General features: G+C 66.4%; 50 protein-coding genes, 1 other RNA gene and 2 pseudogenes (2 of these 53 only partly in view). 24 read left to right on the forward strand and 29 right to left on the reverse strand.

The window, feature by feature from the left end:
- The 5 genes in view from NF616_RS10205 to NF616_RS10225 are tightly spaced (each overlapping or abutting the next) and all read left to right on the forward strand, a layout consistent with a single transcriptional unit that may run on beyond the window.
- A protein-coding gene (locus NF616_RS10205) for a heme lyase CcmF/NrfE family subunit (protein WP_252273393.1) crosses the window boundary here: on the forward strand, positions 1–1,431 show its 3' portion. 543 nt of this gene lie to the left of the window's left edge; 1,431 of the gene's 1,974 nt are visible here — the last part of the coding sequence; its start codon lies beyond the left edge, outside the window; its stop codon occupies positions 1,429–1,431.
- Positions 1,428–1,961, forward strand: coding sequence for a DsbE family thiol:disulfide interchange protein (locus NF616_RS10210; protein WP_252273140.1), 534 nt, complete (start codon positions 1,428–1,430; stop codon positions 1,959–1,961). The genes NF616_RS10205 and NF616_RS10210 overlap by 4 nt, the downstream gene beginning before the upstream one ends.
- The gene (locus NF616_RS10215) at positions 1,958–2,440 is read left to right on the forward strand and encodes a cytochrome c-type biogenesis protein (protein WP_252273141.1); all 483 of its coding nucleotides are present in this window, start codon (positions 1,958–1,960) and stop codon (positions 2,438–2,440) included. Before NF616_RS10210 ends, NF616_RS10215 begins: the two co-directional genes overlap by 4 nt.
- Positions 2,440–3,636, forward strand: a complete 1,197-nt coding sequence (gene ccmI, locus NF616_RS10220; protein WP_252273143.1) for a c-type cytochrome biogenesis protein CcmI — start codon at positions 2,440–2,442, stop codon at positions 3,634–3,636. The genes NF616_RS10215 and ccmI overlap by 1 nt, the downstream gene beginning before the upstream one ends.
- Positions 3,633–3,956, forward strand: a complete 324-nt coding sequence (locus NF616_RS10225; RefSeq protein ID WP_252273144.1) for a hypothetical protein — start codon at positions 3,633–3,635, stop codon at positions 3,954–3,956. Before ccmI ends, NF616_RS10225 begins: the two co-directional genes overlap by 4 nt.
- Before the next feature lie 194 nt (positions 3,957–4,150).
- Here the strand turns inward: NF616_RS10225 and NF616_RS10230 are convergent, their stop codons facing one another.
- Positions 4,151–4,783 carry an HD domain-containing protein gene (locus NF616_RS10230; RefSeq protein ID WP_252273146.1) on the reverse strand — a complete coding sequence of 211 codons (633 nt, stop codon included), beginning with the start codon at positions 4,781–4,783 and terminating at the stop codon, positions 4,151–4,153.
- A 172-nt stretch (positions 4,784–4,955) separates the two neighbouring features.
- Here NF616_RS10230 and smc point away from each other — a divergent pair, with 172 nt between their 5' ends.
- From smc to ligA, 3 genes are all read left to right on the forward strand, one after another.
- Positions 4,956–8,444 (forward strand): chromosome segregation protein SMC, encoded by a 3,489-nt coding sequence (gene smc, locus NF616_RS10235; protein WP_252273147.1) that lies wholly within the window; start codon positions 4,956–4,958, stop codon positions 8,442–8,444.
- A 187-nt stretch (positions 8,445–8,631) separates the two neighbouring features.
- Positions 8,632–9,444 (forward strand): cell division protein ZipA, encoded by an 813-nt coding sequence (gene zipA / locus NF616_RS10240; protein WP_252273148.1) that lies wholly within the window; start codon positions 8,632–8,634, stop codon positions 9,442–9,444.
- A gap of 68 nt (positions 9,445–9,512) precedes the next feature.
- Positions 9,513–11,882 carry an NAD-dependent DNA ligase LigA gene (ligA, locus tag NF616_RS10245; RefSeq protein ID WP_252273149.1) on the forward strand — a complete coding sequence of 790 codons (2,370 nt, stop codon included), beginning with the start codon at positions 9,513–9,515 and terminating at the stop codon, positions 11,880–11,882.
- Between the two features lie 36 nt (positions 11,883–11,918).
- Here ligA and NF616_RS10250 read toward each other — a convergent pair whose 3' ends face one another.
- A complete protein-coding gene (locus NF616_RS10250; RefSeq protein ID WP_252273150.1) occupies positions 11,919–12,227 on the reverse strand; it encodes a TRL-like family protein in 309 nt (102 codons plus the stop codon).
- A 125-nt stretch (positions 12,228–12,352) separates the two neighbouring features.
- Positions 12,353–12,643 carry an HU family DNA-binding protein gene (locus NF616_RS10255; RefSeq protein WP_286675005.1) on the reverse strand — a complete coding sequence of 97 codons (291 nt, stop codon included), beginning with the start codon at positions 12,641–12,643 and terminating at the stop codon, positions 12,353–12,355.
- A 111-nt stretch (positions 12,644–12,754) separates the two neighbouring features.
- Between NF616_RS10255 and NF616_RS21405 the strand changes: the two are divergent.
- From NF616_RS21405 to ffs, 3 genes and pseudogenes are all read left to right on the forward strand, one after another.
- Positions 12,755–13,531: pseudogene (locus NF616_RS21405) on the forward strand (HAMP domain-containing protein); the annotation flags it as partial.
- Between the two features lie 78 nt (positions 13,532–13,609).
- A complete protein-coding gene (locus NF616_RS21410) occupies positions 13,610–14,389 on the forward strand; it encodes a methyl-accepting chemotaxis protein (RefSeq protein WP_434091881.1) in 780 nt (259 codons plus the stop codon).
- 173 nt (positions 14,390–14,562) lie between these two features.
- Positions 14,563–14,659: signal recognition particle sRNA small type (gene ffs / locus NF616_RS10265), an RNA gene on the forward strand.
- Positions 14,660–14,722: 63 nt separating this feature from the next.
- On the opposite strand, the pseudogene NF616_RS10270 reads toward ffs, so the two are convergent.
- The 3 genes and pseudogenes from NF616_RS10270 to imuA all read right to left on the reverse strand — a co-directional run bounded on the left by NF616_RS10270 (position 14,723) and on the right by imuA (position 19,812).
- Positions 14,723–17,796: pseudogene (locus NF616_RS10270) on the reverse strand (error-prone DNA polymerase).
- A complete protein-coding gene (locus tag NF616_RS10275) occupies positions 17,793–19,199 on the reverse strand; it encodes a Y-family DNA polymerase (protein ID WP_252273153.1) in 1,407 nt (468 codons plus the stop codon). The pseudogene NF616_RS10270 and the gene NF616_RS10275 overlap by 4 nt, the downstream one beginning before the upstream one ends.
- 7 nt (positions 19,200–19,206) lie before the next feature.
- Positions 19,207–19,812: a translesion DNA synthesis-associated protein ImuA gene (gene imuA, locus NF616_RS10280; RefSeq protein ID WP_252273154.1), complete on the reverse strand. Its 606-nt coding sequence runs from the start codon at positions 19,810–19,812 to the stop codon at positions 19,207–19,209.
- Between the two features lie 194 nt (positions 19,813–20,006).
- Here imuA and dnaX point away from each other — a divergent pair, with 194 nt between their 5' ends.
- The 3 genes from dnaX (at position 20,007) to recR (ending at position 23,377) form a co-directional block, all read left to right on the forward strand.
- Complete coding sequence (gene dnaX / locus NF616_RS10285) at positions 20,007–22,160, forward strand: DNA polymerase III subunit gamma/tau (protein ID WP_252273155.1); 2,154 nt, start codon at positions 20,007–20,009, stop codon at positions 22,158–22,160.
- A 24-nt stretch (positions 22,161–22,184) separates the two neighbouring features.
- Positions 22,185–22,511, forward strand: a complete 327-nt coding sequence (locus NF616_RS10290) for a YbaB/EbfC family nucleoid-associated protein (RefSeq protein ID WP_252273156.1) — start codon at positions 22,185–22,187, stop codon at positions 22,509–22,511.
- A 266-nt stretch (positions 22,512–22,777) separates the two neighbouring features.
- Positions 22,778–23,377: a recombination mediator RecR gene (gene recR, locus NF616_RS10295; protein WP_252273157.1), complete on the forward strand. Its 600-nt coding sequence runs from the start codon at positions 22,778–22,780 to the stop codon at positions 23,375–23,377.
- 99 nt (positions 23,378–23,476) lie between these two features.
- Here the strand turns inward: recR and NF616_RS10300 are convergent, their stop codons facing one another.
- The gene (locus tag NF616_RS10300; RefSeq protein ID WP_252273158.1) at positions 23,477–23,881 is read right to left on the reverse strand and encodes a hypothetical protein; all 405 of its coding nucleotides are present in this window, start codon (positions 23,879–23,881) and stop codon (positions 23,477–23,479) included.
- A gap of 209 nt (positions 23,882–24,090) precedes the next feature.
- Here NF616_RS10300 and NF616_RS10305 point away from each other — a divergent pair, with 209 nt between their 5' ends.
- The 5 genes from NF616_RS10305 (at position 24,091) to NF616_RS10325 (ending at position 27,353) form a co-directional block, all read left to right on the forward strand.
- The gene (locus NF616_RS10305) at positions 24,091–24,585 is read left to right on the forward strand and encodes an eCIS core domain-containing protein (protein ID WP_252273159.1); all 495 of its coding nucleotides are present in this window, start codon (positions 24,091–24,093) and stop codon (positions 24,583–24,585) included.
- A 60-nt stretch (positions 24,586–24,645) separates the two neighbouring features.
- Positions 24,646–25,794: an acyl-CoA dehydrogenase family protein gene (locus NF616_RS10310; protein WP_252273160.1), complete on the forward strand. Its 1,149-nt coding sequence runs from the start codon at positions 24,646–24,648 to the stop codon at positions 25,792–25,794.
- Positions 25,795–25,902: 108 nt separating this feature from the next.
- Entirely contained in the window at positions 25,903–26,352 is a 450-nt protein-coding gene (locus NF616_RS10315) for a hypothetical protein (protein ID WP_252273161.1), read from the forward strand.
- Between the two features lie 66 nt (positions 26,353–26,418).
- Positions 26,419–26,724, forward strand: a complete 306-nt coding sequence (locus NF616_RS10320) for a hypothetical protein (RefSeq protein ID WP_252273162.1) — start codon at positions 26,419–26,421, stop codon at positions 26,722–26,724.
- Between the two features lie 401 nt (positions 26,725–27,125).
- Positions 27,126–27,353, forward strand: a complete 228-nt coding sequence (locus NF616_RS10325; RefSeq protein ID WP_252273163.1) for a hypothetical protein — start codon at positions 27,126–27,128, stop codon at positions 27,351–27,353.
- 7 nt (positions 27,354–27,360) lie between these two features.
- On the opposite strand, the gene NF616_RS10330 is transcribed toward NF616_RS10325, so the two are convergent.
- The 8 genes from NF616_RS10330 to fnr all read right to left on the reverse strand — a co-directional run bounded on the left by NF616_RS10330 (position 27,361) and on the right by fnr (position 34,877).
- A complete protein-coding gene (locus NF616_RS10330; protein WP_252273164.1) occupies positions 27,361–28,335 on the reverse strand; it encodes a Csu type fimbrial protein in 975 nt (324 codons plus the stop codon).
- On the reverse strand, positions 28,332–30,539 hold the full coding sequence (locus tag NF616_RS10335) for a fimbria/pilus outer membrane usher protein (protein WP_252273394.1): 2,208 nt from the start codon (positions 30,537–30,539) through the stop codon (positions 28,332–28,334). The genes NF616_RS10330 and NF616_RS10335 overlap by 4 nt, the downstream gene beginning before the upstream one ends.
- A gap of 115 nt (positions 30,540–30,654) precedes the next feature.
- Positions 30,655–31,404, reverse strand: coding sequence for a fimbrial biogenesis chaperone (locus NF616_RS10340; protein ID WP_252273165.1), 750 nt, complete (start codon positions 31,402–31,404; stop codon positions 30,655–30,657).
- 6 nt (positions 31,405–31,410) lie between these two features.
- On the reverse strand, positions 31,411–31,968 hold the full coding sequence (locus tag NF616_RS10345) for a Csu type fimbrial protein (RefSeq protein ID WP_252273166.1): 558 nt from the start codon (positions 31,966–31,968) through the stop codon (positions 31,411–31,413).
- Positions 31,968–32,480: a Csu type fimbrial protein gene (locus tag NF616_RS10350; protein WP_252273167.1), complete on the reverse strand. Its 513-nt coding sequence runs from the start codon at positions 32,478–32,480 to the stop codon at positions 31,968–31,970. The genes NF616_RS10345 and NF616_RS10350 overlap by 1 nt, the downstream gene beginning before the upstream one ends.
- Positions 32,481–32,523: 43 nt before the next feature.
- A complete protein-coding gene (locus NF616_RS10355) occupies positions 32,524–33,057 on the reverse strand; it encodes a Csu type fimbrial protein (RefSeq protein ID WP_252273168.1) in 534 nt (177 codons plus the stop codon).
- A 405-nt stretch (positions 33,058–33,462) separates the two neighbouring features.
- Positions 33,463–34,011, reverse strand: a complete 549-nt coding sequence (locus tag NF616_RS10360) for an adenine phosphoribosyltransferase (protein ID WP_252273170.1) — start codon at positions 34,009–34,011, stop codon at positions 33,463–33,465.
- 131 nt (positions 34,012–34,142) lie between these two features.
- Positions 34,143–34,877, reverse strand: a complete 735-nt coding sequence (fnr, locus tag NF616_RS10365) for a fumarate/nitrate reduction transcriptional regulator Fnr (protein ID WP_252273171.1) — start codon at positions 34,875–34,877, stop codon at positions 34,143–34,145.
- Positions 34,878–35,035: 158 nt separating this feature from the next.
- Between fnr and NF616_RS10370 the strand changes: the two genes are divergently transcribed.
- Entirely contained in the window at positions 35,036–35,479 is a 444-nt protein-coding gene (locus NF616_RS10370; protein ID WP_252273172.1) for a hypothetical protein, read from the forward strand.
- A 44-nt stretch (positions 35,480–35,523) separates the two neighbouring features.
- On the opposite strand, the gene hemN is transcribed toward NF616_RS10370, so the two are convergent.
- From hemN to ccoN (NF616_RS10435), 13 genes are all read right to left on the reverse strand, one after another.
- Entirely contained in the window at positions 35,524–36,906 is a 1,383-nt protein-coding gene (hemN, locus tag NF616_RS10375) for an oxygen-independent coproporphyrinogen III oxidase (RefSeq protein ID WP_252273174.1), read from the reverse strand.
- A gap of 113 nt (positions 36,907–37,019) precedes the next feature.
- Positions 37,020–37,703, reverse strand: a complete 684-nt coding sequence (locus NF616_RS10380; protein ID WP_252273175.1) for a sulfite exporter TauE/SafE family protein — start codon at positions 37,701–37,703, stop codon at positions 37,020–37,022.
- The gene (gene ccoS, locus NF616_RS10385) at positions 37,696–37,905 is read right to left on the reverse strand and encodes a cbb3-type cytochrome oxidase assembly protein CcoS (protein ID WP_252273177.1); all 210 of its coding nucleotides are present in this window, start codon (positions 37,903–37,905) and stop codon (positions 37,696–37,698) included. The genes NF616_RS10380 and ccoS overlap by 8 nt, the downstream gene beginning before the upstream one ends.
- An 82-nt stretch (positions 37,906–37,987) precedes the next feature.
- Positions 37,988–40,387: a heavy metal translocating P-type ATPase gene (locus NF616_RS10390; protein ID WP_252273178.1), complete on the reverse strand. Its 2,400-nt coding sequence runs from the start codon at positions 40,385–40,387 to the stop codon at positions 37,988–37,990.
- A gap of 10 nt (positions 40,388–40,397) precedes the next feature.
- Entirely contained in the window at positions 40,398–40,901 is a 504-nt protein-coding gene (locus NF616_RS10395) for a FixH family protein (RefSeq protein ID WP_252273180.1), read from the reverse strand.
- A 14-nt stretch (positions 40,902–40,915) separates the two neighbouring features.
- Positions 40,916–42,331: a cytochrome c oxidase accessory protein CcoG gene (gene ccoG, locus NF616_RS10400; RefSeq protein ID WP_252273182.1), complete on the reverse strand. Its 1,416-nt coding sequence runs from the start codon at positions 42,329–42,331 to the stop codon at positions 40,916–40,918.
- 132 nt (positions 42,332–42,463) lie between these two features.
- Positions 42,464–43,441 carry a cytochrome-c oxidase, cbb3-type subunit III gene (gene ccoP / locus NF616_RS10405; RefSeq protein WP_252273184.1) on the reverse strand — a complete coding sequence of 326 codons (978 nt, stop codon included), beginning with the start codon at positions 43,439–43,441 and terminating at the stop codon, positions 42,464–42,466.
- A complete protein-coding gene (locus NF616_RS10410) occupies positions 43,438–43,623 on the reverse strand; it encodes a cbb3-type cytochrome oxidase subunit 3 (protein WP_252273185.1) in 186 nt (61 codons plus the stop codon). The genes ccoP (NF616_RS10405) and NF616_RS10410 overlap by 4 nt, the downstream gene beginning before the upstream one ends.
- Before the next feature lie 6 nt (positions 43,624–43,629).
- Complete coding sequence (gene ccoO / locus NF616_RS10415; protein ID WP_252273186.1) at positions 43,630–44,247, reverse strand: cytochrome-c oxidase, cbb3-type subunit II; 618 nt, start codon at positions 44,245–44,247, stop codon at positions 43,630–43,632.
- Complete coding sequence (gene ccoN, locus NF616_RS10420) at positions 44,247–45,689, reverse strand: cytochrome-c oxidase, cbb3-type subunit I (protein ID WP_252273187.1); 1,443 nt, start codon at positions 45,687–45,689, stop codon at positions 44,247–44,249. Before ccoN (NF616_RS10420) ends, ccoO (NF616_RS10415) begins: the two co-directional genes overlap by 1 nt.
- 328 nt (positions 45,690–46,017) lie before the next feature.
- Positions 46,018–46,965, reverse strand: a complete 948-nt coding sequence (ccoP, locus tag NF616_RS10425; RefSeq protein ID WP_252273188.1) for a cytochrome-c oxidase, cbb3-type subunit III — start codon at positions 46,963–46,965, stop codon at positions 46,018–46,020.
- A gap of 6 nt (positions 46,966–46,971) precedes the next feature.
- The gene (gene ccoO / locus NF616_RS10430; protein WP_252273189.1) at positions 46,972–47,586 is read right to left on the reverse strand and encodes a cytochrome-c oxidase, cbb3-type subunit II; all 615 of its coding nucleotides are present in this window, start codon (positions 47,584–47,586) and stop codon (positions 46,972–46,974) included.
- Positions 47,586–49,025 (reverse strand): cytochrome-c oxidase, cbb3-type subunit I, encoded by a 1,440-nt coding sequence (gene ccoN, locus NF616_RS10435; protein ID WP_252273190.1) that lies wholly within the window; start codon positions 49,023–49,025, stop codon positions 47,586–47,588. Before ccoN (NF616_RS10435) ends, ccoO (NF616_RS10430) begins: the two co-directional genes overlap by 1 nt.
- Before the next feature lie 41 nt (positions 49,026–49,066).
- On the opposite strand from ccoN (NF616_RS10435), the gene NF616_RS10440 reads away from it, so the two are divergent.
- A complete protein-coding gene (locus NF616_RS10440) occupies positions 49,067–49,735 on the forward strand; it encodes an alpha/beta family hydrolase (RefSeq protein ID WP_350493488.1) in 669 nt (222 codons plus the stop codon).
- Positions 49,736–49,894: 159 nt separating this feature from the next.
- Here the strand turns inward: NF616_RS10440 and NF616_RS10445 are convergent, their stop codons facing one another.
- Positions 49,895–51,460, reverse strand: a complete 1,566-nt coding sequence (locus NF616_RS10445) for a methyl-accepting chemotaxis protein (protein WP_252273192.1) — start codon at positions 51,458–51,460, stop codon at positions 49,895–49,897.
- A gap of 683 nt (positions 51,461–52,143) precedes the next feature.
- Between NF616_RS10445 and NF616_RS10450 the strand changes: the two genes are divergently transcribed.
- The 3 genes from NF616_RS10450 to NF616_RS10460 form a co-directional block, all read left to right on the forward strand.
- Positions 52,144–53,454, forward strand: a complete 1,311-nt coding sequence (locus NF616_RS10450) for a nucleotide sugar dehydrogenase (RefSeq protein WP_252273193.1) — start codon at positions 52,144–52,146, stop codon at positions 53,452–53,454.
- 91 nt (positions 53,455–53,545) lie between these two features.
- Positions 53,546–55,027: a glycosyltransferase family 2 protein gene (locus NF616_RS10455; protein WP_252273194.1), complete on the forward strand. Its 1,482-nt coding sequence runs from the start codon at positions 53,546–53,548 to the stop codon at positions 55,025–55,027.
- A 44-nt stretch (positions 55,028–55,071) separates the two neighbouring features.
- Positions 55,072–56,257, forward strand: the 5' portion of a protein-coding gene (locus NF616_RS10460; RefSeq protein WP_286675006.1) for a PilZ domain-containing protein. Its footprint extends 29 nt past the window's final position; only the first 1,186 of its 1,215 coding nucleotides appear in the window; the start codon lies at positions 55,072–55,074; the stop codon falls past the right edge of the window.

Below are 56,257 nucleotides of genomic sequence, written 5' to 3' on the forward strand. Positions count from 1 at the left end.
GTCGGCTTCTCGGTGGCCTTCGCCTTCGCCATCGCCGCTCTGCTCGGCGGCAAGCTGGATGCCGCCTGGGCGCGCTGGTCGCGGCCGTGGACCATCATCGCCTGGGCCTTCCTCGGCGTCGGCATCGCCCTGGGCTCCTGGTGGGCCTACTACGAACTGGGCTGGGGCGGCTGGTGGTTCTGGGACCCGGTGGAGAACGCCTCCTTCATGCCCTGGCTGGTCGGCACGGCGCTGATCCACTCGCTGGCCGTCACCGAGAAGCGCGGCGTGTTCAAGAGCTGGACCGTGCTGCTGGCCATCGCCGCGTTCTCCCTCAGCCTGCTCGGTACTTTCCTGGTCCGCTCCGGCGTGCTGACCTCGGTGCATGCCTTCGCCAACGACCCGGAGCGCGGCGTGTTCATCCTGGTGTTCCTGCTGGTCGTGGTCGGCAGCTCGCTGGCGCTGTTCGCCCTGCGTGCGCCGGTGGTCAAGAGCCAGGTGGGCTTCGCCCTGTGGTCGCGCGAGACCTTCCTGCTGGCCAACAACCTGGTGCTGGTGGTGGCCGCCTCGATGATCCTGCTCGGCACCCTCTACCCGCTGGTGCTGGACGCGCTGACCGGCGCCAAGCTGTCGGTCGGCCCGCCTTACTTCAATGCCCTGTTTGTGCCGCTGATGGCGCTGCTGATGCTGGTCCTGGCGGTCGGCGTACTGGTGCGCTGGAAGGACACTCCGGTGAAGTGGCTGACCGGCATGCTCACCCCGGTGCTGATCGGCGCCGCGGTGCTCGGCTTCCTCGCCAGCTGGGCCTTCGGCGACTTCCACTGGAGCGTGCTGGCGGTGTTCCTGCTGGCCTTCTGGGTGTTGCTGGCGGGCGTGCGCGACCTGCTCGACAAGTGCCGCCACAAGGGCCTACTCAAGGGCGTTCGCAGCCTCTCCAGCAGCTACTGGGGCATGCAGCTGGCGCACCTGGGCATTGCCGCCTGCGCCGTTGGTGTGGTGCTGGTCAGCCATGGCAGCGCCGAGCGCGACCTGCGGCTGGCGCCGGGCGAGTCGCTGGAACTCGGTGGCTACCGTTTCGTCTTCGAGGGCGCGGAGCACTTCGAAGGGCCGAACTTCACCTCGGACAAGGGCACCGTGCGCGTGCTGGACGAGGGCGAGGAGATCGCCGTGCTGCACCCGGAGAAGCGCCTGTACACCGTGCAGCAGATGCCGATGACCGAGGCGGGCATCGATGCCGGCTTCACCCGCGATCTCTACGTTGCCCTCGGTGAGCCGCTGGAGGATGGCGCCTGGGCCGTGCGCGTGCACATCAAGCCCTACGTACGCTGGATCTGGCTGGGCGGCCTGATGATGGGCCTCGGCGGCCTGCTGGCGGCGCTCGACCCGCGCTACCGGGTCAAGGTGCGCACCCGTGTGCGTGATGTGCTGGGCATGAAGGAGGCCACCGCATGAAGCGCCTGATCCTGTTGCTGCCGCTGGCGCTGTTCCTCGGCGTGGCGGTGTTTCTGTACCGCGGCCTGTTCCTCAACCCGCAGGAGCTGCCCTCGGCACTGATCGACAAGCCGCTGCCGGCCTTCAGCCTATCGGACCTGAAGAACGAGCAGCGCCTGGTCACCGAGAAGGACCTCGAGGGCCCGGCCCTGGTCAATGTCTGGGCCACCTGGTGCCCGACCTGCAAGGCCGAGCACCAGATGCTCAATCGCCTGGCCCAGGCCGGCGTGATCATCCACGGGGTCAACTACAAGGACGACGGCGAGGCCGCGCGCAAGTGGCTCAAGGACTACCTCGATCCCTATCAGGTCAACATCGCCGATCCCAAGGGATCGCTGGGCATCAACCTGGGCGTCTACGGCGCGCCCGAGACCTTCCTGATCGACGCCCAGGGCATCATCCGCCACAAGTACGTCGGCGCCATCGACGAGCGTGTCTGGCGCGAGGAACTGGCGCCGCGCTACCAGGCACTGCTGGAGGACGGTCAGTGAGGCGCCTGCTGATCGCCTGCCTGCTGGGCCTGAGCCTGGTCGGCGCCGCCCGCGCCGCCATCGACACCTATCAGTTCAAGGACGAGGTCGAGCGCGAGCGCTTCCGCAGCCTCACCGAAGAGCTGCGTTGCCCCAAGTGCCAGAACCAGAACATCGCCGACTCCAACGCGCCGATCGCCACCGACCTGCGCCGCGAGATCTACCGCATGCTGGAGGAGGGCCGGAGCGACAGGGAAATCGTCGATTTTCTGGTCATGCGCTACGGCGACTTCGTGATGTACAAACCGCCGCTGGACAGCCGCACCTGGCTGCTCTGGTATGGGCCGTTCGGCCTGCTGGGCCTGGGCGCCATCGCCCTTTGCGTGCTGGTGCTGCGCCGCCGCAAGGTCGAAAAGGCGCCCGAGCGGGTGGCCCTGAGCGCCGCCGAACATGAGCGCCTCAACGCGCTGCTGAAAGAAACCCGGGATACCCAAGACTGATGATCGAATTCTGGCTCGCCGTCGGCCTGTTGCTGCTGGTCGGCACGGCTTTTCTGCTGATCCCGCTGCTGCGCGGCCGTCGCGCCCAGGCCGAGGAAGACCGCACCGCGCTCAACGTCGCGCTGTACCAAGAGCGCCTCGCCGAGCTCACCGCCCAGCGTGACGCCGGCACCCTCACCGCCGCGCAGTTCGAAGCCGGTCAGGCCGAGGCCGCGCGCGAGCTGCTGGCCGACACCGAGGGCGCAGGCACTGGCCGCGGCCATCGCCTGGGCCGCGCCTTGCCGCTGCTGATCGCCCTGGCCGTGCCGGGCCTGGCCTTCGGCCTGTATTGGCACTGGGGCGCCAGTCAGGAGCTGACGGCCCTGCAGGAGCAGCCGAGCATGGACCAGATGACCGCGCGCCTGGAGCAGGCAGTCAAGGACAACCCCGAGTCTGCCGAGGCCTGGTACTTCCTGGCGCGCCTGTACATGGGCGAGGGCCGCGCCGCCGAGGCGGCCAAAGCCTACGAGCAGGCCGTGCGCGTGGCCGGGCGTCAGCCCGAGCTGCTCGGCCAGTGGGCCCAGGCGCTGTATTTCGTCAAGGGCAAGCAGTGGGATCAGGAACTGCAGGCGCTGACCGACGAGGCGCTGAAGCTGGATGCCGGCGAGGTGACCAGCCTCGGCCTGCTCGGCATCGCCGCCTTCGAGGACGAGCGCTTCGCCGACGCCGCCAGCTACTGGCAGCGCCTGCTGGAGCAGATGCCGGCGGACGATCCGTCGCGCGCCTCGATCCAGGTCGGCATCGACAAGGCCCGCGAGCAGCTGCAGGCCAGCGGCCAGCCGGCCCCTGAAGAGCTGGTCAACAAGTCCATGGCGGTGATCAGCGTCAGCGTCGACCTGGCCCCGGAACTCAAGGCCAAGGTGCAGCCGGGCGACGCGGTGTTCATCTTCGCCCGCGCTGCCTCAGGCCCGCCCATGCCGCTGGCGGTCAAGCGCCTGACCGTGGCCGACCTGCCGGCGAAGGTCGAGCTGAGCGATAAGGATGCGATGATGGAGCAGCTCAAGCTCTCCAGCTTCGCCGAGGTGCAGCTGGTTGCGCGCATCTCGCGCAGCGGCGTGGCCACCCAGGGTGAGTGGGTCGGCCGCGGCCAGCCGATTCCCAGCAGCACCCGCGAACCCCAGCAACTGTTGATCGACAGCCCGGAGCAGGCGCAATGAACAAGGCATGTCTTTCCCTGACCCTGCTGCTCGCCCTGAGCGGCTGCGCCCTGCAACCGGGCGTCACGTCCAAGGACGACGCCCCCGCGCAGAAGCAGCAGAGCCACCCGCGCTACGCGCCGCCGCCCGGCGGCAATGCCTACTGGGACCCGGCGCTGGGCGTATACGTGATCCAGGGCGCCGACAAGCTGTACTACCGCGAGCGCGTGTATTACCGCTGGAGCCGCGGCTGGACCTGGGCCAGCAGCCCCAACGGCCCGTGGCAGCCCACCGACAGCAGCGGCGTGCCGGCTGGGCTCGGTCGGACCATCGCCGACTAAGAACCATCCCGTATCTCTTGATCGTCGGCCATGCGGCGTTGAAATGGGGCGGGACGCGTAGTCTCGGACTGCTCATTTACACCTCGTAAAGTCGCCCGCGACTCCGAACGGTCCTCGCCCCACTGATTCGCTGGCGCTCACCCTTTGGGCCAGCCTAGCTGTTACTCCCGCTGGTCGTTGCGCCTTGCCTGGCTCTAGCTCAAGAGATTCGGAATAGGTTCTAGAGCGGTCAGCGCAGCCTCCAGATTGCGCCGGGCCGGCTCCTCCCACAGGGCCGCCAGCGGCGCGTGCTGATAGAGCGCCGGTGTATCCAGCAGCTGGCGCAGCAGCCTGGCGCGGCCGGCGCGGAACAGCGGCTCCGGCACCCAGGCGTACTCGGTGCGCACCGCCGCCTCGTAGCCGGCATACGTCCGCTCATCCGTGGCCAGGATGGACAGGTCGATGTCCACCACCAGGGCAGCGTCGGCCTCCGCCGGCGCCTCCTGATGGCGGGTGGCGAGGATCATCTCGCGCAGCGCCGGTGCCCGTTCACCGAGCCCGGCGTCCTCCAGCCACTGGCAGGCGCGTTCGGCGCTGGCCGCCTCGTTGTCCTGGCGGCGAGTGTCGTAGATCAGATCGTGGGTCCACAGCGCCAGCTCCAACAGCGCGGCGTCCCCGGCCAAGTGGCGCCAGCGGTCCAGATGGCCCAGGCAGGCCTCGATATGGGCGCTCCCGTGGTAGTGGCGATCCGCTGCGGCATACGCGGCGCTCAGCTCGGCGAAGCAGCCCCTCGGCAGGGGGCCGCCGAGTGTCTGCCACAGGTCGTTCCAGCGTGTTTCCGAGAGCATCCATGGCCTCTCCAGAATGGGGCGGACAGCATAGCGCGGCTGCGAAAAACCCTGTGATACACTCGCGCGACTTCCCGTTTCGCCCCTCAATCACAAGGATTTCCATGCACTCGATGGCAGCGGACAGCTATGTCCCGCGTGGCGCCGACCCGGTCTTCGCGCAGGCTCCGGCATGCGCCTGAAGTGCATCAAGCTGGCGGGCTTCAAGTCCTTCGTCGACCCCACCACCGTGAGCTTCCCGAACAACATGGCGGCGGTGGTCGGGCCCAACGGCTGCGGCAAGTCCAACATCATCGACGCCGTGCGCTGGGTGATGGGCGAGAGTTCGGCGAAGAACCTGCGCGGCGAGTCGATGACCGACGTCATCTTCAACGGCTCCAACACCCGTAAGCCGGTGACCCAGGCCTCCATCGAGCTGATCTTCGACAATTCCGACGGCAGCCTGGTGGGCGAATACGCGGCCTTCGCCGAAATCTCCATCCGCCGCCGGGTGACCCGCGACTCGCAGAACACCTATTTCCTCAACGGCACCAAGTGCCGCCGGCGCGACATCACCGACATCTTCCTCGGCACCGGCCTGGGCCCGCGCAGCTACTCGATCATCGAGCAGGGCATGATCTCCAAGCTGATCGAGGCCAAGCCCGAGGATCTGCGGAATTTCATCGAGGAAGCCGCCGGCATCTCCAAGTACAAGGAGCGCCGCCGCGAGACAGAGAGCCGCATCCGCCGCACCCAGGAAAACCTGGCGCGTCTGACCGACCTGCGCGAGGAGCTTGAGCGCCAGCTCGAACGCCTGCATCGCCAGGCCCAGGCGGCGGAGAAGTACCAGGAATACAAGGCCGAGGAGCGCCAGCTCAAGGCGCAGCTCGCCGCCCTCAAATGGCAGGCGCTGAATGAGCAGGTCGGCGCCCGCGAGAAGGTCATCGGCGACCAGGAAGTGGCCTTCGAGGCCCTGGTGGCCGAGCAGCGCAGCGCCGACGCCAGCATCGAGCGCCTGCGCGACGGTCACCACGAGCTGTCCGAACGCTTCAATCAGGTGCAGGGCCGTTTCTATTCGGTGGGCGGCGACATCGCCCGGGTCGAGCAGAGCATCCAGCACGGCCAGCAACGCCTGCGCCAGCTGCAGGACGACCTCAACGAGGCCGAGCGCGCGCGTCTGGAGACCGAGTCCCACCTGGGCCACGACCGCACCCTGCTGGCGACCCTGGGCGAGGAGCTGGACATGCTCGCGCCCGAGCAGGAGCTGACCGCCGCCGCCGCCGAGGAGTCCGCTGCCTCGCTGGAAGAAGCCGAGAGCGCGATGCACGGCTGGCAGGAGCAGTGGGAGGGCTTCAACCAGCGCAGCGCGGAGCCACGCCGCCAGGCCGAGGTGCAGCAGTCGCGCATCGCCCAGCTGGAGCAGAGCCTGGAGCGCCTGGTCGAACGCCAGCGCCGTCTCGCCGACGAACTCGCGCAACTGGCCGCCGATCCCGAAGACGCGGCGATTCTCGAACTCTCCGAACAGCTGGCCGCCAGCGAGCTGCAGCTCGAAGAGCTACACGCTGCCGAAGAAGGCCAGGCCGAGCGCCTCGAACAGTTGCGCGGTGAGCTGCAGCGGGCCATCCAGGCCCAGCAGCAGGCCCAGGGCGAGTTGCAGCGCCTGAACGGCCGCATTGCCTCGCTGGAGGCGCTGCAGCAGGCCGCGATGAATCCCGGCAAGGGCGCCGCCGAGTGGCTGCGCGAGCAGCAGCTGAGCCATCGTCCGCGCCTGGCCGAGGGCCTGCGCGTGGAGAACGGCTGGGAGCTGGCGGTGGAGACGGTGCTGGGCGCCGATCTGCAGGCCGTGCTGCTGGACGATTTCGACAACCTGAACCTGAGCGGCTTCGACCAGGGCGATCTGCGCCTGATCGATCCGCAGCGCGGGGGCGAGCGCATCGCCGGCAGCCTGCTGGACAAGGTCGAGGCCAATATCGACCTGGCACCCTGGCTGGGCAAGGTGCGCCCGGTGGAGAGCCTGGATCAGGCCCTGGCCCAGCGCCTTCAATTGGGCGACGGCGAGTCGCTGATCAGCCGCGAAGGCTACTGGGTCGGTCGGCATTTCCTGCGGGTGCGCCGCGCCAGCGAGGCAGAAAGCGGCGTGCTGGCCCGTGGTCAGGAACTGGAGCGCCTGCAGGACGAGCGCGACGAGCGCGAGGCGGCGCTGGCCGATCTGGACGAGCGCCTGCAGCAACTACAAATGACCCAGCGCCAGCAGGAAGAGGCACGCGAACAGCAACGCCGCCTGGTGCAGGACGAATCACGTCGCCAGGGCGAGCTGAAGGCCAGGCTTTCCGCCGGCCAGGCCAAGGCCGAGCAGCTGGCCTTGCGCCGTCGTCGCCTGGACGAAGAGCAGGGTGAGGCCGCCGAGCAGCGCGAGCTCGAGCAGGAACAGCTGGGCGAGGCGCGCCTGGTGCTGCAGGACGCGCTGGACGCCATGGCCATCGACACCGAGCAGCGCGAGACCCTGCTGGCCAGCCGCGACCAGCTGCGTGAGCGCCTCGACCGGGTACGCCAGGAGGCGCGCCAGCACAAGGACCACGCTCATCAACTGGCCGTGCGACTGGGCTCTCTCCGCGCCCAGCACGAATCCACCCGTCAGGCCCTCGAGCGTCTGGAGCTGCAGTTCGAGCGCGCCATCGAGCGCCGCGAGCAGCTCACTCTCAATCTGGAGGAAGGCGCCGCGCCGCTGGAAGAGCTGCGCATGAAGCTCGAGGAGCTGCTGGAGCGGCGCATGGGCGTTGAGGACGAACTCAAGCTCGCCCGCCTGGCCCTGGAAGACGCCGACCGCGAGCTGCGCGACGCCGAGAAGCGTCGCAGCCAGGCCGAGCAACAGTCGCAACTGCTGCGTGGCCAGCTAGAGCAGCAGCGCATGGACTGGCAGGGCCTCAACGTGCGACGCAAGGCGCTGCAGGAGCAGCTGCTGGAGGAAGGCTACGACCTGCACGGCGTGCTCGCCACGTTGCCGGACGAGGCCAGCGAGGCGGCCTGGGAACAGCAGCTGGAGCAGTTGGCGGCGCGCATCGGCCGTCTCGGCGCGATCAACCTGGCAGCCATCGACGAATACCAGCAGCAGTCCGAGCGCAAGCGCTACCTGGACGCGCAGAACGCCGACCTGGTGGAGGCGCTGGAGACCCTGGAGAACGTCATCCGCAAGATCGACAAGGAAACCCGCAATCGCTTCAAGGAGACCTTCGACCAGATCAACGCCGGCCTGCAGGCGCTGTTCCCCAAGGTCTTCGGCGGCGGCCATGCCTACCTGGAGCTGACCGGCGAGGACCTGCTGGACACCGGCGTGGCCATCATGGCCCGCCCGCCGGGCAAGAAGAACAGCACCATCCACCTGCTGTCCGGCGGCGAGAAGGCGCTGACCGCGCTGGCGCTGGTATTCGCGATATTCAAATTGAACCCGGCACCGTTCTGCATGCTCGATGAGGTGGACGCGCCGCTCGACGACGCCAACGTCGGTCGCTATGCGCGGCTGGTCAAGGAGATGTCGGAGACCGTGCAGTTCATCTACATCACCCACAACAAGATCGCCATGGAGATGGCCGATCAGCTGATGGGGGTGACCATGCACGAGCCGGGTTGTTCGCGCCTGGTGGCGGTGGACGTGGAAGAGGCCATGAATCTGGTGGAGGCTTGAAACTTCAGGAAATGCCCGGCGACGGTGCACATTTACCGTTCGTCGTGCTAGCTTAGGCCTCACTTTTATTACACGCGGATTTTACCTGTAGAAACATACAGTTATCCGCGTTTCAAGAGGGCAGGAAGCCCTTGTTTTCATTAGTTTTTCATTTTTCATCTTCATCGCTCAGGGGCTTGGGATTTACATGGAGCTGCGTTATTGGCTGATCGTCATCGGTGTCATCGTCATTGTCGGGATTCTGTTCGACGGCTGGCGGAGGATGCGGGGCGGCAGCGGTAAGTTGAAGTTCAAGCTGGACCACAGTTTCAGCAACCTTCCGGATGACGACTCCGACCCGGATCTGCTCGGCCCGGCGCGGGTCATCGATCGCAAGCGCGAACCCGAATTCAACGAAGCGGACATGCCCACCGTCAGCGCCAGCGAGCTCAATCGCAAGCGCAACATCGAGCCGCGCCAGGGCGACCTGGCCCTGGATGCCGACGAGCCGGTCCCGACCCTGCTGACTCCGGTGGAGGAAGAGGACGACCTGGCCGACATGAAGCCGAGCAAGGACCTGCCCCCGGTCGAGGAAGTGCTGGTGATCAACGTGATCGCCCGTGACGCGGACGGCTTCAAGGGCCCGGCACTGCTGCAGAACATTCTGGAAAGCGGCCTGCGCTTCGGCGAGATGGACATCTTCCACCGCCACGAGAGCATGGCCGGCAACGGCGAGGTGCTGTTCTCCATGGCCAACGGCGTCAAGCCGGGCACCTTCGACCTGGACGACTTCGACCTGTTCTACACCCCGGCGGTGAGCTTCTTCCTCGGCCTGCCGGGCCCACGCCATCCCAAGCAGGCGTTCGACCTGATGATCGCCGCCGCGCGCAAGCTGGCCCACGAGCTGAACGGCGAGCTGAAGGACGACCAGCGCAGCGTGATGACCGCGCAGACCATCGAACACTATCGCCAGCGCATCGTCGAATTCGAACGCAAGAAGCAGCTCGCCGGCAAACGCTGATCGCTTTGCCGCATGCATCCCCAAGAGCAGCCTAGGCTGCTCTTGTCGTTTTCCAGGACACACGCACCATGACCGACGCCGCCCAACGTGTTGCCGAGCTCCGCGCCGAGCTGGACGAGCACAACTACCGCTACTACGTGCTCGACGAACCGAGCGTGCCCGACGCCGAGTACGACCGGCTGTTCCGCGAGCTGCAGGCACTGGAGGCCGAGCATCCGGAACTGGTGACGCCGGAGTCGCCGACCCAGCGCGTCGGCGGCGAGGCCCTGAGCGCCTTCGGCCAGGTGCGCCACGAGGTGCCCATGCTCAGCCTGGGCAATGGCTTCGAGGAGGACGACCTGCGGGGGTTCGACCGCAGCGTGCAGAGCGGTCTCGGCCTCTCCGGCGGTGGCCATGCCGCAGACCTGTTTGGCGGTGGCGCCGAGGTGGCGTACAGCTGCGAGCCCAAGCTCGACGGTCTGGCGGTCAGCCTGCTGTACCGCGACGGCCAACTGGTGCGCGGAGCCACCCGCGGCGACGGCAGCACAGGCGAGGACATCAGCGCCAACGTGCGTACCATCCGCAACGTGCCGCTGCGCCTCAAGGGCGAGGGCTGGCCGGCGCTGCTGGAAGTGCGTGGCGAGGTGTACATGCCCAGGGCCGGCTTCGAGGAGCTCAACGCGCGCCAGGCCGAGGTGGGTGGCAAGACTTTCGCCAACCCGCGTAACGCCGCCGCCGGCAGCCTGCGCCAGCTGGACTCGAAGATCACCGCCAGCCGCCCGCTGGAGTTCTGCTGCTATGGCGTCGGCCAGGTCAGCGGCGAGCTGCCCGACACCCAGTTCGACATGCTGCAACGCCTGAAAACCTGGGGTCTGCCGATCAGCCGCGAGCTGAAGCTGGCCCAGGGCGTTGAGGCCTGCCTGGAGTACTACCGCGACATCGGCGAGCGGCGCATGGCGCTGCCTTACGACATCGACGGCGTGGTGTTCAAGGTCAACAACATCGAGGACCAGCAACAGCTGGGCTTCCGCGCGCGCACCCCGCACTGGGCGTTGGCCCAGAAGTTTCCTGCCCAGGAGGAACTCACCGAGCTGCTCGACGTTGAGTTCCAGGTCGGCCGCACCGGCGCCGTCACTCCGGTGGCGCGCCTCAAGCCGGTCAAGGTTGCCGGCGTCACTGTGGCCAACGCCACCCTGCACAACATGGACGAAGTCGCGCGACTGGGGTTGATGATCGGCGACACCGTGATCATCCGCCGCGCCGGCGACGTGATTCCGCAGGTGATGCAGGTGGTCACCGAACGCCGCCCGGCGGACGCCCGCGCGGTGCACGTGCCCGAGCAGTGCCCGGTGTGTGGCTCCGCCGTCGAGCGCACCCAGCTGATCAAGCGCAGCAAGGGCCGCGAGACCACCAGCGAGGGCTCGGTCTATCGCTGCGTCGGCCGCCTGGCCTGCGGCGCGCAGCTCAAGCAGGCGATCATCCACTTCGCCTCGCGCCGCGCTCTGGATATCGAGGGCCTCGGCGACAAGATCGTCGAGCAGCTGGTGGACACCGGCCTGGTGGCCTCGCCGGCCGACCTGTTCACCCTGACCTACGAGCAGGTGGTGGCGCTGGAGGGCTTCGCCGACCTGTCGACCCGCAACCTGCTGGCGGCGATCAAGGACAGCGCTCGCCCGACCCTGGCGCGCTTCATCTACGCCCTGGGCATTCCGGATGTGGGTGAGGAGACCGCCAAGTTGCTGGCCCGCGCCCTCGGCTCCCTGGCGCGTATTCGCGTGGCGCTGCCGGAGGTGCTGACCTACCTGCCGGACATCGGCCTGGAGGTGGCTTCGGAGATTCACAACTTCTTCGAGGACGCGCACAACCTCAAGGTCATCGACGACCTGCTGGCCCGCGGCGTCGAGCTGCAGGAGGAGGGCGACCTCAGCCCCGAGTTCTCCGCCTGCGCGACCCTGCCGGGCTTTATCGACAAGCTCAACATCCCCTTCATCGCCGCCACCGGTGCCGAGAAGCTGGCGGCCAGGTTCGGCAGTCTGGAGGGCGTGATCAACGCCGACTGGCTGGACCTGCGTCAGGTCGAGCGTCTCAACGAAAAAGCCGCGAAATCCCTGCGCGACTTCTTCGATACCCCGGCCAACGCCGAGCGCGCCGCACGCATCGAGGCGCAGCTGCGTGAATTCGGCATGCACTGGGCGAGCGAGAAGAAGGTGGTCGAGGGCTTGCCGCTGGCGGGGCAGACCTGGGTGCTGACCGGCACGCTGGAGGCCATGAGCCGCGATGTCGGCAAGGACAAGCTGGAGAGTCTGGGCGCCAAGGTGGCGGGTTCGGTGTCGGCGAAGACCGCCTGCGTGGTGGCGGGGCCGGGCGCCGGTTCCAAGTTGACCAAGGCCAACGAGCTGGGCGTGAAGGTGATGGACGAGGCGGAGTTTCTACAGCTGCTGGCCGGCTACGGCCTCTGAACGGGAGGCCCCGGCGGACGCCGGGGCCCGGCGCCATCACTGGCCGGTGACGTTGACGCAGGTCTTGCCGTAGAAGGGGTAGAAGCCCTTGGTGTGGTAGTCCGCGCTGGCCACGGTGGAGATGTTGCCGTTGGCCTTGGCCGCTTCGATGGAAGCGTCGCCCTTGTTGACGAGACCGATGATGGTGGTGGCGCAGGCAGTGCCCTGCTTGCTGCCCTGGGCGGTGGTGGCGGTGATCGGGCCCTTCACGTCGGTGATCAGGCCGACGCCTACCGGGGACAGGCCGTTGGCGCAGCCGCTCAGCAGGGTGGCGAAGGCAGTGGCAGTCAGAATACGTTTCAGCATTTTCTAGCATCCTTGGCTTTTAGTACGACCCGGCCCAATACCGGGCTGGCAGCGACCTTACTCAAGGATGCACTGCGGCACAAACGCGCGTGTCCGCAGCGTTGACTGGTTCAAATTCTGCCGAATCAGTTCAGGCCGTCGACCAGCGCCTTGGCCGGCACCAGCTTGACCGCCTTCTTGGCGGCGATCTGAATCGCCTTGCCGGTGGCCGGGTTGCGGCCGGTTCGGGCCGGGCGCTCGCTGACCTTGAGTTTGCCGATGCCCGGCAGGCTGATCTCGCCGTCATTCTCCAGGGCATCCGCGACGATCTCGCCGAGTTGGGCGAGCAGGGCGCGCACGTCGCTCTTCTGCAGGTCGGTGGCTTCGGCGAGATCGGAAATCAGCTGCTCTTTGGTGATGGCCATGAGGCGCTCCATACGGGGGAAGGGGCCCAGCGGGTGGGCGTTACGGCCGGCACGCTACCACAAAGCGATGACGGATGAGGGCGGCTATGCTGGATCCATGATCACTGCGCTTCGGAGTCGACCATGCTGCGTCTGTTCGCCGATCTGGGGTTCCGCTGGAAAATCGCTCTACCGATCCTGCTGCTCGCCATGCTGCTGCTGGTCATGGGTGGCCTGGGCATGCAGGGCATCGGTCAGGTGGCCGATTCCAGCACGCGTCTCGCCCATCGCTACCTGCCCGCCATCAGCCTGCTGCTCAATGCCGACCGCGACCTCTACCAGGCCTTCGTCGCCGAACGCAGCCTGCTCGACGAGGCGGCCGGCCAGTATGCCGATGCCCTCAAGGCCTCCCATGCGGAGAACCTGCAGCAGGCCTACGAGCGCGTGCACAAGTATGCCGACATGCAGCCCGGGCCTGAGGCCGCCAGGCTGGTGGCCGATTTCGACCGCGGTTTCGCCCAGTGGCAGGCCACCTCCAGCCGGGTCGTGGAGCTGGCAACCAGCGACCCGGCGGCGGCATCCGCCCTCAGTTTCGGCGATAGCGAGGCGCACTTCGAGGCGATGCGCGAGCCCATCGACAAGCTCGGCGAGCTGGAAGACAACGCCGCCAGCGCCGAGGGCGCTGCGGCCATCGAACTGGGCGACCAGCGCAGCTGGCAACAGGGCATGGTGATCGCCGTCGGCCTGCTGCTCTGCGTGGTGCTGGTGCTGGGCTTCCCGGCGCTGGTGACCCGCCCGTTGCACAACCTGCTGTACCGCATCGAGCAGATCGCCGAGGGCGACGGCGACCTGCGCGTGCGCCTGGACGTGCTCTCGCGCGACGAACTGGGCAAGCTCAGCGACGCCTTCAACCGTTTCCTCGACAAGCTGCAGCCTCTGATCCGCGAGGTCGGCCGGGTGACCGGCGAGGTCGCGGACTCGGCACAGACTCTGGCGGGGATGGCGGCGGCCAACGATCGCCTGATCAGCAGCGAGCATGCGGCGGTGGACCAGGTCAGTACCGCGGCCACCGAGATGAGCGCCGCCGTGCACGAGGTGGCGCGCAACGCGCAGAACGCCGCGGATGCCGCGCGTACTGCCGAGGTGCAGTCGCGTGAGGGCGCCGAGGTGGTCGGTGCGACCATCCACGCGATTCGCCAGCTGGCCCATGAGGTCGAGAGCGCCTCGGAAACCATCCAGACCCTGGAGCAGGAAACCGCCAACATCGGCGCCGTGCTGGCGGTGATCAAGGGCATTGCCGAACAGACCAATCTGCTGGCGCTGAATGCCGCTATCGAGGCGGCGCGGGCGGGCGAGCAGGGCCGTGGTTTCGCCGTGGTCGCCGACGAGGTACGCGCCCTGGCTGCACGTACCCAGGACTCGACCAAGGACATCCAGCAGATGATCGAGCGCCTGCAGGTCGGCGTGCAGAACGCGGTCAGGGCCATGCACTCCGGCAGTGCCAAGGCCCGCGACAGCGTGGAGCGTGCCGCCGGGGTGGATGGCGCGCTCTCGGCCACCGGCGACTCGGTGGCGCGGATCAACGACATGGCCGCGCAGATCGCCACCGCCTGCGAGGAGCAGAGCAGCGTGACCGAGGAGATCGCCCGCAACATCAGTGACATCCGCGACTTGTCCAACGAGGCGGCGCAGACCTCGGAAAAGAGCACCCAGGCCAGCGCCCGGCTGTCGGAGCTGTCTCACGGATTGGCGCAGCTGGTCGGCCGTTTCCGCGTCTGAGCGCGGCGCTGCATGCCGCCGCACCCGCCGGTTGCGGATCGTCCGGCGATGGCCGAGGCCCGTTTCCTGCTTCGGCACGGCAGAGCGGGCCTCGCGTCTAAGTGGTTGTAACTTCTCGGTTTGCCAGTACAATGGCGCGGCCCGTCGCTCGACGGGCGTCGTTATGGTGGTCCCATCGGTCCCCCCGCAACGATTACCCGTCAACCTGGTCAGGTCCGGAAGGAAGCAGCCACAGCGGGAACATCGTGTGCCGGGGTGTGGCTGGTGGGGCCGCCTCCAATCTTCCCCCCTCGTATTTGTTCCCCCACGGACTCGCGCCGCGTTTCGTCGTGCCTATTTGAAATCCCGGCTGCGCACGTCCAGGCCGTCGAGCAGGGGCGTGAGGTCGTGCAGGCGCCCGGCGATGACGTGGCGCACGCCGTCGGCCTGCTCCAGATGGCCGTCCACCTGCATCAGCCGCGAGCCGACCAGCACGCGGCGCTGGCGCTCGGCCAGTTCCAGGCGGACCACTACGTTGAGCATGCCGTGTTCGTCTTCCAGGGTGACGAAGGTGATGCCGCTGGCGGTCTGCGGTCGTTGCCGGCCGATGACCAGGCCGGCGACTTTGACCAGGCGGCCGTTGTTGAGCCCATCGAGTTCCTGGGAGCTGCGGCAGCGGCGTGCGCGCAGGTCGTCACGCAGCAGGCTCAGCGGGTGCGGGCCCAGGGTGGTGCCGAGGGTGGCGTAGTCGGTCTGCACTTCCTCGCCCAGGCTGGGCCGCGGCAGGTCGACGGGCACCTCGTCGGCGGCCGGCAGGTCGGCAAACAGCGGTGCCTGGCGCTCCACGCCGGCGATGGCCCAGCGCGCCAGGTGGCGGTGGCCGACCAGGTTGTGCAGGGCGCCGGCGTCGGCGAGCAGGGCGCGGCTACGGTCGTCCAGGTCGGCGCGCAGGCAGAGGTCGGCGATATCGCTGAAGGGACGCAGGCGGCGCACGGCCTCCAGGCGTCGCGCCTGTTCCTCGCGCAGCCCGCGGATCAGTCCCAGGCCCAGGCGTAGAGCCAGTTGCCCGTTCTCGCCCGGCTCCAGGCTGCAGTCCCAGTCGCTGTGGTGCACGTCCAGCGGGCGTATCTCGATGTGGTGTCGTCGGGCGTCCTGCAGCAACTGGTCGGGGCTGTAGAAGCCCATCGGCCAGCTGTTGATCAGGGCGCAGGTGAAGGCCGCCGGTTCGTGGCACTTGAGCCAGCTGCTGGCGTAGGTGAGCAGGGCGAAGCTGGCGGAGTGGGATTCCGGGAAGCCGTAGTTACCGAAGCCCTTGATCTGCTCGAAGATGCGCGCGGCGAACTCGGCGGTATAGCCGCGCGCCAGCATGCCCTCGGTCAGGCGCTGCTGGTGTGGTTCCAGCCCGCCGCGGCGCTTCCAGGCGGCCATGCAGCGGCGCAGGTCGTCGGCCTCGCCGTGGGTGTAGCCGGCGGCGACCACGGCCAGTTCCATCACCTGTTCCTGGAACAGCGGCACGCCCAGGGTGCGCTCGAAGACCTTCTTCAGTTCCTCGCTGGGGTAGGTGACTTCTTCTTCACCGTTGCGACGGCGCAGGTAGGGATGGACCATGTCGCCTTGGATCGGACCCGGGCGGACGATGGCCACCTCGATCACCAGGTCATAGAACTTCTCGGGTTTGAGCCGCGGCAGCATGGCCATCTGCGCCCGCGACTCGATCTGGAACACGCCGATGGTGTCGGCCCGGCTGATCATCTCGTAGGTGGCCTTGTCTTCCGTGGGTAGCGTCGCCAGGGTCCAGCGCTGGCCGCGATAGCGTCGATCAGGTCGAAGCAGCGGCGCAGGGCGGTGAGCATGCCGAGGGCCAGCACGTCGACCTTGAGCAGGCCGACCTCGTCCAGATCGTCCTTGTCCCACTGGATCACCGTGCGCTCGGCCATGGCTGCGTTTTCCACCGGCACCAGTTCGGTCAGGGGCCGCTCGGAAATGACGAAGCCGCCGGGGTGTTGCGACAGGTGCCGGGGAAAACCGATCAGCGCGTCGGTCAGTGCCAGCACCCGGCGCAGTGCCGGGCTTTCCGGGTCGAAGCCGGCCTCGCGCAGACGCTCGGGTGATGGCAGTCGATCGGTCCAGCGGCCGCAGCAGTCGGCCAGGTCGCCTTGCTGCTGCGCCGGCAGGCCGAGGGCCTTGGCCACGTCGCGAATGGCGCCGGCGCCGTGGTAGGTGTTGACCACGGCGGTGAGGGCGGCGCGGTCGCGACCGTAGCGACGGAACACGTACTGGATGACTTCCTCGCGGCGCTCGTGCTCGAAATCCACGTCGATGTCCGGCGGCTCGTTGCGCTCGCGTGACAGGAAGCGCTCGAACAGCAGTCGGCGGCCTTCCTGTAAGGGGTCGAGCTCGGTGATGCCGAGGACGAAACACACCGCCGAGTTGGCCGCAGAACCTCGGCCCTGGCAGAGGATGTGCTGGCGACGGGCGTAGGCGACGATGTCGTGGACGGTGAGGAAATAGCTCTCGTACTTCAGTTCGGCGATCAGCTGCAGTTCCTTCTCCAGCTGTTCGCGGGCCTTCTGCGTCACCCCTTTCGGCCAGCGCTTGTGCGCGCCTTGCTCGACCAGGTGGCGCAGCCAGGTGGTGGGCGTCTCGCCCTTGGGCACGACCTCATGGGGATATTCGTACTTCAGATCATCGAGGTCGAAGCGGCAACGCTCGGCGATGCGCAGGCTCTCCTCCAGCAGCTCGGGCGGGTACAGCTCGCGCAGCTCGTCCAGACGGCGCAGGTGGCGTTCGCCGTTGGCGAACAGGTACTGGCCGGCCTCGGCCACGGTCAGGTGATGGCGGATGGCGGTCATGCAGTCCTGCAGAGCACGACGACCTCGGGCGTGCATGTGTACATCGCCGCAGGCCACGGCGGGGATGCCGGTTTGTTCGGCCAGTACCAGTAGCTCGGCTAGGCGCCCGGCATCGTCCGGGCCGCGGTGCAGCTCCACGCCCAGCCACAGCCGCTGGGGGAACAGTGTCTGCAGCCAGTGGCCGTCCTCGTGTTGCTGGTCGGGCAGCCAGATCGCCAGCAGGCCTTCGAGCGGTGTCTGCAGGTCCTCGCGCAGCAGGCGGTAGCGCCCCTTGTCGGCGCGCCGACGGGCGAGTGTGATCAGTTGGCACAAGCGCTGGTAACCGCTCAGGTTTTCCACCAGCAGGACCAGCTTGGGGCCGGCCTCGATGCGCAGCTCGCAGCCGACGATCAGCGCCACATCGCTGCCCTTGGCCGCCTGCTTGGCGCGCACGATGCCGGCCAGGCTGCATTCGTCGGTGATGGCCAGGGCGCGGTAGCCCAGGCGCTGGGCGCGCTCGAACAGTTCCTGGGCACTGGAGGCGCCGCGCTGGAAGCTGAAGTTCGACAGGCAGTGCAGCTCGGCATAGCCGCTCATGCGAACCACCCGTGCAGCTGGAACGGCTCGTCCGTGCCGGCGCCGCGGAACACCCAGGCACGCTGGCCATTGCGGGTTTCCACCCGGTAGTAGTCGCGGCGCAGATCGCCACCGTCCCACCAGCCGGATTCGATGCGCTCCGGGCCGGTGAGGATATGGGCCAGGGGCTCGCGTAGGGGCTGCGGTTCTGCCAGCAGCCAGCCCGGTCGCGGCCGATCGGACAGCGGTGGAGCCATGCCGGGGTGCGGCCGCCAGGCCTGCTCGGGGCGCGGATCGGCATGGGCATTGAGCCCGTGCAGGGCCTCGTCACCGAGGCGTGCGCGCAGCCGCTCGCGCAGCTGGTCCCAGCTCTGGTTCTGCTGGGGCCGTGGGTCGAACAGCTCGCGGCATTCCGGCACGAAGGTCGGCAGGTCACGCGCGGTCAGCACCAGGGCCAGCACCGGTGCGGGAAGCTGCAGTTGCTCCAGACGTGCGCGAGTCAGCTCGAAGAGCATGCCGGCGTCGCGTTCGGCGGCCAGCAGGCCGACCTTCAGCTCGGTGGGCGCGCCGCTGCGGTGCTCCAGCGCCAGGCTGAAGCGCTGCACGCCACTGTCGCGGCCGGCCAGGTAGGCGGCTAGATCGCCCAGGGCGCGGCGCAGCGGGAAGAGCAGGGCCTGGTGCGACTCCACCTCGAAGTTCAGCTCGATGCGGGTAGCGAACTCATCGGGCGGCAGATAGAAGTCCAGCCCCAGCGGGCGATGGCCGAGCAGCAGGTCCAGTTGTTCCAGCAGCACGGGCGGAAAGCGTCGGGCCAGACCCGCGCGCGGCAATTGCAGCACCTGGCGCAGCTGGCGCAGGCCCATGCGAGTCAGTGCCGTGGCCATCTCGCCGGGCAGGCCGGCGCGGTTGACCGGCAAGCGCTCGATGGCCCGTGGCAGTTCGTGTTCGGCGACGGCCAGACCGTCGTGCGCGTTGGCCAGGGCACGGGCGGCGGCAGGGTTGGGCGCCAGGACGATGCGGTGGCGATAGCCCAAGCTATCGAGCTCGGCGCGCAGGCGCGCCTCCAGGCGTGGCCAGGGGCCGAGCAGGGCCAGGCTGGAATGCACCTCCAGCAGCAGGGCGCGCGGGTAGTGCAGGCTGACCTGGGAGCTGAAGCGGTAGGCCCAGGCGGCGAGGAACTGCTGGCAGCGCTCCACGGCGGCCAGGTCGTAGTCGGCGGTGGCGAAGTCGCGGCTCAGCAGCTGGGCGGCGGTGAGCGCCATGCCCGGGCGCAGGCCGAGGTCGCGCGCGGCTCCATTGATCGTCTGCAGCACGCGGCGATTGGCCGGGCCGCTGAGCAGGGCCAGCGGCGCCTGTGGATCGTCGCGCTGACGCAGCGCGTGGTCCAGCGCCAGTTGTGGCAGGAGAATGCAGGCCCAGCGCATGTCGACCTCAAAGCGCGATGGCGCGGGCCGGCGCAAGGCCGCCGCGACACTTGAGCACGCGCACCCGCGCCGGTCCTTCCAGGAGCAGACGCAGGGCGGCGGGCGAGGGGTTATGGGCTGCGCTGGCCGGACGATAGGCGAAGCCCAGGGTCTGCCCGGTCTCGGCCGCTACCTGCAGGCGGCGCAAGGCGCGGTCGCTGGCCTGGCGCGGCCAGCACAGCACGGCGCCGCAACTGCCGGAGCGCAGGCATTGCTCGGCGGCCCACAGGGCGTCTTCCTCGTTGGCGCGAATCACCTCCAGCGATTGCAGGTCGAGCCCGGCCGCCTGCCAGGCCGGGGCGTAGGGCAGGAAGGGCGGGGCGACCAGCACCAGGCGCTCGCCGGCCCGGCTCAGGCGGGCCAGGGTCGGCCACAGCAGCTGCAGTTCGCCTCGGCCCGGCATGGGCAGGAGAATCTCGCTCAGCGCCGCCTCCGGCCAGCCGCCGCTGGGCAGAGCGGCATCCAGTGCGGCGTGCTCGCTCGGCTGGGTGCCGACGGCCGGCCCCAGGGGCTGGCCTTTCCAGACACGGCGCTCGTCGAGCAGTCGATCCAGGGCGATGACCGATGCATTCATGGCAGGCACCGGAAAGAAGAGGAGGCTGGGGAGGGCATGAGAAAATCGCTAAATACTGTATATAAAAACAGTATTCGATGAGTCCGGTGCCGGCAAGCCCGGTCCGATGAGGGGCACGGACCGCGGCGGATGCAATTTGCCCGGTGCTCCGCTAGGATTAGCCACTTCCGCACTCCCAGCCGCGACGGTTTTTCATGAGTTATCAGGTTCTTGCACGTAAATGGCGCCCGCGCAGCTTCCGCGAGATGGTCGGCCAGACCCATGTGCTCAAGGCTCTGATCAACGCGCTGGACAGCCAGCGCCTGCACCACGCCTACCTGTTCACCGGTACCCGCGGCGTGGGCAAGACCACCATCGCGCGGATCATCGCCAAGTGCCTGAACTGCGAGACCGGCATCAGCGCCAGCCCCTGCGGCCAGTGCTCGGTGTGCCGGGAGATCGACGAGGGCCGCTTCGTCGACCTGATCGAGGTGGACGCCGCGAGCCGCACCAAGGTCGAGGACACCCGCGAGCTGCTGGAGAACGTGCAGTACGCACCGACCCGCGGGCGCTACAAGGTCTACCTGATCGACGAAGTGCACATGCTCTCCACGCACTCGTTCAACGCGCTGCTCAAGACCCTCGAAGAGCCGCCGCCCCACGTCAAATTCCTGCTCGCCACCACCGACCCGCAGAAACTGCCGGTCACCATCCTCTCGCGCTGCCTGCAGTTCAGCCTGAAGAACATGCCGCCGGAGCGGGTGGTTGAGCACCTGACCCATGTACTGACTGCCGAGAGCATTCCCTTCGAGGAAGACGCCCTGTGGCTGCTCGGTCGCGCCGCCGATGGCTCGATGCGCGACGCCATGAGCCTCACCGACCAGGCCATCGCCTTCGGTGAAGGCAAGGTGCTGGCGAGCGACGTGCGTTCGATGCTCGGCACCCTCGATCACGGCCAGGTCTACGGCGTGCTGCATGCGCTGCTGGAAGGCGACGCCCGCGCGTTGCTGGAAGCGGTACGCCACCTGGCCGAGCAGGGCCCGGACTGGAACGGCGTGCTCGCGGAAATGCTTAACGTGCTACACCGCGTGGCCATCGCCCAGGCACTGCCGGAGGCGGTGGACAACGGCCAGGGCGACCGCGACAAGGTGTTGGCGCTGGCCCAGGCGCTGCCGGCCGAGGACGTGCAGTTCTACTACCAGATGGGCCTGATCGGCCGCCGCGACCTGCCGCTGGCGCCGGAGCCGCGCGGCGGCTTCGAGATGGTGCTGCTGCGCATGCTGGCGTTCCGCCCGGCCGATGCCGATGGCGCGCCCCCACGCTCTCCATTGAAAGAGCTACCGCTAAAGAATCTGGGGATCAGCAAGGCCACAGCTGATTCCGACAAGACCCCGGTGGCCGGCGCAGCCCCCGTTGCCGCGCCGGCCGCTATCGTTGCTCCGGTTGCTCCGGTTGCTCCGGTTGCTCCGGTTGCTCCGGTTGCTCCGGCTGTTGCGCAGCCTGTGCCTGCCCCCGAATCTGTCCCGGCTCCGGCTCCGGCTCCGGCTCCGGCTCCGGCTCCGGCTCCGGCTCCGGCTCCGGTTGTTGCATCGGATCCCGAACCGCTCCCCAAACCCGTTCCCGCCGTGGTCGCCACGCCGCCGGCCGAGTCCGCAGCCATGCTCGAGGCGCTGGCCGAGCCCGCGGCGGCTGTCGATGTGCCCTGGGCACAGAGCGCGCCGGTAGAGTCCAGCCCGCCTCCGGCTCCGGTCGCCGAGCAGCCCCAGGTCGCCATCGTGGAAGGCCCCGTGGATGAGCCCGTGGCGCTGCCGTTGGGCGAGTCGGCGGCTCATGTGGTCGACTCTGCCGAAGATGACGACGAGCCGCCGCCCGGCGACTACGACTACTACGAGGCCGATGCCGACAGCCTCGACTACGATTTCGATGCGCCCGCCGCCGCACCGGCCGAGCCCGAGCCGCTGCCGCCCGCGCAGCCGGCCACCGGCCTGGCCGCCGAATGGCTCGACCTGTTCCCGCGCCTGGGCCTCTCCGGCATGACCGGCAGCATCGGCGCCAACTGCACCCTGATCGAGGCCAACGGCGACGACTGGCTGCTGCACCTAGACCCGGCCCACAGCGCGCTGTTCAATGCCACCCAGCAGCGTCGCCTGAACGAGGCGCTCAACCAGCACCTGGGGCGCAACCTGAAGCTGCGCATCGAGCTGCTGCGCCCCGAGCAGGAAACCCCGGCCCAGGCCGCCGCGCGCAGGCGCGCCGAGCGCCAGCGTCAGGCCGAGCAGTCGATCCACGACGACCCGCTGGTGCAGCAGATGATTCAACAGTTCGGCGCCGCGATCCGCGCCGACTCCATCGAACCCCTGACTCTCTGAGTCGGATAGCTGAGGAACATCACCATGATGAAAGGCGGCATGGCAGGCCTGATGAAGCAGGCCCAGCAGATGCAGGAAAAGATGCAGAAGATGCAGGAAGAGCTGGCCAACGCCGAAGTCACCGGCCAGTCCGGCGCCGGCCTGGTGAGCGTGGTGATGACCGGCCGCCACGACGTCAAGCGCATCACCCTGGACGACAGCCTGATGCAGGAAGACAAGGAAGTGCTGGAAGACCTGATCGCCGCCGCGGTGAACGACGCCGTGCGCAAGATCGAGCAGAACAGCCAGGAGAAGATGTCGGGCATGACTGCCGGCATGCAGCTGCCCCCCGGCTTCAAAATGCCTTTCTGAGTCGGGCCGCCCAGTCAACGCACATGGCTGCGTTGCTCGAAGGCGCGGGCATCCTCATTTACACCAGTAAACTCCGGTGCCCACGCCTTCTCGCGCCTTGCCCTGCACGTCGCCTGAACGCCCCTTGCTCCGTGCCGGGCCATTCAAATAGCCGTAGCCCGGATGGGGCTCCTGAGCCTCGTAGCCCGGATGAAATCCGGGAACGGCCAACTCCCGGATTGCATCCGGGCTACATGTCCTGACCATTCGAATAGCGACACTTGCCCATGAGCTTCAGCCCGCTGATCCGCCAACTGATCGATTCGCTGCGCCTGCTGCCCGGTGTCGGGCAGAAGACTGCGCAGCGCATGGCCCTGCAGCTGCTGGAGCGTGACCGCAGCGGCGGCATGCGTCTGTCGCAGGCGCTGGCGGCGGCAATGGAGGGGGTCGGGCACTGCAAGCAGTGCCGCACCCTGAGCGAGGACGAGCTGTGCCCGCAGTGCAGCGACCCTCGCCGCGACGACTCGCTGCTGTGTGTGGTCGAGGGGCCGCTGGACGTGTTCGCGGTGGAGCAGACCGGCTATCGCGGGCGCTACTTCGTGCTCAAGGGTCATCTCTCTCCGCTGGACGGCCTGGGCCCGGAGGCCATCGGCATTCCCGAGCTGCTGGCGCATATCGGCACCAGCCAGTTCAGCGAAGTGATCCTCGCCACCAACCCGACGGTGGAAGGCGAGGCCACGGCCCACTACATCGCGCAGATGCTGACGGGCAAGAACATCGTGCTGTCGCGCATCGCCCACGGTGTACCGCTGGGTGGCGAACTGGAACTGGTCGACGGCGGCACCCTGGCCCACGCGCTGGCCGGGCGACGGCCGATCTCCGGCTGAGTCGGCGCAAGCACGCAGCCACTGCTTGCCGACGCCCGGCAGCTGACCTGCCCGAAATTCCCATCGACCATCACGGAGCTCTGAACCCGTGAACTCGCCTCACTTCAGCCCGGTAAAGGCCGGCGCGTTGTCGCGGTAGTGGGCGAGGGCGTCGACGAATCGCTCCGCCTGCTCGCGATCGGCGATGCGGAACTCACGCAGGGTGTCGCCGCCCGGGCCGCTCAGGCGTACCCGGTAATCAGGGCCGTGGCGACGCAGCTCGATGCTGTCGAGTGAGCTGAAGTAGATTCGCTCGCGGATGTCCTGAGGCGTGCCGGTGGCGGCATCGGCCTCGTTGCGAAAGCCGAGGAAGCGGCTGTCGAGGTAGGTGGCGGCAGTCTGCTGGTTCGCCACCTCGGTGATCACCGCGTAGGCCTCGCGTTCGGAAATGGCCCGCGGCTGGTATTCGACCGTTGCGCACCCTGCCAACAGCAGGACGCACAGGATGATGCGGAAGGTCTGCATCGTTGCTCTCCCTGCAGCGCATTAGGGAAATGCCGGCTCCCCGCGCCGGTCATGGCGTGCGCCGCCATCCGCTGCCATGATGGCGACCCACCGCTTCCCCCCGAATTACTCCTGGAAAATCCGTGATTCCTGCTCTTGTTCGCCGCGCCGTGCTGCTCCTCGTTCTGGGAGCACCGTTCGGTGCTTCTGCCGCCTGCCCGGTGGGGCAGATGGAAATCTGCCTCGCCAGCTGCATCTGTGTGCCCGACGTGGAGCAGGTCCGCGAGCGGGTCCTCGGCTCGGCCTCGGTGACGCTCGAGCGCTGGATCCTGCAGTCGCGCGATACCGCCCTGATGGCCGGGACCCTGCCGATGCCGCTGGAAATCCGCGCACGGCTGTCGCCCTATTACGACAGCGACCTGCTCGACACGGTTCGCTATCGCGTCGGTGCGCTCGACGAGTTGGATGTGGCCAGCACCATGCTGCAGAACCCGGATATCAAGGCGGTGACGCTGGTCGATGTGGTGGTGTTCCGCAGCCAGGAGGCCGCCGAACAGGACACCGGGCTCTGGGCCCACGAGCTGTTTCACGCCAAGCAGTACCGCGAGTGGGGTTCGACCGGCTTCGCCCAGCGCTACACCCGCGACTTCGAGGCCGTGGAGCAGCCGGCCTATGCCATGCAGATCCGGGTGATGCAGGCGTTGCTCAGGCCGAAGAAGCCATGACTTGAAAACCAAGCAAGCGCTCGGTTAGGGTGGCGCAAACAAAAACGGGAGACCACCCGCATGTCCGCCTTCCAGGAATACTTCGACGAATCCCATCAACTGGTCCGCGATTCGGTGCGCCGTTTCATCGAGCGCGAGGTCCTGCCGCACGTGGCGGACTGGGAGGAGGCCGAGGAATTCCCCCGCGAGCTGTACCGCAAGGCCGGTGCCGCGGGCATTCTCGGCATCGGTTACCCGGAGCATTACGGCGGCAGCCATGAGGGCGACCTGTTCGCCAAGGTAGCGGCCAGCGAAGAGTTGATGCGTTCCGGCTCCGGCGGCCTTGTCGCCGGCCTCGGCTCGCTGGATATCGGCCTGCCGCCGGTGCTCAAGTGGGCCAAGCCGGCACTGCGCGAGCGCGTGGTGCCCGCAGTGCTGGCCGGCGAGAAGATCATGGCCCTGGCCGTGACCGAGCCGTCCGGCGGCTCCGACGTGGCCAACCTCAAGACCCGCGCCGTGCGCGATGGCGACTTCTATCGCGTCACCGGCAGCAAGACCTTCATCACCAGCGGCGTGCGCGCCGACTACTACACCGTGGCCGTGCGCACCGGCGGCGAGGGTTTCGGCGGTGTCAGCCTGCTGTTGATCGAGAAGGGCACGCCCGGTTTCAGCGTCGGCCGCTCGCTGAAGAAGATGGGCTGGCGCGCCTCGGACACCGCCGAGCTGTTCTTCGACGACTGCAAGGTGCCGGTGGAGAACCTGGTCGGTGCCGAGAACATGGGCTTCGCCTGCATCATGGCCAACTTCCAGAGCGAACGCCTGAGCCTGGCACTGATGGCCAACATGACCTCGCAGATGGCATTGGAGGAAGCCCTGGCCTGGGCCCGCGAGCGCGAGGCCTTCGGCAAGCCTGTCGGCAAGTTCCAGGTGCTCAAGCATCGCCTGGCCGAGATGGCCACCCAACTGGAAGTCTCCCGCGAGTTCACTTATCGCCAGGCCGCCAAGATGGCCGCCGGCAAGAGCGTGATCAAGGAAATCTCCATGGCCAAGAACTTCGCCACTGACGTGGCCGACCGCATCACCTACGACGCCGTGCAGATCCTCGGTGGCATGGGCTACATGCGTGAATCGCTGGTGGAGCGCCTGTACCGCGACAACCGTATCCTCTCCATCGGCGGCGGCTCGCGGGAGATCATGAACGAGATCATCAGCAAGCAGATGGGGCTCTAGCACGAGCCTTCTGGACAGCACAGGGGCAAATGGGTAGCTTCGCATGCCGCCCAGACAGCGCCTTCGCTGACGCTGCAGGCGATCATCCAAAAACATCAAGGAAGAAAAATGAACACGTTCAAATCCGTGCTGGCCGGCTGCTTTATTGCTGCAGCAACGCTTTCCGCTCCGGTGTTAGCCGGTGACACGGCTGCTGCGTTGGGCAGTTGTCTGGGTGACCACACGACAGGCAAGGACCGCAAAGACCTGGCTCAGTGGGTATTTGCCGCGATGGCAGCTCACCCGGAAATCAAGCCTCTCTCCAATGTGACCGAGGCCAATCGCGAAGAGATGGACAGAAGCATGGCCGCTCTGGCTACCAGGCTGTTGACTGAGAACTGCAGGACCGAGGCTAAAGCGGCCATTTCCACCGGAGGCAGCGCAGCAATCGAGGCGGCCTTCGAGGTGCTCGGCCAACTGGCCATGCAGGAAATCATGTCGGATGCGTCAGTGAATGCATCGATTACCCGATATGGAAAGTACCTGGACAATGCGAAGTTCGAAGCCGCGTTTAAATAATGGCCCCAAACCTCTCTTGTTCGCCATCGGGCCTTGATCGCGCAGGTAGCGCTGACCGTGTGCGCTGTGGTCCTGCTGTTCGCCGGGTATACGCACCTGACGAATCCCGAGGGAATACTGCTCTACACGCCGCCCGCCGATGGGGCTCGCCCTAGAGGCACGCCAGCGTTTGCGCTTGGGCTGGTGATCGGTTTCGGCCTGTCGGCGTTGGTTTCCCTGGCGCTGCTGTTGCCCGGGGTGCTCGGAGGCTATCTGGCTCACCGAATCGGCGCTGCAATGGTGGTCGATGCCATGAACCGTTATTGCCTGGCCGCTTTCGCCGCGGCTGCGGCGTCGCTCCTCGGCTGTCTCTGCGCCTTGGCGTTTCTCTGATTCCTCGCGGGAACTATCGTCGCTGAACAACGCGAGAGAGCCGGTCTGCATCCTTTGATTCAGGCATTGGCGGCATCGCCTGCTGACCTGAGACAGGGCGATCCGTAAATCCTACCCGTCCGCTGACATCCCGCACCCTTGTAAGCCAAAAGCTATCTCTTTCGTCGGAAAAAGGGTGATTCCACATTGATATCACCGTTTTGCCCGCTTACCCTGTGCCCACTATCGCTTCAGCTGTCGGCCCGTGAGGCCCGCCAGTCCAGTTCTACGGATGGACTATTCAGTAACCAATAGGCCGCAGTTACCGTAGAGCAGTCGGTATGTACCTCCAGCGAACTCTCCTCCCCATCGTGGCGTTTGCCGTTCTCATCATCCCTGCTGTCCAGGCCCAGGCGGGGCAGGTGGGCGGGCAGATCGGAATCAGCCTGACCATCGTCAAGAGCTGCCAGGTGGCGAGCGAAACCTCCCTCGATACATACCGGGTCAGCAGCCAGGGCTGCGAAGCCTCGGCGTTCCAGCTGCAGGACGAACGCGGCCGGCCCATGGCGGCGCAGCCATCCGGGCAGGACGCCGTCACCCGCGTGGAAAGCGCCGACGGCGCTGGCTCGCGCGTGGTCGTGTATTGGTAGGCCCGCTTCAGTAGCTGATGATTAGCAGCACGTTGTCGATGTAGGTGCCCGCCGGCACGTTGGGCTGGCCGGGGTCGATGACCGCCCGGTAGGGGAAAATCTGCGCAGTGCCGGTGCCGGTGGCGCTCAGGGGCGTCGCGTTGTCCCAGATGACGTTGCTGTTGGGGCGGTACAGGTGATAGCGCAGGTACCGGCCGCTGCCCGCCGCCAGTCGTCTCCAGGTCGATTGGAAATTCTCACCATTGTCGAAGCCCAGGGTGTAGCCCTCGGTGTTGGTGCAGGTCACCGTGACCGATTGCACCTGCGGGCTGAACTGGCTGACCAGTGCCTGGCTGCCGAAATTTACCGGTGGAACGTTGTTGATCTGACAGGCCTTGGTGACCACCAGCGTGATATTGATCGTGACCGGCGAGCCTGTGCCCCAGTTGGTCGGTACGCCGCAGATGCCGAGCGGGCAGTTCTGGGTCAGCCCAGGGCTGCGCTCCCAGGCGCAGATGTTGATCAGGCCGAGTGTGCAGATCGCCCATTGCCAGCGCAGGTTGACAGTTGCCGTATAGGTGCCGGCCGGCACATTGGGTCCGCTGTCGGTGCGGAAATACAGGGCGATCGCCGTCGCGCTGGCGCCCAGGGTCAGCAGGTTGACGCTGTCCAGCTGACGCGGCGTCCCCGGGGGCAGCGGCTGGGTGTAGCCGATGTCCTGATAGATCTGGAAAGGGATCTGGTTGCCATTGCCGTCGCGCAGCAGCAGCGGTGCCGGGGTGTTTACCGTGACCCGCACATAGGCGGCGGTGAGCAGCGTCAGCACGCCCTCGCAGCCCAGGCCGGCACCAGCGGCGGCCTGCTGGGGTTGAGCGCGCAGGCTCAACGAGTTGGTGCTGCCCAGATTGACCGCCGTGGTGGCGGTGATGCAAACCGCCCGTGCCGGCGAGGCCGCCAGCAGGCCGAGCAGCATCAGCAGAGCGAGCAGGCCGCGGCGGCTCATGGCGCGACTGCCGAACGCTGACAGGGCAGCGGGCCGATCAGGGCGATTTCCTGCGCCTGCGGCTCCAGCGTGAACCGGCTGCTGCAAACCGCACCGCTCGGCAGCCTCACGTCCAGGCGGTTGTCCTGCTCCAGCCCCTCCAGATACACCTGGCCGTCCCAGCCGACATAGGTCTGCTGCCCCGAGGGTAGGTGGGTGACGCGCGAACCCCTCGGCAGCGCTGTGCCACCGGCGTCGGTCAGGGTGATGCTGGCGGACAGGCGATTCTCCAGGGCGAATTCCAGCAGCGCGCCGCTGCCCTCGTGCACGGCGATCTGCCGCTGGGTGTCGCCGCTCTGCACGTTGCTCGGCAGCTGCAGCAGGTCGACCTCGTACTGGCCCGCATAATAGGACGGTACCCAGGGCACCAGCAGGTAGCCGGCTTCGTCGGTGCTGCCGAGCAGCTGGTGCTCGAAGCGCACCGGCACATCGGCATAGCCGCGGGTGCTGACCACGACGAAGGCATCGTCGATGCGGTTGGCGGCGAACATCTGCCCCTGCATGGCGACCAGCGAGCCGCTCGCGCCGCCCCAGTGGGTGGTGACTTCGCCGTCTTCGTAGATGCCCGCCTGCAGCTGGGCCTTGCTGGTGCGCCAGGTAAGGTCTGCCTGGCGGTATTCGCTCTCGCCGCCGGCATAGCCCAGATTCCAGCCCAGGCCGCCGTCGCTGGGCGGGGTGCGGCTGTAGTTGACCCGCGTGCGCTGGTCGCCCTCGCTGTTGCGCTCGAGGCCGGCGGAGACTGTGGACAGCAGGTCGAAGGGGATCACGACCTGCGCCTGGGCGGAATAGCCCGACTCGCCGATTTCCCGGTTTACCGAGAGGTAGACGCTGCTGTTGCTCCACAGGCTCTTCGACCAGGAGAGGTTCAATAGCCGGGTACGCGTGCCGTCCTGCTCTTCATTGGCGAAGTAGCCGACGCCGAACGAGCCGAGGCGCTCGGGACTGAAGGTGAAGGTCAACTGATCGCTGAGTTTGCTCAGCCGGCCGCCACTGGTGCCGTCCTCGAGGGCGACGACGCGGCTGAGATCGGCATAGTCCGAAGTGCGCTGGATACGCTGGGCGGTGATACCGAAGCGCCGCGCGTAATAGCTGTAGCCCAGGCTGTACTGCTGGCCATTGCCCAGGCCCTGGCTCTGGCTGAGCGAGGCGGTGAGGGTACCGAACAGGCCGACACCCCAGGTGCCGCCGACCCCGCCCAGGCGCAGGTCGTCGCCGAGCTCCGCGTGACCCTCGAGGGTGAAACTGTCGCTGATGCCATAGCGCAGAGTGCCGCTGCTGGCGAAGCTGCCGTAGGAGAAGTTATCCACGCCATAGTCGCGGCGCAGCTTGCCGGCGGAAAGCGAATAGTCGAACAGCCCCTTCTTGAGCAGCGTGTCGGTGACGTAGAACGGTACGGCGGTGCTCACCTGGCGACCGAGGGCGTCGGTGGTGACCAGGGTCGCGGTGCCGGCGCCGCTGATGTAGGGCACGGTGTTGAGGGTGAAGGGCCCGGGGCGCAGGTTTTCGCTGCTGACCCGCGAGTTGTCGATGAACAGATCGAGGGTGCTGGGCACCGCGGCGTCGCCCTCGAAGCGCGGCAGCGGGTAGGTGATCAGGTCCGGACGCAAGGAGAAGTTGCGGGCGATCTGCAGGCCGCCCAGGCGTACGGCGCTGTTCCAGGTCAGCGCGTCGGTGATCAGGTCGCCGCCGCCGAAGCTCATCAGGTCGTCCTGGCGGTTGAAGCGCCAGGTGGTGTCGTAGCGGATGTAGCCGTCCTGGTAGCTCGGCCCGCTGAAGCTGTGGCGGTACACGCCGGTGTTGGACACCACGCCGAAGCCGTCGAACACGCGCTGTTCCAGCCAGGTGTTGGCGAAGTGCACGCCGCTGTCACTGTCGCTGTAGTAGAGGTCGTAGTTGAACAGCATGCCGAAGGAGCTCTGCGCCGGCAGCGGCTCGGTGAGGCGGGTGGTGTCGAAGCTCTGTTCCGGCAGCCATTCGCTGGGCAGGGTGAGCAGCAGGCGCTGGCTGTCCTGCTGATACTCGCTGCCGAGGTCGGCGATGCCGTCCAGCGCCACCCAGGGTTCGCCCGTGGACTCGACCCGCACGCCGGCGGCGATCAGCTCGCCGCGCTCGACGAAGAGACGCCCCTGGCTCTCGCGCACTTCCACCACCTTGCCGCTCGGCATCGCGTTCACCAGCAGCTCCAGGTACAGCAGTTGGGCGTCTGCCAGTTGCTCAGACGTCTCGGCCAGCGCCGGTGGACAGAGCAGCAGCGCCAGCAGGCAGAGGCGGCGCAGCCGGTCAGTAAGACTGGATGGCGTGGGACTCTTTCCATTCGTTGATCCGGGCGTGCAGCGGTCCTTTGGCGGGGGCGGCGGCGGGCAATGGCCAGCGCATTTCGGCGCCCGGCAGCACATAGCCGAGCAGGCCCTTGGCCAGGGTGAAGCGGCCGAGTTCGACCTGCGAGAGCCGGGCGTGAGCAGGGCCGCGGTTGCGCACGTAGAGGAAGCGCTGGCCGCCGCTGTCGGCGATGCGGTAGTGCAGCTCGGGAGCGAGGGCCTGGCCGCGGCGCGGCGCGTCACTGGCGCCGTCATCCAGATACGCTCCCGTGCCCGTGACGATCAGCGGTACCGAATAGCGCATCTGGAACTGCACGCCGAGCTCGGGCGGCCGCTCGTTGGGCGGCAGCACTTCGTCCACCAGCACCCGATAGGTCTGCAGGGTACCCGCCGCAGGCGTCTGCAGCCTGACCAGACGGACCAGCTGGCGTTTGCCCGGCTGCAACGTGGCCATGGGCGGGCTGCCGACCACCGCCTTCTGCGGGACGAGCTGGTCCTCGAAGCCCGATTGCTGCCAGGCCAGCACGCGAATCTGCAGGTCGACCGGAGCCTGGCCGCGGTTCTCCAGCCAGAGCGCGGCGGCTTTGTGCTCGGCGTCGATCAGCGGATTGATCGGCCAGATCAGGATGGAACTGGCGGCCTGACTGGCCGGCGTGGCGAGCAGCCAGAGGGCCAGCAGCCAGAGCGAGAGGAGAGGGCGAGAACTTGCCATGATCGTTCAATAGCTCAGAGTCACTGTGACGGTGTCGGTGTACACGCCGGCCGACGGCATGGGGCTGACGCTGAACAGCCGCGCGTATACCGGGTAGGTCAGGCTGTTGCCGCTGGCCGGGAAGGTGGTGCTGATGCTGGCGCCGCCGTTGCTGCCATTGCCCCAGACGACGCTGTAGCCCGCGTCCTGGTACAGCTGGTAGCGCAGTCGTTCGCTGTCCTTGGCCATGAAGCGCCCGCTGCCGACGCTGCTGGCGTGGTTGCCGGCATTCAGCGCCAGGGTGAAGTTGGTGCCGGGCGAGCATTGCACGACGATCGAGCCGCTGCCCGGCGTGCTGACCACGTCCAGGTTGCTGTTCAGCGTGCTGATCTGGCCGAAGGAGATGCTGCCGAAGGTGGTCACGTCGCTGCTGCCGGCACCCAGCAGGCAGCCGGGCACTACTTGGGCGCGCAGCTCGAAACTCTGGCTCACGACCTGATCGTTGACCCCGGTGTCGGCCAGCGCCGGTGGGCACAGGGGCAGGCAGATCAGGGCAGACCAGGCGCGGCGTGGCGAGCACGACATCACCAGCTCACCGTGACGGTTAGGGTGTCGCCGTAGTTGCCTACCTGCGACACCGCTTGCGCCGGCACCCGGCCGTATACCGGCAGCCACTGGTCCTGGCCGGTGCCCACGCCGGTGACCCCGGTGCTGTCGTCCCAGACCGTGGTGTAATCCGCGGCGGTGTAAAGGTTGTAGGCCACCTCGGCGGTGCTGGGGCCGATCATCCGACGGTCACCGACCGAGCCATTCTGACCGCCGTTGATCAGCACCCGGTACGGCACGTTCTGCTGGCAGTTGACGCGCAGCGCGCCGGCGTTGGGCTGGCCGGCCACGCTGATGGTGTTGTCGAGGGCGAAGTGGGTGCCGAAGTCGAGGACGCCGAAATCGACACTGCCGCCACCGGCGCTGCCCGCCTGGCAGGCCGGCAACACCTCGACTCTCAGGCCGATGCTGGCGGTCTTGTCGACTGCCTGCGCCGGCAGCGGGGCGAGCAGAAGCGATGCCGTGAAGCAGGGATAGAACGAGCGGCGCATGGTTCTTCTTTGAGCTGCGGGTCCTAGGGAAAGCTGCGCTGGCTTACCAGCTGATGGTGACCTGGACGGTATCCAGATAGGTGCCGGGGCTCGGCGTGGTTTGTGGCGGGACGCGGCCGTAGACGATTACTTCCTCGCTGGTACCGGTGCCGGTGCCGGCCAGCACGGTGCCGCCGGCACCGCCGTCGCCCCAGGGCACGGCGCGGGCGCTGTCCTGGTACAGGTCGTACTCGATGAATTCGCCGCCGCTCTGCATGCGGCGCTGGCCGCCGGCGGAATTGGCGCCGTTGTCGATGGCGATGGTGTAGTTGGTGCCGAGGCTGCACTGCACGCCGAAAGAGCTGCCGCCGCCGCTGCCCAGCGAGCGGCCGTCGATGATGTTGTCCAGGCCGGTGTAATCACCGAAGGCCAGAGTGCCGAAGGTGTTGGTCCCGCCGGTTTGCCCGCCGTTGGTGATGGTGCAGCCGGAGCCGACGGTGAGTTGCACGTTGAGCTGCCCCTGCAGCTCCCCCGCGGCCCAGGCCGAAGCGCTGAAGAGACCCAGGAGTGTTGCCGAGGCTTTTGCGAAATTGTTCATGGCCTAATCCTTCCTGCAGGCGAAGTGCTCCCCTGATTGGGACCATAGTTCAGCGATCCGGGCCTCTCAAATTCCGGGTACTGCCTGATCTCCCGTTCCGCTTGCACTGCAGTTTTGAGCTAACTAACTGATCAAAAATGACTTTCTGCAGTCTTGTAGGCCGTTACGCACATCAGTCTATGGCAAATGGATTACAGGCCATTTCGCGCATGGATTACTCGAAACTCGGGCTGGATTCTGACTTTTCGATCAGGTCGTTGGCGCTGGAGCCTGCTCCTCCATGGGCGGAGGAGCGAAGTCGCTGTTCGCGTCGCGTAAGACAGGGAGACGATGGCCCGGAGCCAGCTTTCGGGCGCCCGACAGGCCGGTATGGTCGCAGGCGCCGACGGCCCGGGCGGGCCGAACTCAGCGCTCGCTGAGTTCGAAGGCGGTGAGGGTGAAGGTGGCGATGCCCATGTCCTGCAGCCGCTGCGAGCCGCCCAGTTCCGGCAGATCGATGATGGCGGCGGCTTCGTGTACCTCGGCGCCCATGCGTTTGACCAGCTGGGTGGCGGCCAGCAGGGTGCCGCCGGTGGCGATCAGGTCATCGAAGATCAGCACACGGTCGCCTTCGCACAGGCTGTCGGCGTGCACCTCCAGCAGCGCCTCGCCGTACTCGGTCTGGTAGCTCTCGGCGAGCACCTCGGCCGGCAGCTTGCCCTGCTTGCGAAACAGGACCAGGGGCTTGTTCAGCTCGTAGGCCATGATCGAGCCGAACAGGAAGCCGCGTGCGTCCATCGCCGCGATATGGCTGAACTCGGTCTCGACATAGCGCTGGATGAAGCTGTCCACCACCATGCGCAGGGCGCGCGGCGACTGGAACAGCGGGGTGATGTCGCGGAATACCACGCCGGGCTTGGGGAAATCCGGCACCGGGCGGATCAGCGATTTGATGGCGAATTCGTCGAAGATCATCTCGCTCTCCTTGGGACTACCGGCGCTTGGCGAGCCGGAACATGCGGGCTACGTGCTCCGCCACGCCGGCGAGCACTGTTTTTCAGGTTAGATGATGGCGACGCTCCGGCGAGGGTGCCGGAGCATGGGGCTCAGTCGGGCATGTTGCCGCCGGCCAGGGCGCACAGCTCGATGGGGTCGAGAATCTGCACTTCCTTGCCTTCGGCGTTGATCAGGCCGTTCTGCTGGAAGCGGGTGAACACCCGCGACACGGTCTCCACGGCCAGGCCCAGGTAGTTGCCGACCTCGTTGCGCGACATGGCCAGGCGGAACTGGTTGGCCGAAAAGCCGCGGGCGCGGAAACGCGCGGAGAGGTTGACCAGGAAGGTGGCGATGCGCTCGTCGGCGGTCTTCTTGGACAGCAGCAGCATCATCTGCTGGTCGTCGCGGATCTCGCGGCTCATCACCCGCATCAGCTGGCGACGCAGCTGCGGCAGCTGTACGGAGAGTTCATCCAGACGCTCGAAGGGAATCTCGCATACCGAGGTGGTTTCCAGCGCCTGGGCCGACACCGGGTAGACCTCGGTGTCCACGCCGGACAGGCCGACCAGCTCGCTGGGCAGGTGGAAGCCGGTGATCTGCTCCTCGCCCGAATCGCTCAGGGTGAAGGTCTTCAGCGCGCCGGCACGCACGGCGAATACCGAGTCGAAGGCATCGCCCTGGCGGAACAGGAACTCGCCCTTCTTCAGCGGGCGGCCGCGCTTGACGATGCGGTCCAGGGAGTCCATGTCCTCCAGGTTGAGCGACAGCGGCAGGCACAGCGCGGCCAGACTGCAGTCCTTGCAATGGGCCTGATGCGGGCTGTGCACCTTGATGGTTTCTGACATCGGATATCCCTGACTGCAGTTCACACACAAAGACAAAGGTTAACCCATGGCCAGTCTCGACGGCCAGCACGACCATGGTGTTACAGGGCTGACCGCTCGCTCAAGTTATTCATTCACTTTCCGATAGCCTGGGAAAGAGCGGCGTCGAGGGAAAATCCATGCGAATCAACGGAACCGGCTTTACCGAGCGCTTGGCCACGGGTGTGCAACGCCACTATGCCCCGCCCGAGGAAAAGTCGACCAAGGAAGATCCGTTCGAGGGGCTGCGAGTGACGCTGTCCGACATGGGCAAGGCGCGTGCCTCGGCGAGTACCAAGGACATCGACGACGCCGAGCTGCCGGACAACGTCAAGGAAATTCTCAAGATGATCCGCGAACTGCGCGAGAAGATCGCCGAGAAGAAGGCCGAGCTGCAGGCCCTGGCCGCCGATACGGCGATGGACCCGCAGCTGAAGCAGGCGCGTCTCGAGGCGTTGCAGGGCGAGCTGGCTTCGCTGCAGGGCGCGCTGAGCATCGCCCAGGGCAACCTGTTGACCGCGCTCAAGGACAAGCGCCTGAGCGACGGCCAGCGCATGCAGGCGAATAGCCTGGCGATGGCCTGAGCCGACAGGCGCCTGGACGCACTCGACAGCGCACCCTGGCGGCTCTAGATCACCCGCGAAAAGCGCTGCAGGTTCTGCTGTTCCAGATAATGGTCGAACAGCATGCATACCGAGCGCACCAGCAGGCGTCCGGCTGGACGCACCCCGATGCCTTGCTCGCCCAGCTCGATCAACCCGTCGCGGGCCATCTGCTGCAGCTGCGGCCAGATGGCCGAAAAGTAGCTACGAAAATCGATGGCGAAGCGCTGCTCGATCTCGCCGAAGTCCAGTCGGAACTGGCAGATCAGCGCCTGGATCACTGCGCGGCGGATGTGGTCGTCCTCGTTGCAATGCAGGCCGCGCTGGGTCGCCAGCTGGCCGTTGCCCAGGCTCTGCTGATAGTTGGCCAGGTCGCTGCTGTTCTGGCTGTAGAGGTCGCCGACCTGGCTGATGGCCGACACGCCGAGGCCGATCAGGTCGCAATGGCCGTGGGTGGTGTAGCCCTGGAAGTTGCGTTGCAGGGTGCCGTCCTCCTGGGCGATGGCCAGCTCGTCGTCGGGCAGGGCGAAGTGGTCCATGCCGATGTAGCGGTAGCCGGCGGCGGTGAGCTGCTCGATGCTGCGCTGCAACATCTCCAGTTTCTGCGCCGGGCTCGGCAGTTGCTCGGCGTTGATGCGCCGCTGCGGCATGAAGCGCTCGGGCAGGTGCGCGTAGTTGAACACCGACAGGCGATCCGGCTGCAGGGCGATCACCTCGGCCACGGTGCGGGCGAAACTCTCGGGCGTCTGCAGCGGCAGGCCGTAGATCAGGTCGATGTTCACCGAGCGGAACTGCAGGGTATGCGCCGCCTCGACGATGGCGCGGGTCTGTTCGAGGGTCTGCAGGCGATTGACGGCGCGCTGCACGTCCGGGTCGAGGTCCTGCACGCCGAGGCTGACACGGTTGAAGCCCAGCTCGCGCAGCAGGCCCATGGTCGACCAGTCGGCCTCGCGGGGGTCGATCTCGATGCCGTAGTCGCCGCTGTCGTCGTCCAGCAGGTTGAAGTGCTGCCGCAGGTGGTCCATCAGCCGGCGCAGCTCGTCGTGGCTGAGGAAGGTCGGAGTGCCGCCGCCGAAGTGCAGCTGCTCGACCACCTGGCCGCGGTCCAGATGGCGCGAGATCAGTTCGACCTCCTGTTCCAGCCGTTCCAGATAGGGCAGGGCGCGGCCGCGGTCCTTGGTGATCACCTTGTTGCAGGCGCAGTAGTAGCAGATGTTCGCGCAGAACGGCACGTGCACGTAGAGCGATAGCGGGCGCAGGGCCTTGCGGCTGTCGCGCAGCGCATGCAGCAGGTCGAAGGAGCCGATCTCGCTGTGGAACTGCACGGCGGTGGGGTAGGAGGTGTAGCGCGGACCCGGCCGGTCGTGGCGGCGGATCAGGTCGGCGTCCCAGTGGATGGCGTCGAGCATTGGAGGATCCCTGGAGTGACAGTGAGGCCAGTCTAGGGATTGGTCGCGCGGCGACTCTTGATCTGAGTCAGGCTGTCGCCTGTTCTCCAGACCGTGGATGCGTCAGCGGTACGTCAGTGGCCCATCAGCCAGTGCTGGTGCGGGCCGGGTAGGGTCCAGAGGCCGAACAGGATCACCAGCAGGCCGCCGGCGACGCGCACGCCGCGTTTGCGCAGCAGGGCGGTCAGGCGCTCGGCGGCCATGCCGGTGGCCAGCAGCACCGGCCAGGTGCCGAGGCCGAAGGCCAGCATCAGCAGCGCGCTGTCGGCCGGCGAGCCCTGGCTGGAGGCCCACAGCAATGTGCTGTAGACCAGGCCGCAGGGCAGCCAGCCCCACACCGCGCCGAGCAGCAGGGCGCGCGGCAGGCTGCTGACCGGCATCAGGCGGCTGGCGAGCGGCTGCAGGTGGCGCCACAGATGCCGCCCCAGCGCCTCGATGCGCGTCAGGCCGCTCCACCAGCCGGCCAGATACAACCCCATGGCGATCAGCAGCAGGCCGGCGACCACCCGCAGGATCATCGCCGCCGGGCTGCTGGCCACGGCCCAGCCGGCCAGGCCGATCAGCAGGCCGGCCGTAGCGTAGCTGAGGATGCGGCCGAGGTTGTAGGCCAGCAGCAGGCGCAGGCGACGGGCGCGCTGCTCCGGCGGGATGGCCAGGGTCAGCGCGCCCATCAGCCCGCCGCACATGCCCAGGCAGTGGCCGCCGCCGAGCAGGCCGAGGATCAGCGCCGAGACCAGCTGGGGCGCGAGGTCAGGCACGCGGTTCGTCCTTGGGTTCGTCGCCCTTGTCCGCCTCGGCGATACCGGCCTTGTGCTGCGGGTCCTCGTCGTCGAACAGGATGCTGTGGGCCGGGCTGTCCAGGTCGTCGTACTGGCCGTTGTCCACCGCCCAGAAGAACAGCCAGATGGCGAAGCCGACCAGGCCGACGGCGATCGGAATCAGGATGTAGATGGCGGACATACAGCCTCCGGGGGTGGAGCAGCGAACTCTGCAAATGAGGCGCTCGCTGCTGGAGATTCACGGGTGGGGCTCGCTTCTGGCGTCAGACCCGGGCCAGTCGCAGCGCGTTGAGCACTACCAATAACGAACTGGCCGACATGCCGACCGCGGCCCACAGCGGAGTGACCCAGCCGACGGCGGCGAATGGCAGCACGAGGCCATTGTACAGGGTGGCCCAGGCCAGATTCTCGACGATGATGCGGCGGGTGCGGCGGGCCAGGGCGAAGGCCTGCACCAGGCTGCCCAGATGGTTGGACAGCAGCACGGCATCGGCGCTGGTCTTGGCCAGGTCGGTGGCGCTGCCCATGGCCACGCTGATGTCGGCACCGGCCAGCACCGGCACGTCGTTGACCCCGTCGCCGAGCATCAGCACGCGGCGGCCGCGCTGGTGCAGATCCTTGAGTACGGCCAGCTTGGCGTCCGGAGTCAGGCCGCCCCGGGCGTCGTCGATGCCGAGCCGGCGCGCCACTTCGCCGACCATCGGCGAGCTGTCACCGGACAGCAGGAGGATGTCCCAGCCCTGGGCGCGGCAGGCGGCGATCAACTCCGGGGCATCTTCGCGCAGGAGATCGTCGAGGACGAACCAGGCCAGCGGGCCGCGCGTATCGCCGAGCAGCAGCCATTGGCCGCGTTCGCCGGGAATCGCCGGTGCCTCGCGGCCCGCCAGGGCGGCGACATAGCCGGGCTGGCCGATGCGCAGGCGACGGCCGTCGACCACGCCCTCCAGGCCCTGGCCCGGCTCGCTGGCCAGCTGTTCGGCGCCTTGGCTGCAATGGCCGAAAGCGCGGGCGATGGGGTGTTCGGAGCCGTGCTCCAGCGCCGCGGCCAGGGCCAGGCAGGCGTCGGCGTCCAGCTCGCGCAGGGTCTCGATGCGCTCCAGGGTCAGGCGCCCCTCGCTGAGGGTGCCGGTCTTGTCGAAGATCACCGTGTCGATCTGCTTCAGGCCTTCGAGCACGTGGCCGCGGGTCAGCAGCAGGCCCAGCTTGTGCAGGCTGCCGGTGGCCGTGGTCAGTGCGGTGGGCGTGGCCAGCGAGAGGGCGCAGGGGCAGGTGGCGACCAGCAGGGCGAGGACGATCCAGAAGGCGCGCTCGCTGTCGATCTGCCACCAGACCACACCGACCACGGCGGCGAAGCCCAGCACCACCAGCAGGAACCACTGGGCCACCCGGTCGGCCAGTTCGGCCATGCGCGGCTTGTCGGCCTGGGCGCGCTCGAGCAGGCGCACGATGGCGGACAGCCGGGTGTTCTCGCCCAGGGCGCCGACCTCGATGGTCAGCGGCCCCTCGACATTGAGCGTGCCGGCGGTGACGGCGTCGCCTTCGCCCCGCGGCAGCGGCAGGTATTCGCCGGTGAGCAGCGACTCATCGATGCTCGACTGGCCGGCGAGGATGCGGCCGTCCGCCGGCAGCTGGGCGCCCGGCGGCACCAGCACGCGGTCGCCGATCGCCAGTTCGCGCAGCAGCACGCGCTGGCTCTGGCCGCGCTCGTCGAGGCGCAGGCACGAGGGCGGCAGCAGGCTGACCAGCTGCGCGGTGGCCGCCGCCGTGCGCTCGCGGGCGCGACGCTCCAGGTAGCGGCCTGCCAGCAGGAACAGGGCGAACATGCCGACCGCGTCGAAGTACAGCTCGCCGACCCCGGTGACGGTGGACCAGATGCCGGCCACGTAAGCGCCGCCGATGGCCAGCGACACCGAGACGTCCATGGTCAGGTGGCGGGTGCGCAGGTCGCGCAGGGCGCCGCGGAAGAACTGGCCGCAGCAATAGAAGACGATGGGGGTGGTGAGGAACAGGCTGGTCCAGCGCAGGATCTTGTCCAGCTCTGGCGAGAGGTCGACGTTGAACTCCGGCCAGGTGGCCATGGCCGCCATCATCACCTGCATCCACAGCAGGCCGGCGACGCCGATCTGGCGCATCGAACGGCGGTTCTCTTCGGCCAGGCGTGCGCTGGCCTCGTCGTCCTGCCAGGGGTGGCCGGCATAGCCGATGCGGCGCAGCTCGGCGAGCAGTTGGCTGAGCGGGATCTGACTGTCGGCCCAGCGCACCTGCAGGCGCTGGTTGGACAGGTTGAGGCTGGCCTCGGCCACGCCCGGCAGGCTGCGCAGGTGTTTCTCGATCAGCCAGCCGCAGGCGGCGCAGCTGATGCCCTCGATCAGCAGGCGCGTCTCGCTGAGCTCGCCCTGGTGTTCGACGAAGTTGCGCTGCACCTCGTCGCGGTCGTACAGCGCCAGTTCGTCCGGCAGCGCCTTGGGCAGGGTCTGCGGATTGATGGCGCTGTCGCTGCGGTGACGGTAGTAGCCGTCCAGTCCGCCGGCGACGATGGCCTCGGCCACCGCCTGGCAGCCCGGACAGCAGAAGGCCCGCGGCTGATCCAGGACGCGGGCCTCGAAACGGCTGCCGGCAGGTACCGGCAGGCCGCAGTGGTAGCAGGGAAGGGGGCTGCTCATGCGCGCGGGCTTACTCGCCGAGCTGGAAGCGCTGGCCGCTGGCCAGTTGCTTTTCCTCGAACAGGCGCCAGTCCTTGCCGCCTTCCTGGCCGATCAGCTCGACGAAGCGGCGGCCCTCGACGGCATCCAGCAGGTTGCCGGCGTAGCTGCCGTCGCCTTGGGGCTGCAGGATCACCCGGCGGTCACGCTCCGGCTGGGTCGGCGAGATCAGGTTGAGCACCAGTTGCGGCGGGTTGCTGTAGCCGTCCAGCTGCAGGCTGACGGTGCCGCGCTCGTTGTCCAGGGTGAAGGCGGCCTTGAGCTTGAGGCGCTCGGCCAGCTCTTCGCGCTCCAGCGAGGTGTTGATGCCTTTGCCGACGTCGTAGTAGTTGTCCGACAGCAGGCCCGGCGGGTTCTTGGTGGCGATCACCAGCATGCTGGTGCCGAGCACCACGGACAGGCCGAGGATGCCGAGGATGAACCAGACCCAGACTTCTTTGTACCAGGGGTTGACCGGGGGTTGTTGCGGCGACATGAAGGAACCTGTGTTCAACGTACGCTGGGGCCGATGAAACGGCTGTCGGCGTCGCTCTCGATGGACGGATCTTCCAGGGCCTTGACCCTGAAGACGATTTCATTGGCGCTGGACGGCAGCTTCTCCGGCGGCACGGACAGCTCCACCGGCAGCGACAGCACTTCGCCGGCCGCGGCCCTGACTTCGCGCCGACCCTCGTATTCGAGGCCGTCGATGCCCTCGACGGAGATCAGATAGGTCAGGTCGCGCTGGGCCTTGTTCATCAGCTTCACGGTGTAGACGTTCTCGACGTGGCCTTCCTCGTTCTCGCGGAACAGCACGCGGTCCTTGAGCACGTCGACCTCCACCAGCGAGCGGCTGGCGATGGCCCAGACGAACATTGAGCTCATCGCCACCAGCGCGACGGCGTAGCCTATCAGGCGCGGTCGCAGCAGATGGGTCTTCTGCCCGGAAAGATTGTGTTCGGTTGTGTAGCTGATCAGGCCGCGCGGGTAGTTCATCTTGTCCATGATGCTGTCGCAGGCGTCGATGCAGGCGGCGCAGCCGATGCACTCGACCTGCAGGCCGTCGCGGATGTCGATGCCGGTGGGGCAGACCTGGACGCACATGGTGCAATCGATGCAGTCGCCGAGGCCCTGGGCCTTGTAGTCGACGTTCTTCTTGCGTGGGCCGCGATGCTCGCCGCGACGTGGATCGTAGGAGACGATCAGGGTGTCCTTGTCGAACATCACGCTCTGGAAGCGCGCGTAGGGGCACATGTAGATGCACACCTGCTCGCGCAGCCAGCCGGCGTTGCCGTAGGTGGCCAGGGTGAAGAAGCCGACCCAGAAGTAGGCCCAGCCATCGGCCTCGCCGGTGAGCAGGTTGGGAATCAGCTCGCGGATCGGCGAGAAGTAGCCGACGAAGGTCAGGCCGGTGACCAGGCCGATGAGAATCCACAGGCCGTGCTTGGCCGTCTTGCGCAGGAGCTTGTTGGCGCTCATCGGCGCCTTGTCCAGCTTCATGCGCTGGTTGCGGTCGCCCTCGGTGATCTTCTCGCACCACATGAAGATCCAGGTCCACACGCTCTGCGGGCAGGTGTAGCCGCACCAGACGCGGCCGGCGAACACGGTGATGAAGAACAGGCCGAAGGCGGCGATGATCAGCAGCGCCGAGAGCAGAATGAAGTCCTGCGGCCAGAAGGTGGCGCCGAAGATGAAGAACTTGCGTTCCGGCAGGTTCCACCAGACGGCCTGGCGTCCGCTCCAGTTCAGCCAGACGGTGCCGAAGTAGAGTAGGAAGAGAAAGGCTCCGCCGCCGAGCCGCAGGTTGCGGAACAGGCCGGTGAAGGCGCGGGTATAGATCTTTTCGCGGCTGGCGTAGAGGTCGACGGTTTCGCCGCCCTTGGCCGGGGGAGGGGTGATGTTTCGGACGGGAATCTGTTCGCTCATCGGGTGTACCACGGCTTGGGTGAGTGCTCCTCCGATACTTGCCGGAGGAGTCAGAATTTCACGTCACTATGGTACGCCTGATCGAGCGTGGCCCGGGTGCGACCAGCGGTCGCGTCCGGGCGGGGTAGAGCCTTACTTCTCGACGTTGGCGCCGGCGTTGCCGTGCGACAGGCTGTACACGTAGGCGGCCAGCAGGTGGACCTTGTCTTCGCTGCCCACGTACGGCAGCTGGGCGGGCATGTTGCCGCTGCGGCCGTAACGGATGGTCTGCTGCAGCTGGGCGAAGCTGCTGCCGTAGATGAACGCGCTCGGGTTGGTCAGGTTCGGGGCGCCCATCGCGGTGTTACCGGTGCCTTCCTTGGTGTGGCAGGCGAAGCAGACGCTCTCGAAGACCTGCTTGCCGGCGGCGACGTCGGCAGTGGCGCCTTCCGGCAGCTTGCGGCCGGCCAGTTCGGTCAGCACGTAGGCGGCTACGTTGCGCACGCCTTCCTCGCCGATGGTCGGCGCCTGGGCCGGCATCTGGCCGTGACGACCACCGATGATGGTCTGCTTGATGTCTTCCGGCTTGCCGCCCCAGCGCCATTCGTTGTCGGTCAGGTTGGGGAAGCCGTAGGCGCCCTTGGCGTCGGAGCCGTGGCACACCGAGCAGTTGGAGGCGAACAGGCGGCCGCCCATCTTCAGGGCCTGCTCGTCCTTGGCCACTTCCTCGATCGGCATCTGCGCGTACTTGGCGTAGATCGGCGCGTATTGCTTGTCTGCGCGGACCATTTCCTTTTCCCACTGATGCACGCCGGTCCAGCCGGCTTCGCCGCTGGCGAAGGGACGGCCGTCGCCGGCTTCGTTGTAGCCCGGCAGCAGGCCTTTCCAGGTACCCAGGCCCGGGTACAGGACCAAGTAGCCGAGGGCGAAGACGATGGTGCCGACGAACAGCATGAACCACCACTTCGGCAGCGGGTTGTCGAACTCCTCGATACCGTCGAAGGCATGGCCGACGGTGTCCTCGGTGGTTTCAGGGCGCTGGCCCTTACGCACACCGAAGATCAGCGCAGTGAGAGCCACGATGGTGCCGAGGCTCAGGACGCTGATGTAGATACTCCAGAACAAAGTCATTCTTTATTGCTCCCAGAATCTTGCTCGTCACGCTTCTTGGCCGGGACGTCGTCGGCGAAGGGCAGGTTGGCCGCTTCGTCGAAGTTCTTCTTGCGCTTGCTGCTGAAGGCCCAGAGCACCACGCCGATGAAGGCGATGAACACTACTGCGGTGCCAATGCCGCGAATCATCCCGATATCCATGAGGCGTTACCGTTTGTTCTTGATGGCTGTGCCAAGACCCTGCAGGTACGCGACGATCGCGTCCATTTCGGTCTTGCCCTTGACGGCCTCGCGTGCGCCGGCGATGTCTTCGTCGGTATAGGGCACGCCGAGGGTGCGCAGAGCTTCCATCTTGGCGGCGGTGTCCTTGCCGTCGAGCTTGTTCTCGACCAGCCAGGGGTACGCCGGCATCTTCGATTCCGGAACCACGTTGCGCGGGTTGTACAGGTGGGCGCGGTGCCAGTCGTCCGAGTAGCGGCCGCCGACGCGGGCCAGGTCCGGACCGGTACGCTTGGAGCCCCACAGGAACGGGTGGTCCCAGACGCTCTCGCCGGCCACGGAGTAGTGGCCGTAACGCTCGGTCTCGGCGCGGAACGGGCGGATCATCTGCGAGTGGCAGCCGACGCAGCCTTCGCGGATGTAGATGTCACGGCCTTCCAGCTCCAGCGCGGTGCGTGGCTTCATGCCTTCCACCGGGGTGTTTGTGACGTCCTGGAAGAACAGCGGCACGATCTGGGTCAGGCCGCCGATGCTCACGGCGATCACCATGAACAGCGAAAGCAGGCCGATGTTCTTCTCGAGAAATTCGTGTTTGCTACCGGCCATCAGTGAGCGACCTCTGCAGGAATCAGGGCGGCGGAGTCGTACTTGCTCTTGTCAGCGGCACGTACGGTGCGCCAGGTGTTGTAGGCCATCAGCAGCATGCCGGTGACGAAGAAGGCGCCGCCGAGTGCGCGAACCATGAAGCCGAGGTGGCTGGCTTCCAGGGCTTCGACGAAGGAGTAGGTGAGGGTGCCGTCTTCGTTGACCGCACGCCACATCAGGCCCTGGGTGATGCCGTTGACCCACATGGAGGCGATGTACAGCACGGTGCCGATGGTCGCCAGCCAGAAGTGGGCGTTGATCAGGCCGATGCTGTGCATCTGCTCGCGGCCGAACACTTTCGGGATGAGGTGGTACAGCGAGCCGATGGAGATCATCGCTACCCAGCCGAGGGCGCCGGCGTGTACGTGGCCGATGGTCCAGTCGGTGTAGTGCGACAGCGCGTTGACGGTCTTGATGGCCATCATCGGGCCTTCGAAGGTGGACATGCCGTAGAAGGCGAGGGACACCACCAGGAAGCGCAGGATCGGGTCGGTGCGCAGCTTATGCCAGGCGCCGGACAGGCTCATCATGCCGTTGATCATGCCGCCCCAGCTCGGCGCCAGCAGAATCAGCGACATCACCATGCCGAGGGACTGGGCCCAGTCGGGCAGGGCGGTGTAGTGCAGGTGGTGCGGACCGGCCCAGATGTACAGGGTGATCAACGCCCAGAAGTGCACGATGGACAGGCGGTACGAGTAGATCGGGCGCTCGGCCTGCTTGGGCACGAAGTAGTACATCATGCCGAGGAAGCCGGTGGTCAGGAAGAAGCCCACGGCGTTGTGGCCGTACCACCACTGGACCATCGCATCGGTGGCGCCTGCATAGACCGAGTAGGACTTGAACAGGGTGACCGGGATTTCCATGCTGTTGACGATGTGCAGCATGGCGGTGACCAGGATGAAGCCGCCGAAGAACCAGTTGCCCACGTAGATGTGCTTGGTCTTGCGCTTGACGATGGTACCGAAGAACACGGCTGCGTAAGTGATCCAGACGACCGCCAGAAGGATGTCGACCGGCCACTCCAGCTCGGCGTACTCCTTGGAGGAGGTGTAGCCCAGCGGCAGGGTGATCACGGCCAGCACGATCACGGCTTGCCAACCCCAGAAGGTGAAGGCGGCCAGACTGTCGGAGATCAGGCGGGCCTGGCAGGTGCGCTGTACCACGTAATAAGAGGTGGCGAACAGGGCGCAGCCGCCGAAGGCGAAGATCACCGCGTTGGTGTGCAGCGGGCGCAGACGGCCGAAGCTGGTCCACGGCAGGTTCAGGTTGAGTTCCGGCCACACGAGCTGCGCGGCGATGAACACTCCGAGACCCATCCCGATGACCCCCCAGATTACCGTCATAACGGCGAACTGGCGGACCACCTTGTAGTTATAAGCAGTCTGACTGATTGCTGTGCTCATGCTAGGGGTACCACGGTTAAGGGAGTTTTATAGGCTAAAAAAGCGGCGGCAAGTATGGAGAAACGAGGTATCCATTGCAACGCCGCATGCCGTTGCGCTCGGGCTTTCAGCGGCCTTCGAGGGCCGGGGAAATCCACGTTCGCGATGCTCTCTTGCACCGGGAGCGAGACCGCCGGAAGGGGCCATCGCCTAGACACTGTTACCGGATGCGACTGTTCGCCAGCTTAGACCAACTGCTGTCGCCGGGTGCGCAACCGGTCTGCGCGGGTGCGACATCGGGTCGCATTAGCGCAAGGGTGCGGGCGCCGGGCGGCGCCCGCGGGAGGGATCATTCGCTGGCCAGGGTCTCCTCCGCCGCCGGCTTCTGCGACAAGCTGTAGACGTAGGCGGCCAGCAGGTGGACCTTGTCTTCGCTGCCCACGTACTGCAGCTGCGCCGGCATGTGGCCGGTGCGGCCATAGCGGATGGTCTGCTGCAACTGGGCGAAGCTGCTGCCGTAGATGAACGCGCTCGGCTTGGTCAGGTTCGGCGCGCCCATGGTCGGCATGCCCTTGCCGTCCGCGCCGTGGCAGGCGAAGCAGGTGCTGGAGAAGATCTTCTGCCCGGCGCCGATGTCGGCGGTCTCGCCTTCCGGCAGCTTGCGGCCGGCCAGTTCGGTCAGCACGTAGGCGGCGACGTTGTGCACGCCTTCCTCGCCGATCATCTGACCCTGCGGCGGCATCATGCCGCTGCGGCCTGCAGTGATGGTCTGCTTGATGGAGGTCGCGTCACCGCCCCAGCGCCATTCCTTGTCGGTCAGGTTGGGGAAGCCGTAGGCGCCCTTGGCGTCGGAGCCGTGGCACACCGAGCAGTTGGAGGCGAAGAGGCGGTTGCCCATCTTCAGCGCTTTCGGGTCCTGGGCGACCTGTTCCAGCGGCATTTTGGCGTAACTGGCGTAGATCGGGCCGTAGGTCTGGTCGGCGCGATCCATCTCGCGTTGCCACTGCTTGGTCTGGGTCCAGCCGCCTTCGTAACCCGGCAGCGTGCCGGCGAAGTTGCCGAGGCCCGGGTACAGCAGCAGGTAGGCGCCGGCGAAGACCAGAGTGCCGAGGAACAGCATGAACCACCACTTGGGCAGCGGGTTGTCATATTCCTCGATACCGTCGAAGGCGTGGCCCAGGGTCTGGTCGGTGGTGCCGGGGCGCTGGCCCTTGCGGGTGGCGAACAGCAGCCACAGTAGAGCGACCAGGCTGCCCAGGGTGAGCAGGGTGATGTACCAGCTCCAGAAAGTGGTCATGTCCGATTACCTCTTGTTCTTCAGGCTGGTGCCGAGCACTTGCAGATAGGCCACCAGGGCGTCCATCTCGGTCTTGCCCTTGACCGACTCCTGGGCGCCGGCGATGTCTTCGTCGCTGTAGGGCACGCCGAGGGTGCGCAGGGCGCCCATCTTGGCGGCGCTGTCCTCGCCGCCGAGCTTGTTCTCGACCAGCCAGGGATAGGCCGGCATCTTCGACTCCGGCACCACGTTGCGCGGGTTGTACAGGTGGGCGCGGTGCCAGTCGTCCGAGTAGCGGCCACCGACGCGGGCCAGGTCTGGACCGGTACGCTTGGAGCCCCACAGGAACGGGTGGTCCCAGACGCTCTCGCCAGCCACGGAGTAGTGGCCGTAACGCTCGGTCTCGGCGCGGAACGGACGGATCATCTGCGAGTGGCAGCCGACGCAGCCTTCGCGGATGTAGATGTCACGGCCTTCCAGCTGCAGCGCGGTGTAGGGCTTCATGCCGGTAACCGGCTCGTTGACCACGTCCTGGAAGAACAGCGGGACGATCTGGGTCAGGCCGCCGATGCTCACCGCCAGGACCATGGCGATGGCCAGCAGGCCGACGTTCTTCTCGAGTATTTCGTGCTTGCTGCTCATCAGTGGGCGACCTCTGCGGGAATCAGGGCTTCTGCGTCGTATTCGGCCGGCTTGGCGGCGCGCACGGTCAGCCAGGTGTTCCAGGCCATCAGCACCATGCCGAAGAGGAAGATGGCGCCGCCGGCGACGCGGATGACGAAGCCCGGGTGGCTGGCCTCGAGCGCCTCGACGAAGGAGTAGGTGAGGGTGCCGTCGTCGTTCACGGCGCGCCACATCAGGCCCTGGGTGATGCCGTTGACCCACATGGAGGCGATGTACAGCACGGTGCCGATGGTCGCGAGCCAGAAGTGCGAGTTGATCAGCGCGAGGCTGTGCATCTGCTCGCGGCCGAACACTTTCGGAATCAGGTGATACAGCGAGCCGATGGAGATCATCGCCACCCAGCCCAGCGCACCGGCGTGTACGTGGCCGATGGTCCAGTCGGTGTAATGCGACAGCGCGTTGACGGTCTTGATGGCCATCATCGGGCCTTCGAAGGTGGACATGCCGTATAAGGCGATGGAGACCACCAGGAAGCGCAGGAACGGGACGGTGCGCAGCTTATGCCAGGCGCCCGAGAGTGTCATCATGCCGTTGATCATGCCGCCCCAGCTGGGGGCCAGCTGCACCTGGGACATGACGATGCCGAGGGACTGTGCCCAGTCGGGCAGGGCGGTGTAGTGCAGGTGGTGCGGACCGGCCCAGATGTACAGGGTGATCAGCGCCCAGAAGTGCACGATGGACAGGCGATAGGAATACACCGGGCGCTCGGCCTGCTTGGGCACGAAGTAGTACATCATCCCCAGGAAGCCGGCAGTGAGGAAGAAGCCCACGGCGTTGTGGCCGTACCACCACTGGACCATGGCGTCGGTGGCACCGGCGTACAGCGAGTAGGATTTGGTCAGGCTGACCGGCAGTTCCAGGTTGTTGACGATGTGCAGCATCGCCACGGTCAGGATGAAGCCGCCGAAGAACCAGTTGCCCACGTAGATGTGCTTGGTCTTGCGCTTGAGCAGCGTGCCGAAGAACACCAGCGCGTAGGCGACCCAGACGATGGTGATCAGGATGTCGATCGGCCACTCCAGCTCGGCGTACTCCTTGGAAGAGGTCCAGCCCAGCGGCAGGCTGATGGCGGCGAGGACGATCACCAGCTGCCAGCCCCAGAAGGTGAAGGCGGCCAGACTGTCGGAGATCAGGCGGGTCTGGCAGGTACGCTGCAGCGAGTAGTAGCTGGTGGCGAACAGGGCGCAACCGCCGAAGGCGAAGATCACCGCGTTGGTGTGCAGCGGGCGCAGGCGGCCGAAGCTGGTCCACGGCAGGTTGAAGTTCAGTTCGGGCCAGGCCAGTTGGGCGGCGATGAACACGCCGAGCCCCATCCCGACTATGCCCCAAACCACCGTCATAATGGCGAACTGGCGGACAACTTTGTAGTTGTAGGCCGCAGTGCTGGTTGTGTTCATGTGTTGGGCTTCCATCCACGGTTTAGAAAAGCAGGGCAAGCATGGGTAATGGCAAGGTGATGGTTATTGACGGGGATCAATGCGAAGCGCGGGGGTGGCTGTGGAGCGGGGTGGACGGAATGTCGCAGGCCACCCTGATCCTCGCCCATGGCGCCGGCGCGCCGATGGACAGCGCGTTCATGCAGCGCATGGCCGAGTTGCTGGCCGAGCGTGGTGTGGCGGTGCTGCGCTTCGAGTTCCCCTACATGGCGCAGCGCCGGCAGGGCGGCGGCAAGCGCCCGCCCAACCCGCAGGCCCAGTTACTGGATGCCTGGCGCGAGGTGTGGCGTGAGGTGAGGGCGCGGGTGAGCGGGCCGCTGGCCATCGGCGGCAAGTCCATGGGCGGACGCATGGCCAGCCTGCTGGCCGATGAGTTGGGCGCCGACGCGCTGGTCTGCCTGGGTTATCCCTTCTACGCCGCGGGCAAGCCGGAGAAGCCGCGGGTCGCGCATCTGGCCAAGCTGCGCACGCGCAGCCTGATCGTCCAGGGCGAGCGCGACGCGCTGGGCAATCGCGAGACCGTGGAGGGCTATGTGCTGGCGCCGGGCATCACCCTCGAATGGCTCGCCGCAGCGGATCACGACCTCAAGCCGCTCAAGGCCTCGGGGTTCAGCCACGAGCAGCATCTGCAGCGTGCGGCCGATGCGGTGGCGGAATTTCTGCGCGGATAATGCGATAGGCGTGTTCGGTGCGCACGGCGCACCCTGTATTCGCAACGGTCGGTGCGGCGGCGAAAACCTAGGGTGCGCCGTGCCCACCGAACGTTCAGCCACAAAAAAGGCCGTCCCCGTGGGAGCCGGCCTTTTTCTCTGCCCAAACCGCCGCAGACCTCAGCGGTTGAACCGCTCCACCAGCGAATACTGGTCCTGGGCGGTGGCGGTCAATTCCTTGCTGAGCAGCGCGGTGCTCTGCGCTTCGCCGGAGGTCTGGTCGGCGAGCTGGGCGATGGTGGTGATGTTCTGGTTGATCTCGTCGGCCACGGCGCTCTGCTCCTCGGCGGCAGCGGCGATCTGGTTGGCCATGTCGGTGATATTGGCCACCGCGTCGCTGATGCCCTGCAGCGCCTCGTCGGCCTTCTGCACGCGCTCCACGCCTTCGTCGGCCTGCTGGCGACCGATCTCCATGGTCATCACCGCCTCCTCGGCGGTGCGCTGCAGCTTGGCGATGAGGCCGTGGATCTGCCCGGTGGACTCCGCGGTGCGCTGAGCCAGCGAGCGCACCTCGTCGGCCACCACGGCGAAGCCGCGGCCCATTTCCCCGGCGCGCGCAGCCTCGATGGCGGCGTTGAGGGCGAGCAGGTTGGTCTGGTCGGCGATGCCCTTGATCACATCCACCACGCCGCCGATTTCGTTGCTGTCCTGGGCCAGGCGCGACACCGTTTCGCCGGTCTCGCCCACGGACTGCGACAGGCGCTGGATGGCCTCGCGGGTTTCCGAGGCGACATTGCGCCCCTCGCTGGTCAGACGGTTGGCCTCCTGCGTGGCGATGGCGGCGCGGGCCACGTTGCTGGCGACTTCCAGCGTGGTCGCCGCCATCTCGTTGATGGCGGTGGCAACCTGCTCGGTCTCCACGCGCTGGCGCTCCAGGCCGGAGGAACTGTTGTGGGCCAGCTGGTCGGCCTCGCGGGCCTGGCTGGTGAGGCGCTCGGCGGTGTCCTGCAGGCGGGTCAGGCAGGTGCGCAGGCGCGCTTCCTGGCTGAGCATGGCCATTTCCAGGCGTGCCTCGGCGCCGCGGCTGTCGGTGTACATCTGGGCGATCAGCGGATCGGAAGTGGTCTGCTCGGCGATGTGCAGCAGACGCTTGATGCCGCGAGTCTGCCAGCGGATGCCGGCCAAGCCGAGTGGCACCGAAAGCAGGGCGGCGAGCAAGAAGCCCCAGGTGGAGCCCATCCAGTGACCGATCAGGAAGCCGATCTGGCTGACCAGAATGAACGGCAGCCAGGCCTGCAGCACCGGCAACCAGCGATCGGTCGTTGGGATCGCCGGCTTACCGGAATTGATCCGGGCATACAGTGCCTCGGCGCGACGCACCTGTTCGGCGGTCGGCTTGACCCGCACCGACTCGTAACCCACCACCTGGCCCTTATCGAGCATCGGCGTGACATAGGCGTTGACCCAGTAGTGGTCGCCGTTCTTGCAGCGGTTCTTCACCACGCCCATCCACGGGCGGCCCTTCTTGAGCGTCTGCCACATATGATCGAACACCGCTGAAGGCACATCCGGATGACGCACGACGTTGTGCGGCGCGCGCATCAGCTCTTCTCGTTCAAATCCGCTCACATCGACGAACGCCTGGTTGCAATAGGTGATCTGGCCCTTGAGGTCGGTAGTGGAAATCAGGCGTTGCTGGGCAGGAAAGATGCGATCACGTTGAGTGACAGGCTGGTTGTTTCGCATGCGGGCGTGCTTCTTTGAACTGAGGGGTAGTAGACGACAGATCGGCCGCCGAGCGGGAAAGTTTAATGGTCACATTTTCAGCAAGCGATGTGACGCGCGTCGCGATTGTTCTCTGTAATTTTCGGGAACTTTTTCAGGTATTAATTTATGCGCGAAAAATATATGAAACTATTCGGGAGCAGTTATGTCACGCGCTCCGCTTCTTACTCATACTTTTGGGCGATTGAGCATGTTGGAAAGTGTCAATAGTTGGTGCGTCGGTTTTTTGGCATTAGATCTTTTGTGAACATTTAAAGAACTCGCTAGTTCGTGAAGAAATGCTCGAAATTAGGTGTTACTTTCTACTTGCGCCCTTGTATGATCTGTCCTAGAGCACCTGCACCATAGGGGTGCCATAAAAATGACGGGTCTCATGCCCGCACCTGGTTACCAGTGGTAACTAGGTCACTGTTTTCAAAGAAATAACTTTCTTTCTGTCTGTCGCGGAACTTTGTTGTTTCGCGTGGCATCTGTTTTGCTCGGGATGATATGTACTTCCTGTATCAATTTACGCGGAACGGAAGTGCGTCTCGAGCAGTAATGGAGACCCGAGGAATGTGTAGTACCTGTAGTCCGGTCTCGCGAGAAGTTTGCGGCAGCCATGGGGCTTGCCGCGTCGATCAACGCAAGGAGGAGATCGTCCAATGCGTATCAGCATCTTTGGACTGGGCTATGTGGGTGCGGTGTGTGCAGGGTGCCTGTCGGCCAGGGGGCACCAGATCATCGGAGTGGACATCTCGCCACTGAAGATCGATCTGATCAACGACGGCAAGTCGCCGATCGTGGAGCCCGGGCTGGAAGAGCTGCTGCAGAAAGGCGTGTCCAGCGGCAAGTTGCGCGGCACGCTGAACGTGCGCGAGGCCATTCTGGAAACCGACATTTCCTTCCTCGCCCCTCCGACGCCGAGCAAGCGCAATGGCGACCTCGACGTGTCCTACATCGAAGAAGTCTGCGAGCAGATCGGCAAGGTCCTGCCGGAAAAAACCAGCCGCCACACCGTGGTGATCCGCAGCACCGTGCTGCCGGGTACGCTGCGCAACGTGGTCATCCCGACTCTGGAGAAATTTTCCGGGCTCAAGGCCGGTGAAGACTTCGGCGTGGCGGTGAACCCGGAGTTCCTGCGCGAGAGCACCGCGATCAAGGACTACGACTTCCCGGCCATGACCGTGATCGGCGAGCTGGACAAGACTTCCGGCGACCTGCTGGAAGAGATCTACAGCGAGCTGGACGCTCCGATCATCCGCAAGACCGTCGAGGTCGCCGAGATGATCAAGTACACCTGCAACGTCTGGCACGCGACCAAGATCACCTTCGCCAACGAGATCGGCAACATCGCCAAGGCGGTGGGTGTCGACGGCCGCGAGGTGATGGAGGTGATCTGCCAGGATCACAAGCTCAACCTGTCGAAGTACTACATGCGCCCCGGCTTCGCCTTCGGCGGCTCCTGCCTGCCCAAGGACGTACGCGCCCTGAACTATCGCGCCACCCAGCTCGATGTCGACTCGCCGCTGATCAGCTCGCTGATGCCGAGCAACGAGGCGCAGGTTCGCAACGCCTACAACCTGATCGCCAGCCAGGACAAGCGCAAGATCGCGCTGCTCGGCCTGAGCTTCAAGGCCGGCACCGACGATCTGCGTGAAAGCCCATTGGTGGAGCTGGCCGAGATGCTGATCGGCAAGGGCTTCGACCTGAAGATCTTCGACCGCAACGTCGAGTACGCCCGTGTTCACGGCGCCAACCGCGAATACATCGAATCGAAGATCCCCCACGTCTCCTCGCTGCTGCGTTCCGACCTCAACGAGGTGGTGGCCGACGCCGACGTCATCGTGCTCGGCAACGGCGACGAGCTGTTCGAGACCGTCGTTCAACAACTGCCCCCCGGCAAGAAACTCATCGACCTGGTCGGTTTCATGCGCCAGTGCAGCGATGAGGTGAAAGAGGGCCTCTGCTGGTAGCGGACTGCGCGACCTAGGTATGCACAGGGCGTTACAACAACAATAACAGCGCCCCCGTTGCAAAGCGGTAACTCAAACGGGGTTGGCAACAATGGAAAGTATCCAAGGAAGCCTGCGCAACAGCGCCGGCTGGTTGTTCTACATCTCGATGCTGGGTGGCATGGCCTTGCTGCTGCCGCACAGCATCTTCGATCCGGAGTCGACGGATTTCCTCCTGCTGCTCGGTGCGGTGGGGATCTGGCGTTACTCCATGGGCGCGATCCATTACGTTCGCGGCCTGATCTTCCTCTATGTGGTCTACCCGCACTACCGTCGCAAGGCCCGCAACCTGGGCAAGGCGGCCGATCCGTCGCACGTGTACCTGCTGGTGACCAGCTTCCGCATCGAGGCCATGACCACCGCCGCGGTGTACCGCTCGGTGATCCAGGAGGCGATCGATTGCGGCTATCCGAGCACCGTGGTGTGTTCCATCGTCGAGCTCTCGGACGAGCTGCTGGTCAAGAACCTGTGGAACCGGCTATCGCCGCCCGAGCATGTGCGTCTGGACATCGTGCGAATTCCCGGCACCGGCAAGCGTGATGGCCTGGCCCAAGGGTTCCGTGCGATCTCCCGGCATCAGCCGGATGATCGGGCGGTGGTGGCGGTGGTGGACGGTGACACCGTGCTTTCTTCCGGCGTTATCCGCCAGACCGCACCGTACTTCACGTTGTTCGGCAATCTCGGCGGCCTTACCACCAACGAGTTCTGCGAGGTGCGTGGCGGCTACGTGATGCAGGAGTGGCACAAGCTGCGCTTCGCCCAGCGGCACATCAACATGTGCTCGATGGCCCTGTCCAAGCGCGTGCTGACCCTGACCGGACGCATGTCGGTGTTCCGTGCCGAAGTGGTGACCGACCCGGGCTTCATCGCCGACGTGGAGAACGACCACCTCGACCACTGGCGCCTGGGCCGCTTCAAGTTCCTCACCGGCGACGACAAGTCCAGCTGGTACAGCCTGATGCGTCTCGGCTACGACACCTTCTACGTGCCGGATGCCACCATCCATACCGTGGAACACCCGCCGGAGAAGAGCTTCATCAAGGCCAGCCGCAAGCTGATGTTCCGCTGGTACGGCAACAACCTGCGGCAGAACTCGCGTGCCCTGCGCCTTGGCGTGCGGCGCCTGGGGGCCTTCACCAGCGTGGTACTGCTGGACCAGCGCGTGTCGATGTGGACCAGCCTGCTCGGCCCCTCGGTGGCCATCATCGCCAGCATCAAATACGGCTTTGCCTACCTGCTGATCTATCTGCTGTGGATCGGCCTCACCCGGTTGGTTCTGACCCTGCTCCTGCTGGCCTCCGGGCACAGCATCGGTCCGGCCTATCCGTTGATCCTCTATTACAACCAGATCGTCGGCGCACTGGTGAAGGTGTACGTGTTCTTCCGCCTGGACCAGCAGTCCTGGACGCGCCAGAAGACCAAGCTCAACCGCGATCTCGCCAGCTTCCAGCGCTGGTTCAACCCATGGTCGTCGCGGGCCATGACCTTCTCCGCGGGTAGCGTCTTCGTCGCCGCCCTGATGTGGATCGTTTGACCCGTTGGCTCCCTCAAGACTCTCGATTGCATAAAGGAACGAACATGAGCGCAGTGATCAGCCCCAGCATCAACAGTAATGTTGTTCATGAAGCCGAAGCTCAGCGTCAGTACGCGCGACTCAAGCTACCGGCGAAGATCCGCTACTACACCCCCCAGGGACAGGAACTTGAGGCGCCACTGCTCGACCTTTCGGTCGGCGGCTTCTCTTTCGCTCCGGGCAACCATCTTCTGCACGAAGGTCAGTATTGCCGCGGCAAGCTGATGTTCGAGGTGGAGGGCATCGGTTTTGCCATGGACGTGGAATTCCAGGTGCGTTCCCTCGCCGGCGGCAAGCGTGCCGGATGCGAGTTCCACCACCTGCGTCAGCGCGAGCAGGCCGCGCTTCGCTACCTCATCAGCTCGTTCCTGAGCGGCGAGCTCATCAACGTCGGCGACCTGATCAGCACCCTGCAGCGGGAAAACTTCACCAAGCCGCGCAAGGGCGTGGACGGCGCGCCGACCGGCATCTTCGGCCGCATGCGCGCCGCCGGCCTGAGCCTGGTGATCTTCCTGATCGGTGTCGCCGCCTGCACCTACGTGCTGTATCAGCTGTACGACATCTATTTCATCACCCACGCCGACTCCGCGCAGGTGGCGGTGCCGGGCCAGCAGGTCTCGATGCCGCGCGAAGGCGCCGTGCAGGCGCTGGTCAAGGTCGGCGATACCGTGGCCAAGGGCGCGCCGGTGGGCACCTTCTCTTCGAACATGATGGATGTGCTCAAGGGCGTACTGCCGACCGAGGACCTCACCCCGGACAATCTGCAGCGCCTGTTCGGCAAGACCTTCCAGGGCACCCTGACCAGCCCCTGCGATTGCCGTGTGACCGCCCAGCTGATCGGTGATGGGCAGACCGCGGGCAAGGGCGCTCCGGTGTTCCTGCTGTCGCCGGTCGATGCCGTTGCCACCGTCGAGGCGCGCTTCCCCTACCGTTCCTTCGACGAGCTGCAGCCGGGTACCGCGGTCGACTTCGTGGTCGCCGGCGAGACCGCCGAACGTAGCGGCCGCATCACCACTCTGGCGCTGCAGGACGGCGGCCTGGCCTCCGACATCCGCGTCATGATCCAGCCGGACGAGCCGCTGGCCACCGAACTGGCCAAGCGTCCGGTGGACGTGCGCATTCCTCCGCTGGGCGGCATGTTCGACGCGCGCCTGGCAGCCGAAGGCGAGATGCTCGCCAGCAAGCTGCTGC

This window comes from Pseudomonas subflava (assembly GCF_023823685.1).
GTDB classification, from domain to species: Bacteria; Pseudomonadota; Gammaproteobacteria; order Pseudomonadales; family Pseudomonadaceae; genus Aquipseudomonas; species Aquipseudomonas subflava.

Coding starts and splice junctions, on each gene's coding strand:
- NF616_RS10315 (WP_252273161.1), top strand. CDS start 25,903: ATGAACACGTTCAAATCCGTGCTGGCCGGCTGCTTTATTGCTGCAGCA.
- NF616_RS10445 (WP_252273192.1), bottom strand. CDS start 51,460: ATGCGAAACAACCAGCCTGTCACTCAACGTGATCGCATCTTTCCTGCC.
- NF616_RS10330 (WP_252273164.1), bottom strand. CDS start 28,335: ATGAGCCGCCGCGGCCTGCTCGCTCTGCTGATGCTGCTCGGCCTGCTG.
- ccoP (WP_252273184.1), bottom strand. CDS start 43,441: ATGACTTTGTTCTGGAGTATCTACATCAGCGTCCTGAGCCTCGGCACC.
- ccoO (WP_252273186.1), bottom strand. CDS start 44,247: ATGGCCGGTAGCAAACACGAATTTCTCGAGAAGAACATCGGCCTGCTT.
- NF616_RS10350 (WP_252273167.1), bottom strand. CDS start 32,480: ATGCGCCGCTCGTTCTATCCCTGCTTCACGGCATCGCTTCTGCTCGCC.
- NF616_RS10250 (WP_252273150.1), bottom strand. CDS start 12,227: ATGCTGAAACGTATTCTGACTGCCACTGCCTTCGCCACCCTGCTGAGC.
- imuA (WP_252273154.1), bottom strand. CDS start 19,812: ATGAATGCATCGGTCATCGCCCTGGATCGACTGCTCGACGAGCGCCGT.
- NF616_RS10305 (WP_252273159.1), top strand. CDS start 24,091: ATGGAAATCTGCCTCGCCAGCTGCATCTGTGTGCCCGACGTGGAGCAG.
- NF616_RS10275 (WP_252273153.1), bottom strand. CDS start 19,199: ATGCGCTGGGCCTGCATTCTCCTGCCACAACTGGCGCTGGACCACGCG.
- smc (WP_252273147.1), top strand. CDS start 4,956: ATGCGCCTGAAGTGCATCAAGCTGGCGGGCTTCAAGTCCTTCGTCGAC.
- NF616_RS10290 (WP_252273156.1), top strand. CDS start 22,185: ATGATGAAAGGCGGCATGGCAGGCCTGATGAAGCAGGCCCAGCAGATG.
- NF616_RS10395 (WP_252273180.1), bottom strand. CDS start 40,901: ATGTCGCCGCAACAACCCCCGGTCAACCCCTGGTACAAAGAAGTCTGG.
- NF616_RS10440 (WP_350493488.1), top strand. CDS start 49,067: ATGGGTAATGGCAAGGTGATGGTTATTGACGGGGATCAATGCGAAGCG.
- ccoN (WP_252273187.1), bottom strand. CDS start 45,689: ATGAGCACAGCAATCAGTCAGACTGCTTATAACTACAAGGTGGTCCGC.
- ccoN (WP_252273190.1), bottom strand. CDS start 49,025: ATGAACACAACCAGCACTGCGGCCTACAACTACAAAGTTGTCCGCCAG.
- NF616_RS10390 (WP_252273178.1), bottom strand. CDS start 40,387: ATGAGCAGCCCCCTTCCCTGCTACCACTGCGGCCTGCCGGTACCTGCC.
- NF616_RS10355 (WP_252273168.1), bottom strand. CDS start 33,057: ATGAACAATTTCGCAAAAGCCTCGGCAACACTCCTGGGTCTCTTCAGC.
- NF616_RS10345 (WP_252273166.1), bottom strand. CDS start 31,968: ATGTCGTGCTCGCCACGCCGCGCCTGGTCTGCCCTGATCTGCCTGCCC.
- NF616_RS10310 (WP_252273160.1), top strand. CDS start 24,646: ATGTCCGCCTTCCAGGAATACTTCGACGAATCCCATCAACTGGTCCGC.
- fnr (WP_252273171.1), bottom strand. CDS start 34,877: ATGTCAGAAACCATCAAGGTGCACAGCCCGCATCAGGCCCATTGCAAG.
- NF616_RS10450 (WP_252273193.1), top strand. CDS start 52,144: ATGCGTATCAGCATCTTTGGACTGGGCTATGTGGGTGCGGTGTGTGCA.
- ccoG (WP_252273182.1), bottom strand. CDS start 42,331: ATGAGCGAACAGATTCCCGTCCGAAACATCACCCCTCCCCCGGCCAAG.
- NF616_RS10455 (WP_252273194.1), top strand. CDS start 53,546: ATGGAAAGTATCCAAGGAAGCCTGCGCAACAGCGCCGGCTGGTTGTTC.
- NF616_RS10410 (WP_252273185.1), bottom strand. CDS start 43,623: ATGGATATCGGGATGATTCGCGGCATTGGCACCGCAGTAGTGTTCATC.
- NF616_RS10210 (WP_252273140.1), top strand. CDS start 1,428: ATGAAGCGCCTGATCCTGTTGCTGCCGCTGGCGCTGTTCCTCGGCGTG.
- ligA (WP_252273149.1), top strand. CDS start 9,513: ATGACCGACGCCGCCCAACGTGTTGCCGAGCTCCGCGCCGAGCTGGAC.
- hemN (WP_252273174.1), bottom strand. CDS start 36,906: ATGCTCGACGCCATCCACTGGGACGCCGACCTGATCCGCCGCCACGAC.
- NF616_RS21410 (WP_434091881.1), top strand. CDS start 13,610: ATGGCGGCGGCCAACGATCGCCTGATCAGCAGCGAGCATGCGGCGGTG.
- ccoS (WP_252273177.1), bottom strand. CDS start 37,905: ATGTCCGCCATCTACATCCTGATTCCGATCGCCGTCGGCCTGGTCGGC.
- NF616_RS10230 (WP_252273146.1), bottom strand. CDS start 4,783: ATGCTCTCGGAAACACGCTGGAACGACCTGTGGCAGACACTCGGCGGC.
- NF616_RS10300 (WP_252273158.1), bottom strand. CDS start 23,881: ATGCAGACCTTCCGCATCATCCTGTGCGTCCTGCTGTTGGCAGGGTGC.
- NF616_RS10370 (WP_252273172.1), top strand. CDS start 35,036: ATGCGAATCAACGGAACCGGCTTTACCGAGCGCTTGGCCACGGGTGTG.
- recR (WP_252273157.1), top strand. CDS start 22,778: ATGAGCTTCAGCCCGCTGATCCGCCAACTGATCGATTCGCTGCGCCTG.
- zipA (WP_252273148.1), top strand. CDS start 8,632: ATGGAGCTGCGTTATTGGCTGATCGTCATCGGTGTCATCGTCATTGTC.
- NF616_RS10360 (WP_252273170.1), bottom strand. CDS start 34,011: ATGATCTTCGACGAATTCGCCATCAAATCGCTGATCCGCCCGGTGCCG.
- NF616_RS10255 (WP_286675005.1), bottom strand. CDS start 12,643: ATGGAGCGCCTCATGGCCATCACCAAAGAGCAGCTGATTTCCGATCTC.
- NF616_RS10340 (WP_252273165.1), bottom strand. CDS start 31,404: ATGGCAAGTTCTCGCCCTCTCCTCTCGCTCTGGCTGCTGGCCCTCTGG.
- NF616_RS10335 (WP_252273394.1), bottom strand. CDS start 30,539: ATGCCGAGCGGCAAGGTGGTGGAAGTGCGCGAGAGCCAGGGGCGTCTC.
- NF616_RS10225 (WP_252273144.1), top strand. CDS start 3,633: ATGAACAAGGCATGTCTTTCCCTGACCCTGCTGCTCGCCCTGAGCGGC.
- ccoO (WP_252273189.1), bottom strand. CDS start 47,586: ATGAGCAGCAAGCACGAAATACTCGAGAAGAACGTCGGCCTGCTGGCC.
- dnaX (WP_252273155.1), top strand. CDS start 20,007: ATGAGTTATCAGGTTCTTGCACGTAAATGGCGCCCGCGCAGCTTCCGC.
- ccoP (WP_252273188.1), bottom strand. CDS start 46,965: ATGACCACTTTCTGGAGCTGGTACATCACCCTGCTCACCCTGGGCAGC.
- ccmI (WP_252273143.1), top strand. CDS start 2,440: ATGATCGAATTCTGGCTCGCCGTCGGCCTGTTGCTGCTGGTCGGCACG.